The 55,080-nt window shown below is 73.0% G+C and carries 55 protein-coding genes and 1 pseudogene (2 of these 56 only partly in view); 29 read left to right on the forward strand and 27 right to left on the reverse strand.

Features of this window, described 5'->3' with window-relative positions; translation table 11 throughout:
* Window positions 1-1,298 carry the 5' portion of a PAS domain-containing protein gene (locus ACZ4FH_RS22385; RefSeq protein WP_467306794.1) on the reverse strand. Its footprint begins 40 nt before the window's first position, so the window shows 1,298 of its 1,338 coding nt (coding positions 1-1,298); the start codon lies at window positions 1,296-1,298; the stop codon falls past the left edge of the window.
* A 663-nt stretch (window positions 1,299-1,961) separates the two neighbouring features.
* Here ACZ4FH_RS22385 and iscB point away from each other — a divergent pair.
* Window positions 1,962-2,723: pseudogene (iscB, locus tag ACZ4FH_RS22390) on the forward strand (RNA-guided endonuclease IscB); the annotation flags it as partial.
* 101 nt (window positions 2,724-2,824) lie between these two features.
* Window positions 2,825-3,271, forward strand: coding sequence for a hypothetical protein (locus ACZ4FH_RS22395; protein ID WP_467306960.1), 447 nt, complete (start codon window positions 2,825-2,827; stop codon window positions 3,269-3,271).
* Between the two features lie 270 nt (window positions 3,272-3,541).
* On the opposite strand, the gene pdxH is transcribed toward ACZ4FH_RS22395, so the two are convergent.
* The gene (gene pdxH, locus ACZ4FH_RS22400; protein ID WP_467306954.1) at window positions 3,542-4,174 is read right to left on the reverse strand and encodes a pyridoxamine 5'-phosphate oxidase; all 633 of its coding nucleotides are present in this window, start codon (window positions 4,172-4,174) and stop codon (window positions 3,542-3,544) included.
* Window positions 4,175-4,394: 220 nt separating this feature from the next.
* Here pdxH and ACZ4FH_RS22405 point away from each other — a divergent pair, with 220 nt between their 5' ends.
* The 3 genes from ACZ4FH_RS22405 (at window position 4,395) to ACZ4FH_RS22415 (ending at window position 6,935) form a co-directional block, all read left to right on the forward strand.
* Window positions 4,395-5,504 (forward strand): citrate synthase 2, encoded by a 1,110-nt coding sequence (locus ACZ4FH_RS22405; RefSeq protein WP_467306796.1) that lies wholly within the window; start codon window positions 4,395-4,397, stop codon window positions 5,502-5,504.
* Between the two features lie 246 nt (window positions 5,505-5,750).
* Window positions 5,751-6,395 carry a hypothetical protein gene (locus ACZ4FH_RS22410; protein ID WP_467306798.1) on the forward strand — a complete coding sequence of 215 codons (645 nt, stop codon included), beginning with the start codon at window positions 5,751-5,753 and terminating at the stop codon, window positions 6,393-6,395.
* 225 nt (window positions 6,396-6,620) lie between these two features.
* Complete coding sequence (locus ACZ4FH_RS22415) at window positions 6,621-6,935, forward strand: beta-Ig-H3/fasciclin (RefSeq protein ID WP_467306799.1); 315 nt, start codon at window positions 6,621-6,623, stop codon at window positions 6,933-6,935.
* Window positions 6,936-6,957: 22 nt separating this feature from the next.
* Here the strand turns inward: ACZ4FH_RS22415 and ACZ4FH_RS22420 are convergent, their stop codons facing one another.
* Window positions 6,958-7,524 carry a GNAT family N-acetyltransferase gene (locus ACZ4FH_RS22420; RefSeq protein ID WP_467306800.1) on the reverse strand — a complete coding sequence of 189 codons (567 nt, stop codon included), beginning with the start codon at window positions 7,522-7,524 and terminating at the stop codon, window positions 6,958-6,960.
* Window positions 7,525-7,604: 80 nt separating this feature from the next.
* Here ACZ4FH_RS22420 and ACZ4FH_RS22425 point away from each other — a divergent pair, with 80 nt between their 5' ends.
* From ACZ4FH_RS22425 to ACZ4FH_RS22435, 3 genes are read left to right on the forward strand one after another with little or no spacing between them, the layout of a single operon-like run.
* Entirely contained in the window at window positions 7,605-8,429 is an 825-nt protein-coding gene (locus ACZ4FH_RS22425; protein WP_467306801.1) for a 2-phosphosulfolactate phosphatase, read from the forward strand.
* Window positions 8,426-9,103, forward strand: coding sequence for a hypothetical protein (locus ACZ4FH_RS22430; protein WP_467306802.1), 678 nt, complete (start codon window positions 8,426-8,428; stop codon window positions 9,101-9,103). Before ACZ4FH_RS22425 ends, ACZ4FH_RS22430 begins: the two co-directional genes overlap by 4 nt.
* Before the next feature lie 17 nt (window positions 9,104-9,120).
* Window positions 9,121-9,717 carry a TIGR03086 family metal-binding protein gene (locus tag ACZ4FH_RS22435; RefSeq protein WP_467306804.1) on the forward strand — a complete coding sequence of 199 codons (597 nt, stop codon included), beginning with the start codon at window positions 9,121-9,123 and terminating at the stop codon, window positions 9,715-9,717.
* Between the two features lie 85 nt (window positions 9,718-9,802).
* Here the strand turns inward: ACZ4FH_RS22435 and ACZ4FH_RS22440 are convergent, their stop codons facing one another.
* From ACZ4FH_RS22440 to ACZ4FH_RS22450, 3 genes are read right to left on the reverse strand one after another with little or no spacing between them, the layout of a single operon-like run.
* Window positions 9,803-10,390 carry a hypothetical protein gene (locus tag ACZ4FH_RS22440; RefSeq protein WP_467306806.1) on the reverse strand — a complete coding sequence of 196 codons (588 nt, stop codon included), beginning with the start codon at window positions 10,388-10,390 and terminating at the stop codon, window positions 9,803-9,805.
* An 18-nt stretch (window positions 10,391-10,408) separates the two neighbouring features.
* Complete coding sequence (locus ACZ4FH_RS22445) at window positions 10,409-10,648, reverse strand: DUF397 domain-containing protein (RefSeq protein ID WP_467306808.1); 240 nt, start codon at window positions 10,646-10,648, stop codon at window positions 10,409-10,411.
* Window positions 10,645-11,430: a helix-turn-helix domain-containing protein gene (locus tag ACZ4FH_RS22450; protein ID WP_467306956.1), complete on the reverse strand. Its 786-nt coding sequence runs from the start codon at window positions 11,428-11,430 to the stop codon at window positions 10,645-10,647. Before ACZ4FH_RS22450 ends, ACZ4FH_RS22445 begins: the two co-directional genes overlap by 4 nt.
* 497 nt (window positions 11,431-11,927) lie before the next feature.
* On the opposite strand from ACZ4FH_RS22450, the gene ACZ4FH_RS22455 reads away from it, so the two are divergent.
* On the forward strand, window positions 11,928-12,935 hold the full coding sequence (locus tag ACZ4FH_RS22455) for a MarR family transcriptional regulator (protein ID WP_467306809.1): 1,008 nt from the start codon (window positions 11,928-11,930) through the stop codon (window positions 12,933-12,935).
* A 118-nt stretch (window positions 12,936-13,053) separates the two neighbouring features.
* Entirely contained in the window at window positions 13,054-14,337 is a 1,284-nt protein-coding gene (locus ACZ4FH_RS22460; RefSeq protein WP_467306810.1) for a hypothetical protein, read from the forward strand.
* A gap of 34 nt (window positions 14,338-14,371) precedes the next feature.
* On the opposite strand, the gene ACZ4FH_RS22465 is transcribed toward ACZ4FH_RS22460, so the two are convergent.
* Window positions 14,372-15,376, reverse strand: a complete 1,005-nt coding sequence (locus tag ACZ4FH_RS22465) for a winged helix-turn-helix domain-containing protein (RefSeq protein WP_467306811.1) — start codon at window positions 15,374-15,376, stop codon at window positions 14,372-14,374.
* An 80-nt stretch (window positions 15,377-15,456) separates the two neighbouring features.
* Between ACZ4FH_RS22465 and ACZ4FH_RS22470 the strand changes: the two genes are divergently transcribed.
* Both ACZ4FH_RS22470 and ACZ4FH_RS22475 read left to right on the forward strand, forming a co-directional pair.
* Entirely contained in the window at window positions 15,457-16,350 is an 894-nt protein-coding gene (locus ACZ4FH_RS22470) for an aldo/keto reductase (protein ID WP_467306812.1), read from the forward strand.
* On the forward strand, window positions 16,337-16,717 hold the full coding sequence (locus tag ACZ4FH_RS22475) for a hypothetical protein (protein ID WP_467306814.1): 381 nt from the start codon (window positions 16,337-16,339) through the stop codon (window positions 16,715-16,717). The genes ACZ4FH_RS22470 and ACZ4FH_RS22475 overlap by 14 nt, the downstream gene beginning before the upstream one ends.
* 34 nt (window positions 16,718-16,751) lie before the next feature.
* Here ACZ4FH_RS22475 and ACZ4FH_RS22480 read toward each other — a convergent pair whose 3' ends face one another.
* From ACZ4FH_RS22480 to ACZ4FH_RS22510, 7 genes are all read right to left on the reverse strand, one after another.
* The gene (locus ACZ4FH_RS22480; protein ID WP_467306815.1) at window positions 16,752-17,645 is read right to left on the reverse strand and encodes a DUF1963 domain-containing protein; all 894 of its coding nucleotides are present in this window, start codon (window positions 17,643-17,645) and stop codon (window positions 16,752-16,754) included.
* A 54-nt stretch (window positions 17,646-17,699) separates the two neighbouring features.
* Complete coding sequence (locus tag ACZ4FH_RS22485) at window positions 17,700-18,320, reverse strand: TetR/AcrR family transcriptional regulator (protein ID WP_467306816.1); 621 nt, start codon at window positions 18,318-18,320, stop codon at window positions 17,700-17,702.
* On the reverse strand, window positions 18,308-19,045 hold the full coding sequence (locus ACZ4FH_RS22490; protein ID WP_467306817.1) for an enoyl-CoA hydratase family protein: 738 nt from the start codon (window positions 19,043-19,045) through the stop codon (window positions 18,308-18,310). Before ACZ4FH_RS22490 ends, ACZ4FH_RS22485 begins: the two co-directional genes overlap by 13 nt.
* A gap of 172 nt (window positions 19,046-19,217) precedes the next feature.
* On the reverse strand, window positions 19,218-20,915 hold the full coding sequence (locus ACZ4FH_RS22495) for a tetratricopeptide repeat protein (protein WP_467306818.1): 1,698 nt from the start codon (window positions 20,913-20,915) through the stop codon (window positions 19,218-19,220).
* 98 nt (window positions 20,916-21,013) lie between these two features.
* A complete protein-coding gene (locus tag ACZ4FH_RS22500) occupies window positions 21,014-21,583 on the reverse strand; it encodes a GNAT family N-acetyltransferase (protein WP_467306819.1) in 570 nt (189 codons plus the stop codon).
* A gap of 152 nt (window positions 21,584-21,735) precedes the next feature.
* On the reverse strand, window positions 21,736-22,878 hold the full coding sequence (locus ACZ4FH_RS22505) for an adenylate/guanylate cyclase domain-containing protein (RefSeq protein ID WP_467306821.1): 1,143 nt from the start codon (window positions 22,876-22,878) through the stop codon (window positions 21,736-21,738).
* Window positions 22,875-23,324 carry a universal stress protein gene (locus tag ACZ4FH_RS22510; RefSeq protein WP_467306823.1) on the reverse strand — a complete coding sequence of 150 codons (450 nt, stop codon included), beginning with the start codon at window positions 23,322-23,324 and terminating at the stop codon, window positions 22,875-22,877. The genes ACZ4FH_RS22505 and ACZ4FH_RS22510 overlap by 4 nt, the downstream gene beginning before the upstream one ends.
* Window positions 23,325-23,642: 318 nt before the next feature.
* On the opposite strand from ACZ4FH_RS22510, the gene ACZ4FH_RS22515 reads away from it, so the two are divergent.
* Window positions 23,643-24,017 (forward strand): VOC family protein, encoded by a 375-nt coding sequence (locus tag ACZ4FH_RS22515; protein ID WP_467306825.1) that lies wholly within the window; start codon window positions 23,643-23,645, stop codon window positions 24,015-24,017.
* 136 nt (window positions 24,018-24,153) lie between these two features.
* Here ACZ4FH_RS22515 and ACZ4FH_RS22520 read toward each other — a convergent pair whose 3' ends face one another.
* Window positions 24,154-24,411: a hypothetical protein gene (locus ACZ4FH_RS22520; protein WP_467306826.1), complete on the reverse strand. Its 258-nt coding sequence runs from the start codon at window positions 24,409-24,411 to the stop codon at window positions 24,154-24,156.
* Window positions 24,412-24,740: 329 nt separating this feature from the next.
* On the opposite strand from ACZ4FH_RS22520, the gene ACZ4FH_RS22525 reads away from it, so the two are divergent.
* Entirely contained in the window at window positions 24,741-25,667 is a 927-nt protein-coding gene (locus ACZ4FH_RS22525) for an NADP-dependent oxidoreductase (protein ID WP_467306828.1), read from the forward strand.
* A 78-nt stretch (window positions 25,668-25,745) separates the two neighbouring features.
* Complete coding sequence (locus ACZ4FH_RS22530; RefSeq protein ID WP_467306829.1) at window positions 25,746-26,681, forward strand: AraC family transcriptional regulator; 936 nt, start codon at window positions 25,746-25,748, stop codon at window positions 26,679-26,681.
* A gap of 51 nt (window positions 26,682-26,732) precedes the next feature.
* On the opposite strand, the gene ACZ4FH_RS22535 is transcribed toward ACZ4FH_RS22530, so the two are convergent.
* The 9 genes from ACZ4FH_RS22535 to ACZ4FH_RS22575 form a co-directional block, all read right to left on the reverse strand.
* Complete coding sequence (locus ACZ4FH_RS22535; RefSeq protein WP_467306831.1) at window positions 26,733-28,325, reverse strand: AMP-binding protein; 1,593 nt, start codon at window positions 28,323-28,325, stop codon at window positions 26,733-26,735.
* Between the two features lie 387 nt (window positions 28,326-28,712).
* Window positions 28,713-29,873 carry an acyl-CoA dehydrogenase family protein gene (locus ACZ4FH_RS22540; protein ID WP_467306832.1) on the reverse strand — a complete coding sequence of 387 codons (1,161 nt, stop codon included), beginning with the start codon at window positions 29,871-29,873 and terminating at the stop codon, window positions 28,713-28,715.
* Window positions 29,870-31,846: an acetyl/propionyl/methylcrotonyl-CoA carboxylase subunit alpha gene (locus tag ACZ4FH_RS22545; protein ID WP_467306834.1), complete on the reverse strand. Its 1,977-nt coding sequence runs from the start codon at window positions 31,844-31,846 to the stop codon at window positions 29,870-29,872. Before ACZ4FH_RS22545 ends, ACZ4FH_RS22540 begins: the two co-directional genes overlap by 4 nt.
* A 6-nt stretch (window positions 31,847-31,852) precedes the next feature.
* Complete coding sequence (locus ACZ4FH_RS22550) at window positions 31,853-33,451, reverse strand: acyl-CoA carboxylase subunit beta (protein ID WP_467306835.1); 1,599 nt, start codon at window positions 33,449-33,451, stop codon at window positions 31,853-31,855.
* Window positions 33,448-35,190 carry an acyclic terpene utilization AtuA family protein gene (locus ACZ4FH_RS22555; protein WP_467306957.1) on the reverse strand — a complete coding sequence of 581 codons (1,743 nt, stop codon included), beginning with the start codon at window positions 35,188-35,190 and terminating at the stop codon, window positions 33,448-33,450. The genes ACZ4FH_RS22550 and ACZ4FH_RS22555 overlap by 4 nt, the downstream gene beginning before the upstream one ends.
* Window positions 35,191-35,294: 104 nt before the next feature.
* Window positions 35,295-36,107, reverse strand: a complete 813-nt coding sequence (locus ACZ4FH_RS22560) for a TIGR03084 family metal-binding protein (RefSeq protein WP_467306836.1) — start codon at window positions 36,105-36,107, stop codon at window positions 35,295-35,297.
* A 198-nt stretch (window positions 36,108-36,305) separates the two neighbouring features.
* Window positions 36,306-36,824 carry a DinB family protein gene (locus tag ACZ4FH_RS22565; protein ID WP_467306838.1) on the reverse strand — a complete coding sequence of 173 codons (519 nt, stop codon included), beginning with the start codon at window positions 36,822-36,824 and terminating at the stop codon, window positions 36,306-36,308.
* Window positions 36,825-37,029: 205 nt separating this feature from the next.
* Window positions 37,030-38,193, reverse strand: coding sequence for a DUF3103 family protein (locus ACZ4FH_RS22570; RefSeq protein WP_467306840.1), 1,164 nt, complete (start codon window positions 38,191-38,193; stop codon window positions 37,030-37,032).
* A 138-nt stretch (window positions 38,194-38,331) separates the two neighbouring features.
* On the reverse strand, window positions 38,332-39,105 hold the full coding sequence (locus ACZ4FH_RS22575) for a helix-turn-helix domain-containing protein (protein WP_467306841.1): 774 nt from the start codon (window positions 39,103-39,105) through the stop codon (window positions 38,332-38,334).
* Window positions 39,106-39,193: 88 nt separating this feature from the next.
* On the opposite strand from ACZ4FH_RS22575, the gene ACZ4FH_RS22580 reads away from it, so the two are divergent.
* Complete coding sequence (locus tag ACZ4FH_RS22580; RefSeq protein ID WP_467306843.1) at window positions 39,194-39,622, forward strand: nuclear transport factor 2 family protein; 429 nt, start codon at window positions 39,194-39,196, stop codon at window positions 39,620-39,622.
* Between the two features lie 16 nt (window positions 39,623-39,638).
* Here the strand turns inward: ACZ4FH_RS22580 and ACZ4FH_RS22585 are convergent, their stop codons facing one another.
* Complete coding sequence (locus tag ACZ4FH_RS22585) at window positions 39,639-40,601, reverse strand: EamA family transporter (RefSeq protein WP_467306844.1); 963 nt, start codon at window positions 40,599-40,601, stop codon at window positions 39,639-39,641.
* A 131-nt stretch (window positions 40,602-40,732) separates the two neighbouring features.
* Here ACZ4FH_RS22585 and ACZ4FH_RS22590 point away from each other — a divergent pair, with 131 nt between their 5' ends.
* From ACZ4FH_RS22590 to ACZ4FH_RS22605, 4 genes are all read left to right on the forward strand, one after another.
* Window positions 40,733-41,689: a LysR family transcriptional regulator gene (locus tag ACZ4FH_RS22590; RefSeq protein ID WP_467306846.1), complete on the forward strand. Its 957-nt coding sequence runs from the start codon at window positions 40,733-40,735 to the stop codon at window positions 41,687-41,689.
* A gap of 144 nt (window positions 41,690-41,833) precedes the next feature.
* A complete protein-coding gene (locus tag ACZ4FH_RS22595) occupies window positions 41,834-42,115 on the forward strand; it encodes a type II toxin-antitoxin system Phd/YefM family antitoxin (protein ID WP_467306848.1) in 282 nt (93 codons plus the stop codon).
* Window positions 42,112-42,516 carry a type II toxin-antitoxin system VapC family toxin gene (locus ACZ4FH_RS22600; RefSeq protein WP_467306850.1) on the forward strand — a complete coding sequence of 135 codons (405 nt, stop codon included), beginning with the start codon at window positions 42,112-42,114 and terminating at the stop codon, window positions 42,514-42,516. Before ACZ4FH_RS22595 ends, ACZ4FH_RS22600 begins: the two co-directional genes overlap by 4 nt.
* Window positions 42,517-42,649: 133 nt before the next feature.
* Entirely contained in the window at window positions 42,650-43,801 is a 1,152-nt protein-coding gene (locus tag ACZ4FH_RS22605; protein WP_467306851.1) for a serine hydrolase domain-containing protein, read from the forward strand.
* Here ACZ4FH_RS22605 and ACZ4FH_RS22610 read toward each other — a convergent pair.
* Window positions 43,770-46,661 carry an FAD-binding and (Fe-S)-binding domain-containing protein gene (locus ACZ4FH_RS22610; protein WP_467306853.1) on the reverse strand — a complete coding sequence of 964 codons (2,892 nt, stop codon included), beginning with the start codon at window positions 46,659-46,661 and terminating at the stop codon, window positions 43,770-43,772. The genes ACZ4FH_RS22605 and ACZ4FH_RS22610 overlap by 32 nt on opposite strands.
* Window positions 46,662-46,935: 274 nt before the next feature.
* On the opposite strand from ACZ4FH_RS22610, the gene ACZ4FH_RS22615 reads away from it, so the two are divergent.
* The 9 genes from ACZ4FH_RS22615 (at window position 46,936) to ACZ4FH_RS22655 (ending at window position 54,852) form a co-directional block, all read left to right on the forward strand.
* Complete coding sequence (locus ACZ4FH_RS22615) at window positions 46,936-48,429, forward strand: ATP-binding protein (RefSeq protein WP_467306854.1); 1,494 nt, start codon at window positions 46,936-46,938, stop codon at window positions 48,427-48,429.
* A complete protein-coding gene (locus ACZ4FH_RS22620; RefSeq protein WP_383642649.1) occupies window positions 48,426-48,854 on the forward strand; it encodes a roadblock/LC7 domain-containing protein in 429 nt (142 codons plus the stop codon). Before ACZ4FH_RS22615 ends, ACZ4FH_RS22620 begins: the two co-directional genes overlap by 4 nt.
* The gene (locus ACZ4FH_RS22625) at window positions 48,851-49,216 is read left to right on the forward strand and encodes a DUF742 domain-containing protein (protein WP_467306856.1); all 366 of its coding nucleotides are present in this window, start codon (window positions 48,851-48,853) and stop codon (window positions 49,214-49,216) included. The genes ACZ4FH_RS22620 and ACZ4FH_RS22625 overlap by 4 nt, the downstream gene beginning before the upstream one ends.
* Complete coding sequence (locus ACZ4FH_RS22630; RefSeq protein ID WP_383642644.1) at window positions 49,197-49,841, forward strand: GTP-binding protein; 645 nt, start codon at window positions 49,197-49,199, stop codon at window positions 49,839-49,841. The genes ACZ4FH_RS22625 and ACZ4FH_RS22630 overlap by 20 nt, the downstream gene beginning before the upstream one ends.
* Window positions 49,838-51,079 (forward strand): cytochrome P450, encoded by a 1,242-nt coding sequence (locus ACZ4FH_RS22635; protein WP_467306858.1) that lies wholly within the window; start codon window positions 49,838-49,840, stop codon window positions 51,077-51,079. The genes ACZ4FH_RS22630 and ACZ4FH_RS22635 overlap by 4 nt, the downstream gene beginning before the upstream one ends.
* Window positions 51,076-52,296, forward strand: a complete 1,221-nt coding sequence (locus ACZ4FH_RS22640; RefSeq protein ID WP_467306860.1) for a cytochrome P450 family protein — start codon at window positions 51,076-51,078, stop codon at window positions 52,294-52,296. The genes ACZ4FH_RS22635 and ACZ4FH_RS22640 overlap by 4 nt, the downstream gene beginning before the upstream one ends.
* Window positions 52,297-52,422: 126 nt before the next feature.
* Window positions 52,423-53,541: a phosphoserine transaminase gene (serC, locus tag ACZ4FH_RS22645; protein WP_467306862.1), complete on the forward strand. Its 1,119-nt coding sequence runs from the start codon at window positions 52,423-52,425 to the stop codon at window positions 53,539-53,541.
* Between the two features lie 154 nt (window positions 53,542-53,695).
* On the forward strand, window positions 53,696-54,307 hold the full coding sequence (locus ACZ4FH_RS22650) for a Uma2 family endonuclease (protein WP_467306864.1): 612 nt from the start codon (window positions 53,696-53,698) through the stop codon (window positions 54,305-54,307).
* A 47-nt stretch (window positions 54,308-54,354) separates the two neighbouring features.
* Window positions 54,355-54,852 carry a DinB family protein gene (locus ACZ4FH_RS22655; RefSeq protein ID WP_467306866.1) on the forward strand — a complete coding sequence of 166 codons (498 nt, stop codon included), beginning with the start codon at window positions 54,355-54,357 and terminating at the stop codon, window positions 54,850-54,852.
* Here the strand turns inward: ACZ4FH_RS22655 and ACZ4FH_RS22660 are convergent.
* Window positions 54,849-55,080: the final stretch of a GNAT family N-acetyltransferase gene (locus ACZ4FH_RS22660; RefSeq protein ID WP_467306868.1), read on the reverse strand. Its footprint extends 284 nt past the window's final position; 232 of the gene's 516 nt are visible here — the last part of the coding sequence; the start codon falls outside the window, past its right edge; the stop codon is at window positions 54,849-54,851. The two genes, ACZ4FH_RS22655 and ACZ4FH_RS22660, sit on opposite strands and share 4 nt — an antisense overlap.

A 55,080-nucleotide genomic window follows, 5' to 3' on the forward strand; every position in this document is an offset into this window, starting at 1 on the left:
ACCCGGTCCGCCACGCTCTCCGCGTACACCGCGTCCGGGCGTTCGAAGGCGGCCCGGTGCGCGGAGCGCAGGAAGGTCACGACGCCGAGGGTCCGTCCGCGGCTGCGCAGCACGACGCACAGCGCGTGCACGGCGTCGGCGGGCCACCGCCGCTCCGCGGCCCACTCCGCGGCGTCCGCCGCCCCGGCCGAGGCACGGACCGAACCCGTGCGGTCGACCGCCTGGAGGGCGGGGTGCCCCGGCGCGTACCGGAGCGGGATGCCGCCCGCGGCGACGGGCAGACACGGCCCCGGGGCGTCGGACGGGGTCGCCGCCGCCCGCACCAGCCGCTCACCGGCCACCAGGTCGACCAGGGCGTGGTCCGCGAAACCGGCCAGCGCGTAGTCGAGGGACGAGGTGGCCGCCTCCATGGGGTCCTCGCACTCGGCGGCGGACCGCGAGGCCCGGTGCAGCTGCCCGGAGCGGAAGCGGACACGGTCCGCCTCCTGGACCGCCAGCCGCGCCGCCGTCACGTCCTGGAACAGCCAGCCGACGCCCAGCGGCACGGGCTCCTGCGCGAGCGGCGAGGCCAGCCGCAGGAAGCCGCTGCGCCAGCACCGCCGCCGGTCGCCGTCGCCGGTCCGCAGGGTCACCCAGAGGTCGGCGGGCGCGGGCGGGGCGCCCTCGGCCAGCACGTGCTGGAGCGCGCCCTCCAGGTCCTCCACCCCCTGCACGACGATCTCGCCGAGCGGCCGCCCCAGCAGGGTCGTCCGGCCCCCGCCGAGGGCGCGGGCGGCGTGCGCGTTGACGACGGTCGGGCGCAGGTCCACGTCGACGAGGACCACGCCCCAGGAGGCGTCCTCGAACAGGGCCTCACTGAGCGCGATGGCCCGTTCCAGATCGATCTGCGCGTGCACCTCGCTGAACGCGCAGTACACCCCCGCCGGCCGCCCGTCCGCGCCCCGCACCCCCGCCGACTGCGTCCGCACCAGCACCCGCCCGCCGTCCTTGCGCAACAGCGCGAACTCGTGCACCTGCCGGCCGGGCGCCCCCATCGCCCCCATCAGCCGCGCCTGCACCTCCCCCGCGTCCGCCCGCCGCACCGCCCATCCGGCGAACCCGGGCCGCCCGACGGCCTCCCCCGCGGACCAGCCGAGGATCCGCTCGGCCTCCCTGTTCCAGTGCGTGACGGTCCCGTCGGCGTCGAACGCGCACAGCGCCGCGTCCATCCCGTCCAGCAGCGCGGCCAGCAGCTCCGCCCCGGGGATCGGATCGGGACCGAGCGCGTCGGTCGTACCGCTGCTCGTGGAAGCATTCATCCCGGACCCCCTGCACGAACGTGTCCGCCGTCGCCGCACGTCAGACGCGTGCCGGACGTACTCGGCCCATTGAACTCGAACGGGGCGCGGCACAGGGCGACTTCCCCGAAATCATGCCCGGACCGGCACGGAAACCGGACGCCTTAGCACGGCGAGCGGTCCCCCGTGCTCCTTCGTTCCACGACCACACGGTCGTGCGCCGTCCCGCCGGCTGTCCGGCCTGCCCGTCCCCGGGCGACTAGCGTCTCCGACCGACACGTTGAAAGGAGATCACTCGCTCCCGCTCCCCACGACGGGCGAGCCGAGTGAACAGCCCCAGTCATCACGATCACCCATCAGAGGCAGGTGCCCTCGATGACTACGTTTCCCGCAGGTGAGCAGACCCACCGGACTGTGCTTCCTCAGCAGTCCGCACTGGAATCCGCGAGAGCAGACACCCCTGGGAGCAGGGACGAAACGGCTCACGGACACCCCGCACGCGAGCGGGACACCGGCAGGGAACATGGGCGAGGGGAGACCGACGGCGGCGGCACCCGGCCCCGTCGGCGTCACGCCGCACCGGCAGAGAACGGGGACGGTGACGTCCCGCCACCACGCACCACGTACCGCGGGGGAACCGGAGCGGGCCGGGTCTTCGTCCTGGCACGCGGCGGGGAACCGCTGATGCCGTGCCACCCCGCGCGAGCACGCGAACTGCTCGACAAGGGCCGCGCCGTCGTCGCGCGTCGTACCCCCTTCACCATCCGTCTCAGGGACCGCACCCGCACCGGGTCGGCCGTCGACGGTGTGCAGCTACGCGTCGACCCGGGCACCCGGGGCACCGGAATCGTCCTCACCGACACCAAGCGCGAGTCCCGCCCGGGAGAGGAGCCCCGCACCGTTCGACGTGGCCTCGTGTCGGTCGAACTACGGCATCGAGGCCGGCAGATCCACCTGTCCATGCGCCGCCGGGCCGGATACCGCCACCGGAGGCGCTCGGCGAACCGCCGCTACCGAGCACCCCGGTTCCGTAACCGCAGCCGCTCCCGGAGCCCTCTTCCGCCCTCCGTCCAGCACCGGGTCGACACCGTCACGGCCCTCGCCCGCCGTCTCTCCCGGTATGCGCCGGTATCCGAGATCCACATCGAGGTCACCGCCTTCGACACCCACGCCTTGACCGTGGGCCGCACCCTGACGGGTGCCGAGTACCGCAGCGGCCCCCTCACCGGGACCACGCCGCGTCTCCACCTCCTGGCCGCATACGGGCGTGCCTGCGTCTACTGCGGCGCCACCGGCATCCGTCTGAACATCGACCACGTCGAACCCCGCAGCGGTGGCGGCAGCGGCCGCCTCGGCAATCTCGTCCTCGCCTGTGTTCCCTGCAACCAGGACAAGGGATCGCAAGCGGTCCAGGACTTCCTGGCCACCCGCCCGGCCCGTCTCGCCGCACTGGGCGGACGTCTCGGAGCACCGCTGCGGGATGCCGGCATCATGAACGCGGGGCGGGGCACCGGCTCGTCGCCGCACTCGCCGCGCTCGGACCGCCGGTGCGGACCTGGCCCGCCGCCCGCACACGGACGAACCGCACGGCCGCGGGACTGCCCAAGTCCCACACCCTCGACGCGCTGTGCACAGGGGACGCGGACGGCGGGACCGATGTCGTGGTCGTCCGCGTCCCCGCGCAGATCCAGGTCGTCACCGCGACGGGACGCGGAAGCTACGCCCGCACCACCCCTGACCGGTTCGGCTTTCCCCGGCTGACGCGCACCCGCCGCAAACGGCATTTCGGCTTCGCCACCGGCGACCTCGTACGCGCCCGCATTCCCCGGGGCAGGTGGGCGGGTGCGTGGACCGGCCGTATCTCGGTGCGCGCATCCGGCAAGCACAGTCTCGCCCTGCCCGATGGCCGCATCGGGGTCTCGTACCGGCATCTCGCGCTGCTCCAGCGTGCCGACGGATACGCGTACACCTCGCGGAGCGAAGTCGTCGATTAAATCGTTTGAGCGCCTGTACCGGGGCTCCTAGGCTGACGTCACACGCGAAAGGAGGTGATCCGAAAAGTGCAGTCTTATCGGATTCGTGAGGTGGCTGCGGGCTGACAGCCCGCCGTCGCACACAGTGCACCTCGGCAGGCTGTCTGCCGAAAACCACGCAGTCACCGACCCGCAGGCTCGCCGGTAAGTCCGGCCGGCTCCTCCTCAGGGAGGGACCAGAGCCTGCGGGTTTCTGCGTGTCCGGGGGGCGGTCTGCGGGCGCTGCCGGGCCTACGGGCAGAGGCGTTCGACGTGCCAGGGGGCGTCGGAGGCGTCGCGGACGTAGCGGAGGCGGTCGTGGAGCCGGTTCTCGTGGCCCTGCCAGAACTCGATGGTGTCGGGGACGACGCGGAAGCCGCCCCAGTGCGGGGGCGCGGGGACCTTCTCGCCCTCGGGGTAGCGGGCCTCCAGATCCTCGTAGCGGTGGACCAGCTCCTCGCGGGAAGCGATCACGGAGGACTGGTCGCTGGCCCAGGCGCCCAGCTGGGAGCCGTGCGGGCGGGTGCGGAAGTAGGCGATCGTCTCCTCGCGGGGGACGCGGGCGGCGGTGCCGGTGACGATGACCTGGCGGGCCAGGGGGTGCCAGGGGAAGAGCAGTGAGACGTGGGGGTTGGCGGCGAGTTCGCGGCCCTTGCGCGACTCGTAGTTGGTGAAGAAGACGAAACCGCGCGCGTCGTACATCTTGAGCAGGACCGTGCGGGAGGAGGGGCGGCCCTCCGGGGTCGCCGTGGACACCACCATCGCGTTCGGCTCGTGGAGCACCCCGCCGGCGGCGACCTGGCGGAACCAGTGGGCGAACTGCCGCATCGGATCGGCCGCGAGGGAGTCCTCGGTGAAGGCCTCGGAGCGGTACTGCTCGCGCATCGCGGCCGGATCGGTGGTGGAATCGAAGGAGGAGTCTGCGGTGGGCACGGAGTCATCCTGCCGCAGCGGCCACGTCCACCGGGCGAGGAGGTCCGCCGACCCGACCGCGGGAATCCGGGGCTGTGCCCGACATCACGCTTCCCGGTCACGTCCCCTACCCGCCAGTATCTGGGTGGGCCCCCGTGGTCCGCCCGCCGCCGTCGACCGAGGGAGCCGCCTGATGTCCGACTTCGTACCCGGACTCGAGGGAGTCGTCGCGTTCGAAACGGAGATCGCCGAACCCGACAAGGAAGGCGGTGCGCTCCGCTACCGGGGGGTCGACATCGAGGACCTCGTCGGCCATGTCTCGTTCGGCAATGTCTGGGGTCTGCTGGTGGACGGGGCGTTCAGCCCGGGGCTGCCGCCCGCCGAGCCGTTCCCGATCCCGGTGCACTCCGGGGACATCCGGGTCGACGTCCAGTCCGCGCTGGCGATGCTCGCCCCGGTGTGGGGGCTCAAGCCGCTGCTGGACATCGACGCGTCGAGCGCCCGCGACAATCTGGCCCGCGCGGCCGTCATGGCCCTGTCGTACGTCGCGCAGTCGGCGCGCGGGCAGGGGCGGCCGATGGTCCCCCAGCGGGAGATCGACAAGGCGGACTCCGTCGTCGAACGGTTCATGATCCGCTGGCGCGGGGAACCCGATCCCCGTCATGTGAAGGCCGTGGACGCGTACTGGACGTCCGCCGCCGAGCACGGCATGAACGCCTCCACGTTCACCGCCCGGGTGATCGCCTCCACCGGGGCCGACGTGGCCGCCGCGCTCTCCGGCGCGGTCGGGGCCATGTCCGGTCCGCTGCACGGCGGTGCCCCCTCCCGCGTCCTCGGCATGATCGAGGAGATCGAGCGGACGGGCGACGCCACGGCGTACGTGAAGCAGGCCCTGGACCGCGGCGAGCGGCTGATGGGCTTCGGCCACCGCGTGTACCGGGCCGAGGACCCGCGCGCCCGCGTTCTGCGCCGCACCGCCGAGGAGCTGGGCGCGCCGCGTTTCGAGGTGGCGCGGGCCCTGGAGAAGGCCGCGCTGGAGGAGCTGCACGCGCGTCGGCCGGACCGGGTGCTGGCGACGAACGTGGAGTTCTGGGCGGCGATCGTCCTGGACTTCGCCGAGGTCCCGGCGCACATGTTCACGTCGATGTTCACCTGTGCCCGTACGGCGGGCTGGTCGGCGCACATCCTGGAGCAGAAGCGGACGGGCCGGCTGGTGCGGCCGTCGGCGCGTTACGTGGGTCCGGGGACGCGGAGCCCGCGGGAGATCCCGGGGTTCGACCAGCTTGCGGATCCGGCGAACTGAACCGCGCGAAACGAAAGGTCCGAGCGGTCACACCGGCCTCATCCGTCGCGCAGCTGTGCCGCGCCTGTGGCTGCCCTGTGTCATTTCTGCATAAGCATGAGTCGGGTATTGCGGCGAGCCTCTTTGACACGGGGCCGCTGCGGTGCCGCTCGACGTGCCGCATCGCACGGCCGGGGAGGGGGCTTCGCCCCGCTGTTGAACGCTCCGGCTGTCGCACAGGGCAGCCCCACAGCCAGTTAGGGCAACATGACGCACAAGGGACGCATCTTCCTCGCTGCCGCCGCGGTCACCGCCATGGGACTCGGACTCACGGCCTGCAACGACGGCGACGACGCGGCGGCGGCGCCGGAATCGCCGTCGGCCTCCGCCCCCGCCCCCTCCGAGCCGGCGAGCGAGAGCCCCTCCGCGGCGGCCAGCGACGAGGCCCCCGCTCCGGCCGGCGACGTCGCCGCCCCGGGCACGAAGCTCAAGGTCGGCGAGCGGGCGGTCCTTCCGTTCTCGTACGGGACCGAGAAGAAGGGCACCATCGCCGTCACCGTGACGGCGATCGAGAAGGGCGCGGAGGCCGACATGGCCCCGTTCGGTGCCAAGGCGAAGGGCATGACGCCCTACTACATCCGTATGAAGGTCGAGAACGTCGGTGGCACCGACCTCTCGTACTCGTCGCTGAAGCTGCGCGGCAAGCTGGCGGACGGCGGCCCCACGGGCGTCATCCTGATCGGTGACCTCGCGGGCAAGTGCGACAGCGAGACGGCTCCGCGTGACTTCACCACCAAGGGCGCCTCCTACGAGACCTGCTCGCTCAGCGCCACGAAGACCGACCCCATCGGGGCCGCGTCGTTCGAGGAGGGCGACACGTACCGCGACAGCCCGGTCCTCTGGACCAGCTGAGTTCCGTTCCGGTGTGCGAAGCCCCGGGCGTCCCGTCACAGGCGGGGATGCCCGGGGTTTCTGTCGTCCGGTGCGCGGTCCGGATGGCGCGCAGCACGGTTCGGGGCGGCGGTCACCCTATGACTTCGCAGGTACCCGTCCGGTGCGGGCGCTCGTTGAATGACTGGTGACCGCACACCGCCGCGTGTGCGGCCGTACCCTCGCTCAACGGGAAGGCTCGCAACGATGTCGTTGATCAAGAAGTCCGCCGTCGCCGTGGCCGCGGTGCTCGCGGCCCCGCTCGCCCTGGTGGCGACCGCCCCCGCCGCACACGCGGCGGTCGGAGACACCGCTCCCTCGTGCATCAAGCGGAATGTGCAGCGGCCCTCCAGCAACGCCTATGTCTGGATCCAGCTCACCAACAAGTGCTCGACCACCAAGAAGGTCAAGATCGTCATCTCCTGGGGGAGCGACGGTTCGTGCTGGACGATGAAGCCCGGTACGAGCCGCTCGTGGACGTACGACGGCCTCGGTGACTACGACAAGACGGTCCTCTGCTGATCCGCTCCGGTCCGCGGGAGCCTCAGGGCCGGTCGAGCCCCCATGTCTGGAGGGCGTAGGCGCGGCCCTTCTCCTCGCCCTCGATGAGGGGGATGTCGAGCAGCCGGAAGCCGGTCTTCGTGGCGACGGCGACGCTTGAGGTGTTCTCGGCCTCCAGTTCCAGGATCACCTGGTGCGCGCCCAGTTCGCCGAACGCGTACGCGGCCATGACCCGCACCGCGCGGGCGGCGAGGCCCTGTCCCCGGTGGGCCGGGCCGACGGCGTAGCCGATCTCGGTGCCTTCCGGGGAGCGCCGGAGCATGACCTCGCCGAGGGGTGCGCCGCCGTCGTGGGTGATGGCGAGGAGGACGGCGATGCCGGCGGCCCGCAGTTCGCGTGCCTTCGCGAGGCGGGTACGGGCGGCCCCGGCGTCGAAGGGGGAGACGATCGGGGTCCAGTGGGCGATGTCGGGGTGGTCGAAGAGGTCCGGCATGGCACCGAGGTCCGCCTCGTCCCAGTCGCGCAGGACGAGCCCCTCGCCCATGAGGCGGATGTGCTCGGGAAAGGCGGGGTGGGGCGAGGCGGGGGTGTCGGCGCTGCTGCTGGTCATGGGGGAACAGTAGCGGGGCGGGGTACGGGGCCGGGACCCTGCCGTCCCTTCCGGGGGGAGGGATGGCAGGGTCGACCGTCATGACGAACCACACGCCCGATGCGGCGACTTACGGTGGCGCGGACGACTGTTTCGCGCAGGCGGGCGGCGGGGCCCGTTTCGACTGGGGGCCGGTCGGTGCGCGGCGGACGGCGGCGGGGGCCTCCTGTCTGGTCGTGGTCGACGTGCTGTCGTTCACGACCTCGGTGACGGTGGCGGCGGAGGCGGGGACGCGGGTCTTCCCGTACGCGTGGCGCGACGCGTCGGCCGCCGCGTACGCGGAGGAGCGCGAGGCCGCGCTGGCGGTCGGCCGGCGCGCGGCGACGCCCGCGTCCCCGTGGTCGCTGTCCCCGGCGGCGTTGCGGGCCGCCCCGTTCGCCCCGCGTCTGGTGCTCCCCTCCCCCAACGGTTCGTCGATCGCGGCGGCGGCCGGTGACGCGACGGTGATCGCGGCCTGTCTGCGCAACGCCTCGGCCGTGGCCCGCCATCTGGTCCGGCACGGTTACGGAACGGCCGACCGCCCGGTCGCCGTCATCGCCTCCGGTGAACGCTGGCCCGACGGCAGCCTGCGCCCCGCCCTGGAGGACCTTCTCGGCGCCGGTGCCGTCCTGTCGGCCCTGCGGCGCGAGGGCGGCGGCCCGCTGTCCCCCGAGGCCGCGGCCTCGGCCGCCTGCTTCGAGGCGACCCCGGACCCCGCGACGGCCGTCGCGGACAGTGCGTCCGGCCGCGAACTCCGCGCGGGCGGCTTCTCCGAGGATGTGGTGATCGCGACGGAGACGGACGTGTGCGGGATCGTTCCGGTGCTGGTGGACGGGGCGTTCACGGGGAGCGGCAGCTCCGACAGCGGAAGGCGCGTTGCTCGATGACGACACACCCTCCGCGCGCAGGTCACCGTGGTCCGGGGGCCGCTTCCCTCCCGACCGGTCTGCCGTTCAAGCCTCCGCTCGTCAAGGCGGTGTTCAGGGACGTGACCTCGTTGCACGTCTCCCGGCCGGCCGCGTGGGCCGCCGCTTCGGTGACGCGGACCGTGCTGACGGACATTCTCGATGCGGCCACACGTACGGCGGCCGAGGAGGGCAGGAAGAGGCTGATTCCCAGGGACCTCGTTGCGGCGATCGACCGGAACGTCGAGGTGGAGGTGGGATCGGCGTGGTACCTGCACAGCCCGACCTTTCACGGTCTGTTGGGCGAGCTGCGCGACGCCGATGGTGCGCTCGTGTCGCTTCGTGAGCGCCGCGGGGCGCGTACGCCGAGTGGTGTGGCCGGTGCGCACCGGTTCGAGGCGGGGGTGCGGAGGCTGTTGGGGAGCCGGGGGGCGAGGGCGGTTCCGGCGATGGTCCGCGACCTGGACGGCATCGCGAGCGTGTTCCTGACGGACCTGGCCCGGGACGCGGCCCGCGTCGTGCGCGGGGGCGGGGGCGGGGGCGGGCGGACCGTGGGCCGGGACGACGTCCTGGCCGCTGTTCCGATGCAGTTGTTCGGCGGTCTCCGAGAACGTGCCCTCACCGAGGCGGGCGAACGGACAGTGATGTCGCCGTGATCGCTACGCTCAACGGCATGACGGACATACGTGAATTAGACGCACGTGCACTGAAGATCACCGAGTCCCTCGTCAACCAGGTGAACGCCGGCTTGCTCGATCGGCCGACGCCGTGCGGGGAGTGGACGCTGCGGCAGTTGCTGGCGCATATGACGGGTCAGAATTTCGGTTTCGCGGCAGCGGCCCGGGGAGAGACACGCGATCGCGGTGTCTGGGCCGACCGGCCGGTGGACGACGATCCCGCGGGGACGTTCGCGGCGTCGGCGGAGGAGGTGACGGCCGCGTTCGCCGAAGAGGGCGTGCTGGAGCGCTCGTTCTGGCTCCCGGAGATCCGCGGCGGTCAGCTGTTCCCCGCACGGCAGGCGATCGGCTTTCACTTCCTGGACTACGTGGTGCACGGCTGGGACGTCGCCGCATCGATCGGGGTCCGGGCCGAGTTCGACGCGGCGCTGCTGGACGCCGTGCTGCCGATCGCCGAACAGGTCCCCGCCGGTGACGCGCGGGAGCGGGAGGACGCCCAGTTCGGCCCTGTACGGGACGCGGAGGGCACGACCGATCGGCTCGGCCGGATCCTCACGCTCCTCGGACGGTCACCGGGCTGGCCGGAGAGCTGACGGTACGGGCGGGAGGCGAGCGCGGCAAGGCGCTGCCTCGTCTCCCCACGGAAGGGGTGGCTGCCCCGTCCGGCAGCCGCTTCGCCTACAGCTTCCCCCGCAGGACGACCGTCCGGTGTCCGCCCAGCGCGCGACCGAGGTCCCAGGTGAAGTCGAAGGTCAGCTCGGCCCAGTTCCAGAAGGTGAGCCCGAGGTGACCGCAGACGAAGTAGTCGTCCTCCCAGGTCCAGCGGTCGATCCCGGAAGACCGTTCGCAGGTGGGGCAGTCGACGAGGCCGGGGCCGCCGCCCTCGCTCCACTCCTCGAAAGTGCCTCTGAACGGGTCCCAGGCTCCGTCGATCTCATTCCAGCTGTCGTCCACGAAGCGGACGTCGGTCTGACAGAGCGGACAGCGGGCGGCTTCCGGTTCGCCCTGGCCGCTGTCGAAGACGGTGCGCCCGGTCTCGATGCGGAGCCCGTTGGACCACAGGTTCACGGGCTCCGGATCGTCCACGGCACGGGCGTACTGCGGCCCGGGGGCATGCCCGAAGCCGCCTCCGCCGAGCACACAGTCCGTACGCTCGGCGACGACGATCCCCTCGCCCACCAGCCAGTCGAGCGCGCGCACGCCCAGCGCGGCGGCCTCCTCCTCGGTGGCGTCGAGGTCGACGACGGTCTGGAAGTAGTCCCCCACGTCCGGCCCGCCGCCCTCTCAGTACCCGACGTGCGCGGTGAACGCCGCCCACGCGGCGGGCGCGATGCCCAGTTCGGGGCCGTCGGGGTTCTTGGAGTCACGGACGTGGATGGTGGAGGGGTGAGCGGCGACCTCCACGCACTGGCCGCCCTCGCTCCCGCTGTAGCTCGACTTCCGCCACTCGTAGGCGACTTCGAGGCACGCCCCACCCTCGCTGCCGCTGTAACTGGACTTGAACCACACACGTGCAGTGCTCATCGGTCTCCCAGCAAACGATCCAACAGCCTCAGGGTCTCCTCAGGACTGAGGGCCTGAGCTCGCAGCATCGCATATTTCTGGGCGAGGATGCTGATCTCATCGGGGTCTGCGACGAGCATGCTCCCGCGCTGCGTTTCGGAGTACGCGAGCTGCTGATAGTCAGGCGTCTCCAGGAGAATAAACGGCCCGTCCAGCCCTGCATGAACCCGCGAACTCAGCGGCAGAACCTGAATGCTCACCCCCGGAAGCTCGGCGCACGCGCGCAGGAAGCGCAACTGCTCCCTGTGCCCCTCGTCATCGAGGAGTTGCAGCATCAGCACCGGTTCCCAGATGACAAAGCTGATGGTCGGGGGCGACGCCCGCCGCAGGATCTCCTGTCGCTCTAAACGGGAGGCGGTCTGGTCCGCGATCTTCTCCTCGCTGAACACGGGAACCCGGTTCCGGAACACCGCCCGCGCATACGCCTCCGTCTGGAGCAGCCCCGGCAGCACCTGGTTGTCGAACCAGGAGAGGGACAGCGCCGTCCGTTCCAGGTCCATGTACTGCTCGGCCCAGGCCGGGATGAGGTCGATCTCCGGCAGGTGCTTCACGGCGGTTTCGAGGGCGCCCTTGGTGGAGAGCAGCTCGTCCAGCCGGATCGCCAGGTCGGGTACGAGGGCGCGGCGGCCCTGTTCGATCGAGGCGATGGTTTCGACCTGGACTCCTACGAGGTCGGCCAGTTGTGCCTGGGTCAGCCGGGCTTCGACGCGGAAGCGGGCGACCAGTTTGCCTACGAGCTTCATGGCCGACGCGTTCTTGCGCTGCCAGTTCCTGGGGTGCATACGGTCCCCATTGCCCATGCCGAGGCGCACTTCACGCCTGCCCGACCCGTACAAGAAATCTGTACGGGTGGAGGCGCAGGGGACACCCCGAAGCTCGGGGCTCGGCACTCGAAACCCGGGCTTCGGGCGTCGAGCTTCGGGACCCCGCCGTACGCCTGCGCTCGCAGCACCACCGCAGGTCGGCCCGGGGCTCGGATCTTGGGTTACGGGCTCCGAGGCGCGAGCCGCGAGGTTCGAGCGCCGCTTTTTAACTGGGCCGGAAATACAGGGGGTTAAGGGAAACCCTCCCCGCCTCCCCTACCCGTAACGGCGAGCAAGTATGACTAATGGTGACGGCTTGCGACGGAACGTGGCGGCTGTCTACGGTGCGAGAACACAGACCAAGACGGCCCCGACAGGTGTAGACACACCCGCCGGGGCCTGACCCGAGATCAACCGACCCTAGAAAGGCCGATCTCATGGCTGCACATGACCTTAGCCCCGCCCCGCTCGCGCCCGCAGGACCGGCCCCGTACCCGATGGCCAATCCCGGTTACGGCAAGCGCGACGCCCCTGATCAACCCCCCTCCTCCCCCACCGACTTCGCTCTGCTTCCCGCGCGCGAGCGGTACATCGCCGGGTTCATCGAGCGTCTGCCCGAGGGGGCGTCGATGAGCGTGAAGAGCCTCGCCAAGCAGCTCCCGCTCTACGGCCAGCAGGCCATCGCCTCCGCCCTGAAGGCCCTCTCCGTCGCCGGACATCTGCGCCGCGTGCGCTGTGTGGTGAGCACGGGGGGCGAGGTGCGGTGGGTGTTCCGTACGTACTGGTCCCGGACGGCCCGCGACAACGCCTGGTGGGCGCGGCAGATGACGACGACGCCCGAGGCGGTGCCCGTCGCGGTGGCGGAGGCGGCGTCCGTGGCGGTGCCCGATGATGCGTACGCCCCGGAGAGCGTGCCCGTACGGGAGACCGAGGCCCTAGCCGTACCCACCCAGCGCAGGCCCAGCACGCCTCCCGCGCCTCCCGCGCTCCCGGAGCCCCCGGTCTCCCCCGCGTACCAGGCGCTCACCCAGCTCGGCCGTCTGGACGCCCGGCTGCCGCTCAGTGCGGACGACTGCGCGTATCTGGCTCCGCTGGCGGCCCAGTGGCTGGAGCGGGGTGTCAGCACGGAGTACCTCGTCCAGGCGCTGACGGCCGGGCTTCCGGCCTCGGTCGGGTCGCCCCGGGGGTTTACCCGCGACCGGCTGCTTAAGAAGATCCCGCCCGCGCAGCCGTCGGAGCCCTCCCCCGACGCCGTCACCGCGTACGCCATGCTGGAGTGCACCTCCTGCCGCATCCCCGGTCCCGCCGACGCCCTGCCCGACGGCCTGTGCCGCCCGTGCCGGGAGCCGGAGCCAGTGGCGCCCGAAGAGGTGAGCGGCGCGGAGGGCGAACGGGACGTCCACGCGCTCGTGGACGGGCTGCGGGGGATGCTCAGGAACCGGTGAGTTCCGGGCGTTCGCAGTTCCCTGACGGCCCGTCATCAGGCGTTATGCGCAGGACCGGCCCGGCACAACCCCACTAGGCTGCTCCGGAATTGACCACACGGGGAGGACCACTGTGCGAGTGAAGCACCGGCATGCCGTCCATCTGACTCTCGCGATCGCGTTGGCGGGCCTCGGCCTGGCCGGCTGTTCCGGCGGGTCGTCCGGGAAGGACGCGGATGCGGACGCGGCGGCGCCGGGTGCGGCGGGGGCGGCGAAGCGTCCGGTCAAGGCGAAGGCGTACGACCCGCCGACCACGTTCGGGAAGAACGTGCAGCTGCCCGTGGACGAGGACATCAAGGACTGGGGCTTCGCCCTGCGCGGGCCCACGCTGTACCACCGGACCTCGGCGGCCCTCGACGCCTACGACACCGGCTCCGGGCGCAAGCTCTGGTCCTCCGACATCGGCCGCAAGGACTACTACACCGGCAAGGAGGGGCAGCCGAGCGACGACCAGACCATCCCCCCGGTCTTCGCCGAGCAGGACGGGCACACCGGCGTCCTCTTCGCGTACGCCTACGAGACGAAGGGTTCCGGCACCACGCCCGACCGGACCGACGTCTATCTGCGGTCCGTCGACGCCGACACCGGCAAGGTCTCCTGGACGGCCCGCCTGCCCGCGCCGAAGGGCGCGACCGTCAGCTATCTCGAACCCGCCGTGATCGGCGCCGAGGACGGAACGGCCGTCGTCAGGGTCTTCACCCACACGAACCCGACCCCGAGCGAGGACGGCGAGAGCGCCACCACCTACGCCGTCGATCTGAAGACGCACCAGACCGTCTGGCAGAAGGAGGGCTTCTCCGGCAGTGCGGTGGACAGCGGTGTCGTCGTCGGCGCCCAGCTCGGCCCCGAGGCCACCTTCCAGGTGCTGACCGGCTGGTACTCCGAGAACGAAGACCTCGCCCTCGCCGGACTGGCCGTCGCGGACGGAGCACCGCGCTGGAAGCAGGACGGCCGCTCCGGCGTGGACATCGACCAGGTGGGCGGCGGCTTCTTCATCGCGGGCTCGCTCCGCGACAGCCGCACCGGCGAACTCGTCCCCGGCGGAGAAGGCGGCACCTCCTTCCACTGCTACTACGACCGGCGGTCCGTGGTCGTCTGCGACACCGAGGAATCCGTTCACGGCATCGATGCCCAGAGCCACAAGATCCTCTGGACCATCTCCGAGGACGACCCCTCTCGGAAGAAGCCCGAGGTCAACAACGCCTTCCACGGGGCCGTCTACGCCTCCGCGGGCACCGACGGCGTCATCCTCGACGCCCGCACGGGCAAGGACCGCGGCCTCTACAAGGGCGCGAGCGCGTACATGATCAACGAATACGCGTCGGTGGACTACGACATGGAGGTGAACGCGGCGACGGGGTGACCGGGCGGTTCCGTCGGCCTGTGCCGCGTTGACGTCAGGTCCGGCCGGAGGCGGCCCGGAGGAGGGTGTCGGCCGCGGCGGTACGGGCGTAGAGGACCGAGCGGCCGGCACGGTGGGCGCTGACCAGGCCCGCGTCCCGGAGCGCCGTGAGGTTCTGGGAGACCCCGGCCGGGGAGAGGCCGGTGCGGTGGGCCAGTTGTGTGGTGGAGGCCGGGGTCTCCAGTTCGGTCAGCAGCAGGGTGCGTGAGCGGCCCAGCACGGCGGAGAGGGTGTCGGGGCGTGCGGCGGGCAGGGCCTGCCAGAGCGTGCCGACACCGCGTGCCTGATAGGCGAGTTGGGGTGGATCCGGCGGGGTCGTCCGGACGCGCAGCCCTGGTCCGGCGAAGGCCGAGGGGATCAGCAGGAGCCCCGTGCCCGCCGTCGTGCGGGTCAGCGGCTGCTTGCGGCGGGCCATCCGCAGCGCGTTGCCGTCCCAGCTCAGCGAGGGGTGCAGATCGTCGAGGAGGTGGCCGGTGCCGTGTTCGGCGGCCAGGCGGGCCCGGTGGAGGATGTCCGCGTCCAGGACGGCTCGGACGCGTGCCCAGTAGGGGGCCAGCGCCAGTTCCCAGTAGGTCTCGATCTCCTCGGTGACCTTGGGGAGGAGGCGCTGCGGGTCGTGGTGCAGGGCGCGCAGGCGGGGGCCGAGGGGTCCGTGGTGGCGGGCCAGGTGGTCGAGGTCCTGGCGGACCCGGGCGGGCGGCGCGGCGTGGATCGCGTCCCGCTCCGCCGCCGGGGCGGGGTCCGGCCCTGCGGGGGCCGGGTTGAGGAAGTCGGGGACGTAACCGGCGGTGGGCGGGATCAGCTCGCGGAGCCAGCCCCGGTCCAGTCCGGCGGCCACCAGGCGCGGTCTCACCTGGTCGGCCCAGGTCCGATGGATGGGATGCGCGGTGCCGGACCTCAGCAGCCGGAAGCTGGGTGCGACCTCCCACATCGGTGAGACGGCGAACCGCACCTGTGCCAGATCGCTCGTCGAGAACGCCAGTTCCGCCAGGACGACCACTCCTCCATGGATTCAGGCGATGGATTCGGACATGCCTGAATCCATGGCGGGGCAGCCTACCGCGCGGACATCATCCCGCCATGACCCCACAGACGATCACCGCAGCCGCGTCCGGCACCTGGAAGCTCGGCGACCTGACGGTCAACCGGGTCGGCTTCGGCGCGATGCGCCTGCCGCAGCACGGAGAGGCGTTGGCGGAGGACGCGGTCCCGCGCGACCGTGACCAGGCGGTTCGTGTGCTGCGCCGGGCGGTCGAACTCGGCGTGAACCACATCGACACCGCCGCCTTCTACTTCTCGCCGCTGCGCTCGGCCAACGAGTTGATCAACCACGCGCTGGGCCCCTACCCGGACGACCTCGTCATCACCACCAAGGTCGGGCCGGGCCGCGACCCCTCGGGCCGGTGGCTGCCGCATGCCACCCCCGGCCAGTTGCGCGGCCAGGTCGAGGAGAACCTGCGCCAGCTCGGCCGCGACCACCTCGACGTGGTGAACCTGCGCATCGTCGGCACCGACTCGATCGCGGAACGCTTCGGTGCGCTCGCCGACCTGCGCGAGGCCGGACTCGTCCGCCACCTCGGCCTGTCCAACGTCCGGCCCCACCACCTCGCCGAGGCCCGGAGCATCGCCCCGGTGGTCTGCGTCCAGAACATGCACGGCATCGGCGCGTCGCCCGAGCAGCGGGAGTTCCTGGACCTCTGCGGTGAACAGCACATCGCCTTCGTGCCGTTCTACTCGATCGCGGGCTCCGGACGGACGGCCGGCGCGACCGCCGACGACAGTCCGGCGGTCCGCGCCGTGGCTCGCGCCCACGGTGTGAGCGCGGCCCAGATCCGGCTGGCGTGGACCCTGCACCAGGGCTCCCACGTCCTGGCCATCCCCGGCACCGGCGACCTCGGCCACCTCGCCCAGAACGTCGCCGCCGGCTCTGTGCGTCTGTCGGAGGAGGAACTCGTCGCGCTTGACCACCGGTGAGACCCTGTCCCCCGTACGCCCAGACGAACGGCCGGGGGAACCCATGTACTTCGACGAGAACGAGCCCCAGGACGTCCGCGACCGGCGCCTCGCGGCGGAGCGGGCCGAGCGAAAGGCGCGGCGCAAGGCACATCGGCTCGCGGCTCCGGTGCCACTGAAGGAGGCGCACTTCGGGGCGGGGCTCGTCGCGGTGACGCTGGCCGTGCTTGCCGTGTTCGGTCAGTTCGTCGTGATGGGCGTGATCGGCGGGGTGGTGCTGTTCGTGTTCGTCGCCGCGCTGGTCCGGGCCTATGTGGACGGCGACCGGGGCCGGCACGCCGTACAGCGGGCGTACCGGGCGGCGTTCATATGGACGGAGCTCGTGTAGGCGCGGTCCGGTCGTGGAGGTCCGGCCGGAGTGGTCAGGGGGCCTCGAAGCGGGTCATCGGCAGGGCCTTGTCCAGGCGCAGGGCGGCCAGGTCGTCGTGGGGGATCAGGAAGGTCGTGCAGTACTCCTCGTAGGAGCGGCCCTGGCCGGCGAGGGATATCCATGCGCCTGTGAGGCGGTGGGTCTCCTCCTCCAGGCGGGTGGGCCACTGGGCGGTCGGGACGGGCGGGATCTCGCCCGCCTTCTCGCGTCCCGCGAGGGTCTGTTCGGCGAGGGTGGCGATGACCTCGTGGTCCACGTAGCCGCCGAGGACGATGCCGCCGCCGGAGGGCCAGAGGTCGTGGGCGAGGGTGCGGAGGTCGTCCAGGTGGGCCAGGTCGTCTTCCATGGAGCGGGCCAGCCGCTGCTGGAAGGGGGACATGTCGTCCCACTCCAGGTCCTCCCAGAACGGGTGCCAGTCCTCGTCCTCGTCGCGTTCCTGGAGCCACAGGGGGAGTTCGGCTCCGAGGGCGGCGGTGACGCCGACGGGTTCGCGGGCCCAGGAGGGGTCGGGAGCATCCGCGAGGGCGGTTTCGGTGCCTTCGGGTACGTGGACGACGCGGGCGTAGCGCCCGGAGCGGTCCTCGTGGTCCTGCTCCTGGTCGACGAAGAAGAGGAGCGTTCCGGTCTCCGGAAGGTGGAAGCCGTCGATGCGCGGCAGCGCGGCGCAGTCGACGGAGAGGAGCAGCGGGAGGGGGGCGTCCCCGGCGGACGGCCAGGTCATGCCGATGGGCAGCCGGGGCAGGCCGCCGAGGTGGCCCGCCACCGGGCCGGCGCCACCCGGGGAGAGCCCGATCGTCAGACGGAGGTGCTGCGTGAAGCGGCTGATCTCGTCGTCCGGGATGCCCGCTTCAAGGGCGGCCCGGCGGAACTCTCCCTGGTGATCCATGACCGAGAAGATAGGCCCCGCCACCGACATCGGGGCGGGCCGCCCCCGTCCCGCTCACTCCAACGCGCCCTCCACCAGCGCCGCCCACTGCGCGACCACGCGGCGGCGGCGGGCGGTGTCGTCGGTGAGGACGTTGGCGAGGCCGAGGCCGCGGGCCATGTCGAGGAGGCCCTGGACGGTTTCGCGGACGCCGGGGCGGGATTCGTCGGCGCGGAGCAGGGTGAGGGCGATGCGGTGGGTCTCGCGGCCGACGCGGGCTTCGAGTTCCGTGACGCGGGGGCGGAGCTGGTCCTCGTTGGAGGCGGCGACCCAGAGCTGGAGCGCGGCGCGGAAGAGGGGGCCGGTGTAGAGGTCGACGAGGGCGGCGACGACATCGGCGCGGTCCTGGACGGGCAGGGCGCGCAGGGCGGCGGAGCGTTCCTCGGCGACGTACTCGACGGCGGCGGTGAACAGGTCCTCGCGCGTGGGGAAGTGGTGCTGGGCCGCGCCCCGGGAGACGCCTGCGCGCATCGCCACGACGGAGACCGTGGAGCCCGCCCAGCCGTGTTCGGCGAGACAGGCGACGGCCGCTTCCAGGAGACGGAGGCGCGTGGCCCGACTGCGGTCCTGTTTGGGGGACTTGGGGCTTGGGGGACCTGCGGGATTCGTGGGGTTCGTGGGGCTCACAGCAGCCATGCGGGATCCCTGCGTTCCAGGAAGGCCGTCACGCCCTCCCTCGCCTCGTCGGAGGCGAAGAGTGCCGCTGAGCGGGCGATGAGGTCTTCGGCGTACTGGTCGAAAGTCCTCCGCACAGTAGCCGTGACCAGCTCCTTCGACGCGGCCAGCCCCTGGGGCGAGGCCCGGCGCAGTCCGTCGAGTACGGGGACGAGCGCCTGGTCCACGTCCTCGGCGGCCAGGGTCACCAGGCCGGTCCTGGCGGCCTCGGCCGCGTCGAAGCGTTCGCCGGTCAGGTAGTAGCGGGCCGCCGCGCGCGGCTCCATGCGGGGCAGCAGGGGCAGGGAGATCACGGCGGGGGCCAGCCCGAGGCGGGACTCCGTGAGCGCGAAGGTCGCCTCCGGGCCCGCCACGGAGATGTCGCACGCGGCGAGGAGCCCGAAACCGCCGGCCCGGACGTGTCCGGTGACCCGGGCCACCACCGGCTTCGGCAACGTCACGATCCGCCGCATCAGCGCGACGAAGTCGTGCGGGTCCGCCGGTGCCTTCAGGTCCGCGCCCGCGCAGAACGTCGTCCCGGTGTGCGTGAGGACGACCGCCCGGACCCCGTCGTCCGCCGCGCAGGCGTCCAGCGCATCGGACAGCTCGCCGACCAGGGGCGCGCTCAACGCGTTGCGGTTCGCCGGGGAGTCCAGCGTGAGGGTGGTGATCCCGCGCTCGTGGGCGGGCGGGGCGAGCCGGGGCATGATCGCTCTCCTTACTGCGGACTCCTCGTTACGGGCACCTCGTTGCGGGCGGGCGCCTCGCCGAGCGTGGCAGGAGCGGCAAGAACAATCAAGCGTGCTTGCATGCTTTCCGGCTGCCAGAGGGTCCGGAGCCAGGACCTCGGGTCCCGGCTGCCGGACCCTCCACCGCTCCCTACCGGCCTTCCAGCTCCAGCGGCGGGTTCGGCTCGTTGTCGTCCTTCATGAAGTCCTTCATGCCCTGCCACAGGGAACGGGCCTGGTGGACGGTGGCGCCCCGGGCGTCCGCCAGGATCTCGGGGCGTTCACCGAAGCCGGCCGGGAGGGGCGGGAGGCCGAGCGCGTCCAGGGTCCGGACCAGGAGTTCGGAGGGGTCGCCGGGGTCGCGCAGCAGGCGGGCCACCTCGCGTACGTCTCCGCCGCCGGCGGCCGCGACGAGGAGTTCGGCGTGGGTCTGCGCGGTCTCCTGGGGCGGGGTCTGTCCGGGGCCCGCCCACCGGTGCCGGACGGTGGTCTTCCCCTTGGTGACGACGGTGAGGCCGTGCGCCTCGGACGACTCGCGCCGGGCGACCAGGGTGGTCAGTCCGGCCTCGTCGAAGGCGGTCTCGGCGACCTGGGCCAGTCCTTCGAGCCGCAGCAGCGTGGCACGGCGACCGCGTTTGCCGGGCGTCTCCTGCGAGGGGGCCGTCTCCATCAGCGTCCAGCGTCCGGCCGGGGCGAGGCGGACCGTCGCGCCGCACAGCATCAGTTCCTTCGAGGCGCGCTGCGGGCCGGTGGGGACGTACGCGATCTCCAGGGCCGCCTGGGGCTGCGCGGACTCCGGCAGGGGGACGGCAGGCGCGGGGACGGTGCCGTTGCGGGGGATGGAGGCGGCGAGCGCGGCCCGGGTCTCGTTCCGGAAGGCGACGAAGCTCTCCAGGGGGTCCCCCGCGTACGCCCAGGGGAACGCGGTGACGTACCGGCCGATGGAGCGGTAGACGTCCAGCGCTTGGGTCCAGCGTTCCAGGCGGTTGAGTTCCCAGACCAGATGGTTGCGGACGTGCCGGGCCTCGTGGTCCTCGGGCGGGCGGGACGCGGAGTACGCGAGTGCCGTGGCGATGATCGCGTCGACCTGCTCCGGGCCCGGGGCGCCGTTCCGGTCCCGGGGCGAACTCCGCTGCGTGTCCAGGCCGACTTCGAGCAGAGCGACGACCTCCAGGGCGCGGAGTGCGGAGCCCTCCGGGGCGTCGGCGGCGACGCCGGCCGCGTAGTCGAGCATCTCCTTGTGGCTTCCATACCACTTGGCGGCCAGGAACTGCACGGCGTTGTTGTGGGTGGACATGTGGTGGGGCGCACAGCTCAGCGCTTGGCGCAGACAGTCGTCGAAGACCTCGCGCGGCGCCCCGGCGCCCAGGCAGTGGGTCAGGGCGGCGGTCCAGGGGACCGGGTCGCCCGGGGACGCCTCGACGGCGGCCTCGATGACGGGCAGCGCGTCGTCCAGCAGCGTGTGGAAGGCGCGGAACCGCTCCGCGCCCACGTCCTTCGCGTACGCCGCCGTGCGGACCTTCCACGCCTCCCTGATCCGCCGGCACGCGTCGAGGACCAGCGCGTCCGGGTCGTCCGGCGACTCCGCGAGCCAGGCCTCCAGCCACGCCCCGTCGTCCACCGCGTTCTCGGCGAGGCTCCACACGCACTCGTCCCGCAGCGTCCAGTCCCCCTCCTCGCGCGTGGCGGCGAGCAGCGCGCGAACCGGTGCGTGCGCCCCCCGGCGCGCCCCCGCCAGCGCCTCGACGGCGCGCTCCTGCGGTGCGTCGACCACGAGCGCGTGATCGGGCACCAGCCCGGCCCCGGTCGCCTCCAGGTGTCTGACGATGCGTCCTACCTTGCCGAACACGTACACCCCTCCCTCGCGCCACCCCATGCGGCCGCGCCCGATCGTCCCACCGGGCCCCCGCGTACGGAAGATCATGACGACCGCGCGCGGCCCCGGGCTCAGCCGCCCGTACGGTCCACGAGGTCCGCCGCGAGCGCGGCGTAGATGTACTCGCTGCCCCAGCGGTCCCCGTCGAGGTCGTTCTCCACGAGGTGGGCCTCCCGGCGCATCCCGAGGCGCTCGCAGACCCCCACCGACCCCGTGTTCTCCACGTCGAGCCGGGCGTAGAGCCGGTGCACGCCCAGGGTGTCGAAGGCGAACCGGGCCAGGGCCCCGGCGGCCTCGGTGGCGTAGCCGTGCCCCTGGTGGCGCGGGTCGACGGTCCAGCCGATCTCGGCCTGGGCGGCGCGGGCGTCGGCCAGGGACAGGCTCACCTCCCCGAGGAGTCCGGGCTCGTCGCGCAGGCACACGGCGAGCGACACCTTGTCCCCGTCGGCCTTCCAGACGGTCTGCGCGGCCCGCTCGGCGGCGGCCTGGGCGCTGCGCTCGCGGGTGTGCGCCGGGCGGTAGAGGTAGCGGGCCACGCTGGGCAGGCCCTGGTAGGCGTACAGCGCGTCGGCGTCGCCGGGGGTGAACAGGCGCAGGGACAACCGGGGTGTGGTCATCGGGAGCAGCGGGGCGATGTCCATGCGGACCTCCGGGACGCGAGGGGGATCGTGATGCCGAGCGATCCTCGCATCGCGGACGGCGGGCGGCCACGCAGTTATGGCCCTCCCTTCCTTCCCCATTGCCGCGCGTCCCGCCGCCGAGCCGTCACCGAGCAGCGGTCCCGCCGCCGGCTTCACCGCGTCCGTGCGGGCCGCAGCAGTACGGGGCGCAGCCTGCTGTAGCCGCGCACCGACACCGGGCGCAGCACCTTGAGGTCGTACGCGGCCGTACCGGCCAGCTCGTCCGCGAACGCCTTGTCGACCAGCACGGTGTCGGGGCGGGCCACTGCGGTCAGCCGGGCCGCGATGTTCACGGGGGCGCCGTACACGTCGCCGAACCGGTTGAGGACTGCGCCGTGTGCCAGTCCGGTCCGCAGTTGCGGCAGGCTCGTCCGGCGCCGGGCCCGTGCGGTCAGCTCCAGGGCGATGCCCGCGGCGGCGGAGGCCGACTCGCAGACGAAGAACACCTCGTCGCCGATGGTCTTCACCACCCTGCCGCGCCCCTCGGCGACGACGTCACCGATGAGGCTCTCGAACTGGTCGAGGACCGCGCCGAGTTCGCGGCTGTCCAGGCCGCGGGTCATCCGCGTGTAGCCGACCATGTCGGTGAAGCCCACGGCCAGACGGCTGACGTCGGCGCCCTCGTACGGAGGCTGCGCGCCCTCGTAGGGCGACCGCGCGCCCTCGTACGGGGGCCGAGCTTCCTCGTACGGGGACTCCGCGCCATCGTGCCCGCCGCCGTCTCCCGCCGTGCTCTCGCGCGCCCTCTCGGCGAGCATCCGGTCCGCGCGGGCCGCGAGGTGGCGGCGCCAGACGTGCCGTTGCAACAGCTCCAGTTCGGGCAGGAGAGCGGCGGCATGGTCCATCAGGGCCGCTTCGTCGCCCGCGCCGTCCGGGTCGCGGCCGAGCCAGTTCCAGAGGGTGTGGGTCTGCCAGTCGGCGAGCCGGGAGAGATGGTGGCCCAGGGCGCGGGCCATCATCGTCTCGCTCTCCTCCGTGATGATCCCGGCCGCGATGAGCCGTTCGCCCGCCCGCAGCGCGTCGACATCGGCGTCGGTGAAGACCCGCGCGTCGTCGTCGACCAGCGGGAACCCGAGCGCGCGCCAGATCTGCGCCGAACGCTCGGGCCGCACACCGGACCGCTCGGCGGTCTCCGGCCGCGTCCAGCGGCGTCCGCCGCCGAGGAGCAGTTCCTCGACGGCCGTGCCGAGTACGTCCCCGCCGGAGGGCCCGGCCGTCCCCCGCTCCGGCTCCGGGGCCGGCTCCGACGCACTCATGTGGTGTGCACGATCAGCACGTCGAGCCCGGCCTTCCTCGCGATGTCCGAGGGCACCGAACCGAGGATGCGTCCGGCGAGCGAGCGCAGCCCCCGGTTGCCGACGACGACCACATCCGCCCCGCTCTCCCGGGCGACCCGCACGAGGGCCGGGACCGGCTCGTCCTCCACCGCGACGGTCCGGATGTCCACGACCCCCTCCGCGCGGGCCCGGTCGCTCGCGGTGCGCAAGGTGCTCTCGGCGGGCGCCGAGCCCACCACCTGGTACGCCTCGGCCCCTAACTGGTCCTGCGCCGCCGCGAGATCGGTCCCGCGCATCGGGGAGTACGCGCAGGCGATCACGAGCGCGGCCCCGCAGGCGGCGGCGAGGCGGGCCGCGCTCGCCACCGCGACGAACGAGGACTCCGAGCCGTCCGTTCCAACGAGGACCGTCTGGTACGCGCCCAAGGCAATCTCCTTACTCCGCAGTAAACTTACTTGAAAGTAAAGTAAGGCGCGGGCCGGTTTCCGGGCAAGACTCGGTCGTGCGCCCGCTCCACCGGAATCGGATCCTTCGCGGGGCTGCGGCAGGGCCGGACCCTCACGTACCGTTGACCGCATGATCACCGGACCGGCATCACGCCACGCACGGACGGGCTACCCGGTGGAGGGCTGAGCGCGCACGGGGTGCGCGGCAGGCACCCCTCCGGCCCGGCACGCGGACCTCCCGGCACTCGCGCACCAGCGAGTCCGTCCGTCCATGCCGCACACCATGAGGTCAGCCGTATGCCAGCCGCGTTCAACCACACCATCATCGCCGCCCAGGACAGCAACGAATCGGCCCGTTTCTTCCGGGAGTTGCTGGAGCTTCCGGAAGCCCCGTCCTGGGGGCCCTTCACCAATGTCCAGCTCGCCGACGGCGTGCTCCTCCAGTTCGCCGAGCCGCCGGTGGACATCCAGATGCAGCACTACGCGTTCCTGCTCGACGACGCGCTCTTCGACCGCGCGTACCAGCGGCTGCGCGAGCGCGGGATCACCCACTGGGCCGATCCGCAGATGCGCCGGCCCGGCGAGATCAACACGGAACACGGCGGGCGGGGCGTCTACTTCAAGGACCCCGCCGGGCACGCCATCGAACTGATCACGCGGCCGTATCTGTAGCGCCCACCGAGTCCGGCCGGGCCGCCTTCATGGGCGCGCCCGGCCGGGTAGCCGGACGGGTGTGGTCGGGCCTGCCCGTAGGACCAGGACAGGAGTTCGCCACGCTCCACGGATTCGCTCACCTTCCCAGGCAAAGTCAGTGGGACGACGTCTGATCGAAGAAGCCCTCGGCCGCAATCGCGGAAATGGCCGATTCAACGTTCTCGCGCGTCACACTCGCGACCACCAGCAGACTCCTAGCCGTGAAGCGCCCAAGGCGGTCGATCTCATCGGCTGTGGACTGCGCGAGTCGAACCGGGTCATACACCTCGACGACTTGCCTGCCACCACCCCACGCGACGGTCACATCCAGCCAACCCTTGGCCGCCTGAGTCGCCCAGTCGTACGCGCCCATGGGCGCTGGCCATTCAATCCGATATTCCATGGAGCCATGCCGGGCCTGGTCGACAGAGGATAGGCCCTGCGGGTTCCTCCCGAAACCGCCACTGAGGCCGACGCGATCCACGACGAGCTGCCCTGGTAGGGGCATCGCGTGCCGGGCCGCCGGCTGTGAGTACCGGTGACAGGAGTCCCAGCGCCGGGAGTCCGTCGCCGGATGTTCTCGTGGACGATCGGACATCTTTCGAAGACCGGAGGATATTCAGCCGCTCGTTCGATCTTCCTAGTGTGGTGGCAGACGCGGGGCCGTCGCCCCGAACCAGATGCCGTGCAAGGGAGTTCGTCATGCGTGCTGTCGTTCAGAAGGCGTTCGGAGGCCCCGAGGTCCTTGAGGTCGCCGAGGTCGACCGGCCGGTCCCGCTCGGCGGGGAGGTGCTGGTCCGGGTGCATGCGAGTGGGGTGAATCCGGTGGACGCGGCGGTGCGTCAGGGGACTCTTCCGCTGCTGGGGGAGCCGCCGTTCGGGGTGGGCTGGGACATTTCCGGGGTGGTGGAGGCGGTCGGGCCGGGGGCCCGGTTCAGGCCGGGGGACGAGGTGTTCGGGATGCCGTTCTTCCCGCGTGCGGCCACGGGGTACGCGGAGTACGTGGCGGTGCCCTCGCGGCAGGTGGCGCGCAAGCCCGCGACGCTCGACCATGTGAGCGCGGCGGCCGTCCCGCTCGCCGCGCTCACGGCCTGGCAGGGGCTGGTGGACGCGGCCGGGCTGGCCGAGGGGCAGCGGGTGCTGGTGCACCGGGCCGCCGGGGGCGTCGGGCACTTCGCGGTGCAGATCGCCAAGGCGCGCGGGGCGCATGTCACGGCGCTGACGAGCTCCGGGAACGCCGATTTCGTACGGGAGCTGGGGGCGGACGAGGTCATCGACTACCGCACCACCGACTACACGGAAGCGGCCGGGGACATGGACGTCGTCCTCGACTCCAGCTCCGAGGGCGAACGGGCGCTGCGCGTCCTGAAGCCGGGCGGCACCCTCGTCACCATCATGGAGCACTGGAACACCGCCCTCGCCGCCCGCATCGAGGAGGAGGGCCGCCGGTTCGCCGGGGTCTCGGTCGAGCCGGACTACGCTTCCCTGGAGGCGATCGCGGCCCTCGTCGACGCCGGCGCCGTCCGCCCGCACGTCTCCGCTACGTTCCCGCTCGCCGAGGCCGCCGAGGCGCACGCGCTCATCGGCACCGGCCGCACACGCGGCAAGATCGTCCTGACGGTCGCCTGAGCGGTACGGTCCGGAACGGCAGGCGGACAAGGTCGGCGAGGCGGGGCAGCGGGGCGCCCCGCGGGAACGGGGCAGGCTGTGGACATCCTCACCGAGGCGCTGGCCTCCATGCGCACCGGGCGGCCCGCCTCGGTGCGGACCGACGGGCGGGCGCCCTTCGGCCTGCGGCTGCCGCCGGTGGCCGGTGCCGGGTTCCACGTGGTGCTGTCCGGCACGTGCTGGCTGGTCCCGCTGGAGGACGCGGCGCACCGGCCGCCGCTCCTGCTCTCCCCCGGTGACGTGGTGTTCCTGCGGGACGGGCGCGGGCACATCCTGGCCGACCACCCGGACACCCCGGCCGAACCGGAACGGGCCGCGCAGTTCTGCCCCGGGTCACCGCTGGGCACCGTCACCGTCGGCGGCGACGGCCCCCGCACCAGCCTGCTGTGCGGCAACTACCACCTGGACCAAGACCGCCCCCACCCCCTCGTGCGGCAACTGCCGGAGATCGTCCATCTGACCGCGAACCACACCGTGCACCCCGAACTGGCGGCGGCCGTCCAGCTGTTGCGTACGGAACTGGACCAGCCGCGCCCCGGTTCGGCCGGGATCGTCCCCGCCCTGATCGACTCGCTGCTCCTCTACATCCTGCGGGCCTGGCTGGAGGGGCGGCCCGCCGCCGAGACCAGGGGCTGGGCCGCCGCGCTCCGGGACTCGGCGGTCGCCCCGGCCCTGACGGCGATCCATGCGGAACCGGGCGCCGCATGGACGGTGGAGTCGCTGGCCGGTCGTGTGGGGCTGTCCCGCGCCGCGTTCGCCCGCCGGTTCAACGCTCTCGTCGGCGAGCCGCCCATGGCGTATCTGACCCGCTGGCGCATGACGACCGCCGCGCGGCTCCTGCGGGAGTCCGAGGCCCCGCTGGCGGTGGTCGCCACCCGTACCGGCTACGGGTCGGAGTACGCCTTCGCCAAGGCGTTCAAACGCGCGTACGGGCTGGCCCCGGGCGGCTACCGGCGCGGAGCACGCACGGCCTGACCGGCCCGGGTCGGCCCCTGTGCGGCCCCCGCCCGGCCGCCCCCGGAGCCGTCAGCCCTTCCCCTGGGCCCGCTCCCGCAGCTCCCTCCGCAGGATTTTCCCGGATACCGCGCGCGGCACGGTCTCGATGAACTCGACCGCGCGGACCTTCTTGTACGGGGCGACCTGGCCGGCCACCCAGGTCATCAGGGCCTCCGCCGTGAGGTCGTCGGCGGACGGGGCGCGGACCACGTAGGCCTTCGGGATCTCGTTGCCCTCGGTGTCGTTGACGCCGATGACAGCGGCGTCAGCAACGTCGTCGTGGGAGAGGAGGAGGGCTTCGAGTTCGGCGGGGGCGACCTGGTAGCCCTTGTACTTGATGAGTTCCTTGACGCGGTCGACGACGAAGAGCCAGCCGTCCTCGTCGATGCGGCCGATGTCGCCGGTGTGGAGCCAGCCGTCGGGGTCGATCATGGCGGCGGTGGCGTCGGGGCGGCCGAGGTAGCCCTTCATGACCTGGGGGCCCCGGATGAGGATCTCGCCGGTGGCGCCGGGGGCGGCGTCCTCGTCGGGGGCGTCGAGGGAGACGATGCGCATCTCGGTGGAGGGGAGGAGAGTGCCGACGGCGCCGGGGGGCGGGTTCTCGGCGGCGAGGGGGACGACGTGGGTGCCGGGGGACAGTTCGGTCATGCCGTAGGCCTGGCGGACCGGCGGGAGGCCGAGGCGGCGGGAGCAGGCGGTGGCGAGGTCCGCGTCCAGGGGGGCGGCGGCGCTGACGATGTACTCCAGGGAGGAGAGGTCGTAGCGGTCGACGACGGGGTGCTTGGCTAGGGCCAGCACGATCGGCGGGGCCACGTACAGGCCGTTGATGCGGTGCTGCTCGATCGCGGCGAGGAACGGGGCGAGGTCGAAGCGCGGCAGGACGACCACCGTCGCGCCGGTGCGCAGGGGGGCGTTCATCAGGGCGGTCAGCCCGTAGATGTGGAAGAAGGGCAGGACCGCCAGGATGCGGTGGCCGGTGCCCAGGGGGATGAACGGGGTCAGCTGTTCCAGGTTCGTCGCCATGGACCGGTGCGTGAGCATCACCCCCTTGGGGGTGCCGGTCGTGCCCGAGGAGTACGGGAGGGCCGCGACGTCCTCGGCGGGGTCGATGTCGACCATCGGCTCGGGGGCGTCACCGATGAGCATGTCGAGGACGGAGGCGTGCCCCTCCGCCTGGTCGCAGACGAAGATCTCCCGGATGCCGCCCACGAGTTCGGCGGCGCGGCGGGCGGTGGCCAGGAGCGGGGAGACGGTCACGATCCAGCGGGCGGAGGAGTCGCGGAGCTGTTTGGCGAACTCCTCGGCCGTCGCGAGCGGATGGACCGTGGTGACGGTCGCCCCGGCCCGGGTCGCCGCGAAGAACACCGCCGGGTAGGCGATCGTGTTGGGGCTGTGCAGGGCCAGTACGTCGCCCTTCGCCAGTCCGGCGGCGGCGAACCCGGCGGCGATCCTGCGGTGGAAGCCGTCCAGCTGCTTGTACGTGAGGCGCCGGGTGTCGTCCGTCCCGTCGATCAGGGCGACCGTGTCGCCGAACTCCTCGGCGGCGTGGCCGAGGACCGCCTCGTGGATCGCGGTGTCGAGGGGCTGGACGTCGGGGTACTCGCTCCGGAACACGTGCGCCATGCGATGGGTCCCTTCGGTGCGGATGGGCGGGTCCCGGCCGGGTGGGGGTGGGCCGGCCGGTCCCGTACGACGCGTGGGAGGTGGGCGTGCGCTGCCGCCGTGCCGGGGCTCCCCCCGCACGGTGTGGAGGGACAGGATGGCGTCCGCCGGTACGCCTTGGGGAGACCCCGGGGGCGACGAAATACCGGCCGTGGGGGTTCGCGGGCCCGGTGCCGTCGGTACGGCCGGGTGCCGTCGCAACGAACCGGTACCGTCGCAACGGCCCGGCATCGTCGCAACGAACCAGTCCCGTCGCAACGGCCCGGCATCGTCGCAACGAACCAGTCCCGTCGCAACGACCCGGTCCCGTCGAAACGTACCGGCACCGTCGCAACGACCCGGCAGCCGTCAGTACGACTTGGGGAGTCCCAGCGACTGGTGGGACACGTAGTTGAGGATCATCTCCCGGCTGACCGGTGCGATTCTCGCCACCCGGGCCGCCGTGATCAGGGACGCGAGGCCGTACTCGCGGGTGAGGCCGTTGCCGCCGAGGGTGTGCACGGCCTGGTCCACGGCCCTGACGCACGCCTCGCCCGCCGCGTACTTCGCCATGTTGGCGGCCTCGCCCGCGCCGATGTCGTCGCCGTCGTCGTACAGGCGGGCGGCCTTCTGCATCATCAGCCGGGCCAGTTCCAGTTCTATGTGGGCCTGGGCGAGGGGGTGGGCGATGGCCTGGTGGGCGCCGATGGGCTCCTTCCACACCTGGCGGGTCTTCGCGTACTCGACGGCGCGACCGAGCGCGTAGCGGCCCATGCCGATGCCGAACGCGGCGGTCATGATGCGTTCGGGGTTGAGCCCGGCGAAGAGCTGGAGGAGCCCCGCGTCCTCGTCGCCGACGAGTGCGTCGGCCGGGAGGCGTACGTCGTCCAGGACGAGTTCGAACTGCTTCTCCGGGGCCTGGAGTTCCATGTCGATCTGCGACCGCTGGAAGCCGGGCGACTCGCGCGGGACGATGAACAGGCAGGCCTTCAGCTTGCCGGTCCTGGCGTCCTCGGTGCGGCCGACGATGAGGGTGGCGTCCGCGATGTCGACGCCGGAGACGAAGACCTTGCGGCCGGTGAGGACCCAGTCCGTGCCGTCGCGGCGGGCGGTGGTGGTGATCCGGTGGGAGTTGGACCCGGCGTCGGGCTCCGTGATGCCGAAGGCCATGGTGAGGCTGCCGTCGGCGAGGCCCGGCAGCCACTGGCGCTTCTGCTCCTCGGTGCCGAAGCGGGCGATGACCGTGCCGCAGATCGCGGGCGAGACGACCATCATCAGGAGCGGGGAGCCGGCCGCGCCCAGCTCCTCCAGGACGATGGAGAGTTCCGCCATCCCGCTGCCCCCGCCGCCGTACTCCTCGGGGAGGTTCACGCCGAGATAGCCGAGCTTGGCGGCCTCGGCCCACAGCTCGCGGGGGTGGCCGCCCTCGCGGACGACGCCGGTCATGTAGTCGCGGCCGTAGCGCTTCCCGAGGGCGGCGACGGCGGCGCGCAGGGCCTGGTGCTCTTCGGTTTCGAGGACGGTGCTCATGCGTGCGGTTCCTCCTGTACGTCGGTGACGACGGCGAGCAGGGCACCCACCTCCACCTGGAGGCCGGGCGCCGCGTGCAGGGCGGTGAGGGTGCCGGCGGCGGGCGCGAGGATGCGGTGCTCCATCTTCATCGCCTCCAGCCAGATCAGCGGCTGCCCGGCGGTGACGGACGCACCGGGGGCCAGTCCGTCCGCGAGGCGGACGACGGTGCCGGGCATCGGGGCCAGCAGCGAGCCGGGTTCGGTGCGTTCGGCCGGGTCGGTGAAGCGGGGCAGGGCGGTGAAGGCGTACGCGCCGGACGCGGTGTCCACGTACACCCGGTCGCCGTACGCCGTGACGTCGAAGTGGTGGGTGACGCCCCCGGTTTCGAGGGTGACGCGGTGCGGGGAGGCGGCCACGACACGGGGTGCGCCGTCGGTCCCGAGGGTGGGGCCCGTGCGGGTGGTGCGGTACGCGACGGCGTGCTCCCGGCCGTCCGGCTCGCTCCGGTAGGTGCGCTCCTGCGGCCGGGCGGGCACGTTCCGCCAGCCGCCGAAGCGGCTCACGCCCCCGGTGGCGGCGGTGCGGGCGGCGGCCGCGAGGGCGGCGGCGGTCGCGGCGAGGCGGGCGCCGGAGTCGTCCTCCTGCTGGGTCAGGGCGGGCAGATGGCGGTCGTAGAAGCCCGTGTCGAGGCCGTCGAGGCGGGCGTCGGCGAAGTCCGGGTGGCGCAGCGAGCGGACCAGCAGGGCGCGGTTGGTGACCGGGCCGTGGATACGGGCGCGTTCCAGGGCGCGGGCCAGCAGGCGTAGGGCCTCGGGGCGGGTCGGGGCGTGGGCGACGACCTTGGCGAGCATCGGGTCGTAGTGGACGCCGATCGTGTCACCCCCTGTGTATCCGGTGTCCAGGCGGAGCCCCGGAAGGTCCGGCACATCGAGCGAGAGCAGTGCTCCGGTTTGCGGCTGCCAGTCTCGGGACGGGTCCTCGGCGTAGAGCCGGGCCTCGACGGCGTGCCCGGTGGGCTGCGGGGGTACGGGGGCGGGCAGCGGCGCGCCCTCCGCGATCCGCAGTTGCAGCGCGACCAGATCGACGCCGAACACGGCTTCGGTGACGGGGTGTTCGACCTGGAGGCGGGTGTTCATCTCCAGGAAGTACGGCCGGCCGTCGGCGGTCAGGAGGAACTCGACGGTGCCGGCGCCCCGGTAGTCGACGGCCCGCGCGGCGGCCGTCGCCGCCTCGTGGAGCCGTGCGCGCAGCGCGTCGTCGAGCCCGGGGGCCGGGGCCTCCTCGACGACCTTCTGGTGGCGGCGCTGGAGGGAGCAGTCGCGGGTGCCGAGTGCCCACACGGTGTCGTGGGCGTCGGCCATGATCTGGACCTCGACGTGCCGGCCGCGCTCGACGTACGGCTCGGCGAACACCTCGTCGTCCCCGAACGCGGACCGCGCCTCGGCCCGTGCGGCGGTCAGCTCACCGGGCAGGTCGGCGCGGTCCCGTACGATCCGCATCCCGCGCCCGCCGCCCCCGGCCGCCGCCTTCAGCAGCAGCGGCAGATCGGCGTCGGTGACGGCGGCCGGGTCGACGGGGGCGAGCAGCGGGACCCCGGCGGCGGCCATCAGCTCCTTGGCGCGGGTCTTGGACGCCATGAGTTCGATCGCCTTGGGCGGCGGCCCGACCCAGTGGAGCCCGGCGTCCTGGACGGCGGCGGCGAAGGCGGCGTTCTCGGAGAGGAAGCCGTAGCCGGGGTGCACGGCGTCGGCCCCGGCGGCGAGCGCGGCGGCCACCACGAGGTCCGCGCGCAGATAGGTGTCGGCGGGGGCGGCGCCCGGCAGGCGTACGGCGGTGTCGGCCTCCCGGACGTGCAGGGCCCCGGCGTCCGCGTCGGAGTACACGGCGACGGTGGCGATGCCGAGGTCCCGGCAGGTGCGGAAGATCCGGACGGCGATCTCGCCCCGGTTGGCGACCAGGAGACGGGTGATGCTGGTGAAACTGGTGGTCATCTCGGCTCACATCCGGAAGACGCCGAAGCCGCCGCGGGCGCCCTCGACCGGTGCGGTGTGGATGGCGGACAGGCACATCCCCAGGACGGTCCGGGTGTCGCGCGGGTCGATGACCCCGTCGTCGTACAGCCGCCCGGACAGGAACATCGGCAGCGACTCGGACTCGATCTGCTGCTCGACCATGGCGCGCAGCGCGGCGTCCGCGTCGTCGTCGTACGGCCGCCCCTTCGCGGCGGCGGAGGCGCGGGCCACCAGCGAGAGGACCCCGGCGAGCTGCTGGGGGCCCATGACGGCGGACTTGCTGCCCGGCCAGGCGAACAGGAAGCGCGGATCGTACGCCCGGCCGCACATCCCGTAGTGCCCGGCGCCGTAGGAGGCGCCCATGAGGACCGAGAGGTGCGGGACCTTCGAGTTCGACACCGCGTTGATCATCATCGCGCCGTGCTTGATGATGCCGCCCTGCTCGTACTCCTTGCCGACCATGTAGCCGGTGGTGTTGTGCAGGAAGAGCAGCGGGATGTCGCGCTGGTTGGCGAGCTGGATGAACTGCGCGGCCTTCTGCGACTCCTCGCTGAACAGCACGCCCTGGGCGTTGGCGAGGATGCCGACGGGGTAGCCGTGCAGCCGCGCCCAGCCGGTGACCAGGCTCGTCCCGTACAGCGGTTTGAACGCGTCGAAGTCCGAGCCGTCGACGAGCCGGGCGATGACCTCGCGCGGGTCGAAGGGGATCTTGAGGTCCCCGGGCACGATGCCGATCAGCTCGTCCTCGTCGTACTTCGGCGGTGCGGCGGGGCCCGGATCGGGGTGCGCCTTGCGGTGGTTGAGCCGGGCGACGATCCGGCGGGCCTGGCGCAGCGCGTCCTGCTCGTCCACGGCGAAGTGGTCGGCGAGCCCGGAGGTGCGGGCGTGCATGCCGGCGCCGCCGAGGGATTCGTCGTCGCTCTCCTCGCCGGTGGCCATCTTGACCAGCGGCGGGCCGCCGAGGAAGACCTTGGAGCGCTCCTTGATCATGACGGTGTGGTCGGACATGCCGGGGACGTACGCACCTCCGGCGGTGGAGTTGCCGAAGACGACGGCCACGGTGGGGATGCCGGCGGCGGAGAGCCGGGTCAGATCGCGGAAGAGCGCCCCGCCGGGGATGAAGATCTCCTTCTGCGACGGCAGATCGGCGCCGCCGGACTCGACCAGGCTGATGACGGGCAGCCGGTTGGCGAAGGCGATCTCGTTGGCGCGCAGGGCCTTCTTCAGCGTCCACGGGTTGGAGGCCCCGCCGCGTACGGTCGGGTCGTTGGCCGTGATCAGGCACTCCACGCCCTCGACGACACCGATCCCGGTGACGAGTGAGGCGCCCACTGTGTAGTCGCTCCCCCAGGCGGCGAGCGGCGACAGTTCCAGGAACGGGGTGTCGCGGTCCACCAGCAGTTCGATGCGTTCCCGGGCGAGCAGCTTGCCGCGCCCGCGGTGGCGTTCGGTGTACTTCTCGCCGCCGCCCTCCAGGACCTTGGCGTGCGCGGCGTCGAGTTCGGCGAGCTTGTCGAGCATGGCGGCCCGGTTCGCCGCGTAGTCGGGACTCGCGGTGTCGAGCCCGGTGGGCAGGACGGTCATACGGGGTCCTCCGGTGCGGTGTCGGCCGGGCCGTCCGGTGCGGCGGGTGCGGCGCCGTCCGGCGGGTCCTCCGGTTCCAGCAGGGTCACGGGTATCTCCAGACGGCGGGCGCGCAGCCACTCCCCGACCGCCTTGGCCTGCGGGTCGAAGCGGTGCTGGGCGGCGACGCCCTCGCCGAGGAGCCCTTGGACGGTGAAGTTCAGCGCGCGCAGGTTCGGCAGGACGTGGCGTACGACGGTGAGCCCGGCGGTCTCCGGCAGGAGCGCGCGGAAGCGCTCGACGGTGAGGGTGTGCGCCAGCCACGGCCAGGCCGCGTCCTCGCGCACCCAGACCCCGACGTTGGCGTCCCCGCCCTTGTCGCCGCTGCGGGCCCCGGCGACGGCCCCGAGGGGGGCGAGGCGGGTGGGCCCGGGGACGGGCGGCGCGGGCAGCGGTGGCGCCTCGACATCCGCCAACTCGCGTGTACTCACGGCCGGTTCGACGACCTCCCGGGACCCGTCGGGCAGCACGGCGATGTGCTCCACCTCCCCGGCCGGTACGGAGCGGGCCTCGAACACCCCGTAGGGCGCGCCCTTTCCGGGCGGGGCGGTGACGTGGAATCCGGGGTAGCTGCCGAGGGCGAGCTCGATGGCGGCGCCGGAGACGGTGCGTCCGACGGCGTCGGGGTCCCGGTCGCGGACGACGAGCCGGAGCAGGGCGCTGGCGGTCTCCTCGGTGGCGGCGTCGGGCCGGTCGGTGCGGGCCAGCTCCCACCGCACCTCCTCCGGCCGCCGCCCGGCGCGCGCGAAGGCGTCCGCGAACTGGTCCTTCACCAGCCGCGCCTTGGCGTCGATGCCGAGCCCGGTGAGGACGAAGACGACCTCGTTGCGCCAGCCGCCGAGCCGGGTGAGTCCGGCCTTGAGCGTGGGCGGCGGGGCCTCGCCGCGCACCCCGGAGATCCTGACCCGGTCCGGCCCGTCCTGCGTCAGCCGTACGGTGTCGAGCCGTGCGGTGACGTCGGGGCCCGCGTACCGGGCGCCGCCGGTCTCGTACAGGAGCTGCGCGGTGACCGTGCCGACGTCGACGACGCCACCGGTCCCCTCGTGCTTGGTGACGACCGCGCTGCCGTCGGCGTGGATCTCGGCGACGGGGAAGCCGGGGCGGCGCACGTCGTGGTCGCGGAAGAAGGAGTAGTTGCCGCCGGTCGCCTGCGTCCCGCACTCCAGGACGTGTCCGGCGACGACGGCCCCGGCGAGCGCGTCGTGGTCCGCGGGCCCCCAGCCGAAGTGGGCGGCGGCGGGCCCGGTGACGAGGGCCGCGTCGGTGACCCGGCCGGTGACGACGACATCGGCCCCGGCCCTCAGACAGGCGGCGATGCCGGCGCCTCCGAGGTACGCGTTGGCGGTGAGGTATCCGTCCGGTACGGGCAGGGCGTCCCCCTCGACGTGCGCGACGCGCACCGGCACCCCGGCCTTGTCCGCCAGCTCCCGCACCGCGTCCGCCAGCCCGGCCGGGTTGAGCCCGCCCGCGTTGGCGACGATCCGCACGCCCCGCTCATGGGCGAGCCCCAGCCCCTCCTCCAACTGCCGCAGAAACGTGCTCGCGTAGCCGCGCGCGGGGTCCTTCAGCCGGCTGCGGCCGAGGATGAGCATGGTCAGCTCGGCCAGGTAGTCGCCGGTGACCACGTCGAGCGGCCCGCCGGTGAGCATCTCGCGCAGGGCGTCGAAGCGGTCGCCGTAGAACCCGGAGGCGTTGCCGATACGGAGGGGCGGGGACGGGGGCGCGGGTGGCGGCGGGGGTGGCGTGGGCGGTGCGCCGGGCCCGCTGTCCGCACCGGCCCCGTCGGGCCCGTTCCGCACCCCCGTCACCGGCCGGCTCCGGGGGCGGTGCCGGACCCGGGAGCGCGGCCCGTCCCGGCGGGCCCGGCGAAGGACTGCGCGATGTCGAGCCAGGCGTCGGCGTCGGCCCCCTCGGCCCGGACGGCAAGGTCGTCACGGTGGGCGCGCTGGGTGACGAGCAGGCAGAAGTCGTGGAGCGGCCCGGTCACGCGCTGGGCGGCTTCCTCGGGCCCGAAGGCGATCAACGCACCGTCGGGGGCGGTCAGTTCGACCCGAAACGGTTCGGCGGGAGCGGGCTTGCCGTGGACGAAGAAGGCGTAGTCGCGGGCCCGGACCCCGATGCGCGCGACATGCCGCAGCCGGGGCGTGGGGGCGCGGGTGACACCGAGCGCGTCGGCGATGTCCTGTCCGTGGGCCCAGGTCTCCATGAGCCGCCCGGTCGCCATCGACGCGACGCTCATCGGCGGCCCGTACCAGGGGAACCGCGTCCCCTCCGGCGCCGCCCGCAGCACCTCCTGCAAGCGCTCGCGCCCCTCCCGCCAGCGCACGAGCAGCGCCTCCGGCGCATACGCCGCGCGCACCTCCTCGGCCGCCCGGTCCACGAACCCCTCCGGATCCGCCAGCGCCTTCTCGACCTCGCCCCCGAACCCCTCCGGGTCGGTGACCGCCTTCAGCGCGACCCCGTCCGTCCAGCTCAGATGCGCCACCTGATGGGCGATCGTCCACCCCTCGGCGGGCGTCTCCCCCGCCCATTGCGGCGTACTCAACCCCGCGACCAGCAGGTCGAGTTCCTCACTCTCCCTGCGCAGATCATCGAGCACGGCTGCGACATCGGACACGGTGCGCTCCCCTCGGGGCGGTGCGGTGTGCACCGGAGCCTGCCAGGGGCACGGAAAACAAGCAAGCGTGCTTGCATGGTTTTCTGATTCTCGCTGCCCCGCTCGCGAACGGGGAGTCCGCGGACCGGGCAGCGGGCACGGAAAAGGGAGCCGTACCCGCACGGCGTGCGACTACGGCTCCCTGGGCGAATGCGGGCCCTACCGTCCCTTGGACGCCGCCTCCGCCATCTTCGCCGTGGTGCTCGCGCCGTCCAGGGCCTCGCGGACGATGTCGGCGTGGCCGCTGTGGTGGGCGATCTCGCGGAAGATGTGCCAGAGGATGTGGCGGACGGTCCAGACGACGGGGACGGGCGGGGACCAGGGATAGGCCGGGAGGGTCACCTCGCGGTCGAGGTCGGACTCGTCGCGGACGGTCCGGTCGAAGGCGGCGGCGGCCTCGTCGAAGGCGGTGCGCAGGGCGGGCAGGGTGTCGGTGGCGGTCATGCGGTTGCCGTCGGGGTCGAGGTCGGCCCACTCCACCCGGGCGGGGGCGGTGCCGTCGACCACGGCGAGCCAGGTGCGCTGGACCTGGCCGAGGTGCTTGAGGAGTCCGCCGAGGGTCAGTTCGCTGACGGTGGTGCGGGCGCGGGCCCCGGTGTCGTCGAGGTCGGCCAGGGTGAAGAGGAAGTTGGTGCGCTGGTCGGTCACGAGCGCGAGCAGATCGTCGCGTTCCGTCATGTGGTCCCTCCAGGTCGGCTCTTCCGCCAGCCTAGGTTCGGGGACGGGGGCGCGCCGGATGATCAGGGGGACCGGTCCGCCGGTCAGGGGGTGGGACGCGGTCGCCGGACCGGGCCGGGACGAGCGGGACCGAGAGGTGCCGGGCCGGGCCGGGGCGGTCACCGGAGTGCGGGTGCCGCCCCGGCCCGGGGAGAGCGGGTCCGGGTCAGAGTGCCGGGACGTGGTACGGGGAGACGTTGATCCAGCCGTTGGCCGCCGCGCCGTTGCGCGTGCCGCTGGTGGTCCTGGCCAGGGTGTACCAGGAGTCGACGTAGTCCGGGTCGTCGGTCCACCAGGAGGTGGGAATGGCGTCCAGGAGGGCGTCGGCGAGCGGGATGTAGGCGCCCTGGTCGGTGATGGTGAGCAGAACGGTGACGATGGCCTTGGCCAGGGCCTGGTAGTTGGTGTCCCCGTCGTCCTCCATCATGACCGCGTCGGCCATGTCGTACTTGTAGTTCGACCAGTTCACGAGGACCTGGTTCGGGTAGTACGTGGTGTCCTCGTCGTCCAGGTACGGCATCTCGACGGTGTCCACGCGCGGCTTGCCGTCGGTCCCGAAGCCGGTGACGAGCGTGAAGATCTCGGCGTCGCCCTTGATCCACGGCTCCTTGACGTCGGAGACGCGGACCGAGTTGATCAGGGTGGTGTCGATGCCCGTCGCGGACGCCGACGCGGTGGGGCCCGTCCCGGCCGCCGGGGCCGGGACGGCGAGCCCCCGGGCCTTCAGCGCCTTGTCGACGACCTTCAGCCCCTCGGTGACGGCCTTGGCGCCGTCGACGCCGACCACGAGGACGGGCCGGTCCGGTACGGCGTCGGCGGACAGTTCGTGGGCGGTGCCGGAGCTGTCGTACGCGGTGATCGCGGCGCCGTCGTCGTCGGACGGGGCCGCCGCCACCCACGGGGCGGTCCCGCCGGCCAGCCGCGCCTCCATCGACGGATCGGCCAGCCGCACCCGCAGCAGCGAACCGGCCCCGGAGCCCAGCCCCTTGGCCGCGGCGGCGTCCCGGTCGGCCGCGGCGACCCCGGCGGCCAGGCGCCTGCCCGTGGCGGTGGCGGAGCCTCCGGTGAGCGCCCGGAGGTCCACCGAGTCCTGGGCCAGGACGGCGTTGCGCACCTGTCTCCGCCAGGCGGGGTCCGCGAGGGAGCCCGCCAGGGCGTGGGCGGTGGCGTCCTCGATGCCGGCGACCGGGGCGGCGGTGGCGGCCGGGGGCGCGGTCGGTGCGGCGTGTCCGTGCGGTGCTGCGGACGCGGTTCCCTGGAGGGGTATCAGGGCCGTCGCGGACAGCACGACCCCGATGAGGGTCGCGCGCAGCGGTGTCGTTGCACTCAAGACGATCTCCTGTCGAATGAGTGGAGCACGTGGGGGGTACTGCGTCGGTCGGGTGCACCCGCCCATCTATGCGGGTAGACCCGACCGAATTCATGTACACGTCAACGCGCTTCCAAACGCGTGCGCCCCGCCGCGCCCTCAGCGCGCCCCGAAATGCGCGGCGCTCTCCTCGTCCGCCGGGTAGTACAGCTCGATCGCGACCTCGTCGAGCGTGATGTCCATCGGTGTGCCGAAGGTGGTGACCGTCGAGAAGAGCCGCAGTTCGCGGCCGCCGACGCGCAGGATCATCGGGATGACGACGTCGCAGCCGTCCGCGATCGACGGGCCCTCGGCCGCCTCCTCGCTTCCCGGCGCCAGCAGCTCCTCGTACAGCGCGGCCAGACCGGCGTCGGGGGCCGCGGCCAGCTGGCGGCCCACGCGGGCGCGGAAGACCCCGCGCACATCGGCCAGGTTGACCACCAGCGGGGCGAAGCCGCGCGGGTCCAGGCCCAGGCGGATCAGGTTGACCGGCGGGCGCAGCAGCGCGGGGTCGACGCCCGCGAGGAAGGGGGCGGCCGCGCGGTTGGTCCGCAGGATGTTCCAGTGGCGGTCGAAGGCCAGCGCCGGATACGGCTCATGGGCGCGCAGCACCCGGTCGACCGCCCGGCGGGCCGCCGCGAGCGCGGCGTCGTCGAGGGGGCGCTCCGCGTACCGGGGTGCGAAGCCGGCCGCGAGCAGCAGCCGGTTGCGGTCGCGCAGCGGTACGTCCAGCTGCTCGGCCAGCCGCAGGACCATGGCCGCGCTCGGCCGGGTCCGGCCCGTCTCGACCAGGCTGACGTGGCGTGGCGAGACGTCCGCCGCCAGCGCCAGGGCGAGCTGGCTGAGCCCCCGGCGCCCGCGCCACTGCCGCAGGAGTTCCCCGACGGTGTGCATGGTCAGCGACCGTACCGGCCCGCACGGCGGTGGGCCATGACATGCCATGTCATCGACATCCGGGCCCGGCCGGACGAAGACTTTCCCCATGGAGACGACACGGAGCACTTCCGCCACCGGCCCCCGCCCCGCCGACCGCAACAAGGACCTCGTCGCACGGGCCCTGGCCGCCCTGGTCGAGACCGGCAGCTCCGACGGGCTCGCGCCCCTGCTCGCCGAGGACTTCGTCCACCACCGGCCCGACGGCCGCGACTCGACGAGGACGCAATGGCTCGCCGCCGTCGGCGCCGCCCTCGCCCCGCTCGCCGGGATGCGGGTGGAGGTGCGGCATCTGCTGGCCGACGGCGATCACGTCGTCGTGCACTCGCACCGCACGCTGCCCGGCGGTCCGGCCGTCGCCGTCGTGGACATCTGGCGGATCGAGGAGGGGCTGATCGCGGAGGGCTGGGAGACGATCGAGCCGGTGGACCGGGCGGCGGCCCACCTGAGCTGGTGGGAGCCCGCGCCGCTCCGTTGACGTACGGAACGGGGCGTCAGCCCTTGCGCGCACCCCGCACCTGGCTCCGCACCGCGCCCATGCTCGCCCCGATGACGAGCGCGATGGCCAGGGCGTCCGTCGTGGACAGGGCCTGGTCGAGGACGAGGAAGCCCGCCGTGGCCGCGATCGCGGGTTCCAGGCTCATCAGGATCGCGAAGGTGGGGGCGGGCAGGCGGCGCAGGGCGATGAGTTCGAGGGTGTACGGGAGGACGGAGCTGAGGAGGGCGACGGCGGCGCCCAGGCCGAGGGTGGAGGGGACCAGGAGCTTCGAGCCGGACTCGATGACGCCGAGCGGCACCGTGAGGACGGCGGCGACGCCCATCGCCAGGGCCAGTCCGTCGGCCTGGGGGAAGCGGCGTCCGGTGCGGGCGCTGAAGACGATGTACGCCGCCCACATGGCACCGGCGGCCAGGGCGAACGCCGCGCCGGCCGGATCGAGCCGGTCGAAGCCGCCGCCGCTCAGCAGGGCGACACCGGCCAGGGCGAGCCCGGCCCAGACGACGTTGACGAGGCGGCGCGAGGCGACGACGGAGAGGGCGAGCGGGCCCAGCACCTCCAGGGTGACGGCGGCGCCCAGCGGGATGCGGTCGGCGGCCTGGTAGAAGAGCGTGTTCATGGCGGCCATGGCCAGGCCGAAGGCCAGCACGGTGCCCCAGTCGGCCCGCGAGTGGCCGCGCACCTTGGGGCGGCAGACGACGAGCAGCACGAGCGCGGCGGCGGCGAGCCGCAGCGTGACGACACCGAGCGCACCGGCCCTCGGCATCAGCAGCACCGCGATCGCCGAGCCGAACTGGACGGACAGCCCGCCCGCGACCACCAGCGCCACCGGCGCGAGTGCCGCGCGCCGCCCGGTGGCGCGGGGGGCGCCGTCGAGGGCGGTGGCGGCCTCGGGGACGGTGACCGCCTCGGGGGCGGCGACGTCCGGGGCCGGTGCTGCGGCGGTTCGCTGGTCGTTCACCCGGGGCCTGTCCTTCTGGGGTCTCAGAGTCGATGAAGCAGTGCAACATACTGCACTACCTCATTGAAGATACTGCACCCAGCCGGTGCGGCACGTCCCTCCAAGGTAGGCACCACCGCGCGGCACGTGAAATGCCGATCTCGCTCTCGTTATGCTTCGCGCGCATGAGCGGTCAGCAGGAGAAGGACACCGGCCCCGGGGCCCCGCGCGGACGGAACGCCTCCGCCATCGAGATCCGCCATCTGCGCGCCTTCCTGGCCGTGGCCGACGAGGGCGGCATCACCCGGGCCGCCGCCCGGCTCGGGCTCACCCAGCCCGCCGTCTCGCGCACCCTCGCCGCCCTGGAGCAGCGCCTCGGCCTCCGGCTCGTCGACCGCTCCACCCACCACCTCGCCCTCACCCCCGACGGCATCGCCTTCCGCGACCGGGCCACCGCGGCGGTCGCGGCCTTCGACGAGGCCGTCGACCCGGGCGGCCCGCACCGCCGCCCGCTGCGGATCGGCCACGCCTGGTCCGCGTTCGGCCGCCACACCACGCCGCTGCTGCGCCGCTGGCAGGAACGCCACCCCGGCATCCCGCTGGAACTGCGCCGCATCGACGACCGCACCGCCGGCCTCGCCCGCGGCGAGGTCGACGCCGCCGTCCTGCGCGGCCCCGTCGAGACCCCCGGGCTCGTCACGGAGCTGCTGTACGAGGAGGAGCGCGTGGCCGCCGTCGCCGCGGACGGCCCCCTCGCCGCCCGTACCGCCCTCCGCCTCGCCGACCTCGCCTCCGGCACCGTCGTCCTCAACACCGTCTCCGGCACCACCACCCCCGGCCTGTGGCCGCCGTCCGCCCGCCCCTCGGCCACCCTCACCGTGGCCAACACCGACGACTGGCTGACCGCCATCGCCGCCGGCCGCGGCACCGGCGTCTCCGCCGCCTCCACGGCCGGCATGCACCCCCGCCCCGGAGTCGCCTTCCGCCCCCTCACGGACGCCCCGCCCCTCCCCGTCCTCCTCGCCCGCCGCGACGCCCCGGGCCACCCCGCCCTCCCCCTCCTCGCCGCCCTGGCCCGGGAGATCGTCGCGGAGGACGGGGACGGCTGAGACCGGGAGAGGGGCCACGGGGCCGCCGCGCACCGCATGCCTGTCGCTGCACACCGCGCTCTCGGTTACTGCGCACGCATACTCCGTAGCCAGCCACCCCATGCCCAGTTGCTGTACCTACATCATGTAGCTACATTCGACCGTATGAAGACGATCGGGCTGCGCGAGCTCAACCAGAACCCGTCCAAGGCCGTGGCGCTGGTGCGGTCCGGGGTGCCCATACTCGTCACCGACCGCGGTGTTCCCGTGCTGCGCATGGTGCCCGAGACCGAGACGCCCGACCCGCTCCGGCGCATGATCGAGTCCGGCGACGCCGCACCGCCCGCCGAGCAGGGCATGCCGGATCTGGCGCCCGAACTCGCGCCCGAGCTGCCGAGTCTGTCCGACCTCCTCCTGTCGGAGCGCGACGAGGAGCGCCGGCGTTGATCTACCTCGACTCGTGCGCGCTCCTGAAGTTCATCAAGCCCGAGGCCGAGTCCGAGGCGCTGCGGGCCTGGCGGACGGCACTGCCCGAAGGGACCGAACTCCTCACGAGCGACCTGGCCCGGCTGGAGATCACCCGCACCCTGCACCGGGCCGGGGTGGACCCCGAGCGCATCGCGTACTTCGTGGCGCAGGCGGTCCGCAGCGTCTATCTGATCGACCTCACCACCACCGTGCTCGCACGCGCGACCGCGTACCGGAACCGGAGGCTCGGCACCCTGGACTCACTCCATCTGGCGACCGCCGATCCCTTCCGGGTGGGGCTCACCGCCTTCGTCACCTACGACAGCGAACTGGCCAAGGCAGCCGCCGACTTCGGGCTCCCGGTCGAGGCTCCCGCGTAGGGCCCTCCCCCGACCCCGCAGGTTCGGGCGCCCGCTCGCGGACCCCGGCATCCGATCAAGGAATTTCCCCGCCCCGCCCGGCCGTTGCCCCTCCGGAGGCGGCGCGAGGGGCGTGCCGCGCAGGGGGGACACCATGACGAACGGGCATTCCGGCGGGATCACCGTGCACGGCACCGTGGCCGAGGGCTACGAGGGGGTGCGGGAGGAGTTCCGGGCCGTGCTCGCGGAGGAGCACAACGAGCCGGGGAGCCAGCTGGCCGTCTACCGGAACGGGGAGCCGGTCGTGGATCTGTGGGCGGGCGACGGGGTCGAGGGCGATTCGCTGCCCGCCGTGTACTCGTGCACGAAGGGGGCCGCGCATCTGGTGGTCGCGCTGCTCGTGCAGGACGGCACCCTGGAACTGGACCGTACGGTCGCCTCGTACTGGCCGGAGTTCGCCGCGGAGGGCAAGGACCGGCTGACGCTGCGCGAGCTGCTGGGCCACCGGGCCGGGCTGATCGGCGTGAAGGAGGGCTTCACGGCGGAGGAGCTGGCGGACGACCGGGTGCTGGCGGCGCGGCTGGCGGCGCGGGCACCGTTCTGGGAGCCCGGGACGGCATACGGCTACCACGCGCTGGTGATCGGCGCGCTGACCGGTGAGGTGGTCCTGCGGGCCACCGGGCGCACGCTCCAGGAGCTGTTCGAGGAGCGGGTCCGCGCCCCGTACGGGCTGGAGGTGTACCTGGGGCAGCCGGCCGGGCTGGAGCCGCGGTTCCTGCCCGTGCGCCCGCTGAACCCGACGCCCGCGCAGGCGGCGGAGATGGCCGCCCGCCCCTCCGATCCGGAGAGCCTGCGCGCGGTCTCCTTCCACGCGCACCTCGACCTGACCGAGTGGATCAACCGGCCCGCCGTCCGGGCGCTCGGCCAGGCCTCGGCGGGCGCGGTCGCGTCGGCGCGCGGGCTGGCCGGGATGTACGCGGCCACGCTCGGGGAGTTCGCGGGGCTGCCCGCCCTCCTCGAGCCGGAGACGCGCGCCGAGTTCGCCCGGCCCGGTCTGACCGGCACCGATCTGGTGACCGAGCAGACGGACCACTTCGGGCTGGGCTTCGAGCGGCCCGGTGAGGACCACCCGGAGCTGGGCCGGGACGCGTACGGGCACTGCGGGGCGGCCGGTGCGCAGGCGTTCGCCGATCCGGCGAGCGGCATCGCGTACGGCTACACCCGGCGCCGCCACACCTACCCGGGCGGCTCGGCCCCCGAGAACGTCCGGCTGGTCAGGGCCGTGGTGGACGCGGCCCGCGCGTAGGCCCCTCCGGCTCCCCCGCCGCCGACGCCGACGCCCCGTCCAGTCCCTCCGCCAGCAGTTCCGCGAGGTGCTTCGCCCGGACCCCGGCCAGCCGGTGCAGCTGGGTCCGGCAGGAGATCCCGTCCGCGAGGACCTCCGCGTCCGGGGGCGCGGCGCGCAGGGCGGGCAGCAGACGGTCCTCGGCGCAGGCCACGGAGATGTCCCAGTGGCCGCGCTCGAAGCCGAAGTTGCCGGCGAGTCCGCAGCAGCCGCCCTCCAGTTCACCGGTCAGGCCCATGCGTTCGCGCAGCCTCCGGTCCGCCGACTCGCCCAGGACGGCGTGCTGGTGGCAGTGGGTCTGGCCGGTGACCGGGCGGTCCAGGCGCGGGGGCCGCCAGTCGGGCGCGTGCTTCTCCAGGTACTCGGCGAGGGTGTGGACCGTGGCGGCGAGCCGGGCCGCGCGCGGGTCGTCGGGGAGGAGTTCGGGCAGGTCGGTGCGGAGCGTGGCCGCGCAGCTCGGTTCCAGGACGACCATCGGGTCGCCCGTGGTGTGCTCCAGCCGGTCCAGGGTGCGGCGCATCACCTTCCGGGCCCGGTCGAGCCGGCCGGTCGAGACGTAGGTGAGGCCGCAGCACACCCCGCGTGCGGCGGTCATCACCCGGCGGCCGGTCGCCGCCTCCACGACCCGGACCGCCGCCCGCCCGACCTCCGGCGACAGATGCTCGGTGAAGGTGTCGGGCCAGAACCAGGCGACCCGGTCGTTGGAGAGGATGAACGTCCCCTTCCCCCAGCGCCGGTTCAGCCAGCGGGTGAACGTCTCCCGCGCCAGCGGCGGGATGTCCCGCTCGGGCGCGATGCCCGCGAGCCGTTTGGCGAGGGCGGCGAGCGGGCGGATCCGGGCCAGGGCGTTCAGCGGGCCCGCCAGGGGCGCGGCGAGGCGCAGCCAGCGGGGCAGCCCGCCGAGGGCGTAGTGGGCGGCGGGGCGCAGTCGGCCCCGGTAGTGGTGGTGCAGGAACTCCGCCTTGTACGTGGCCATGTCGACGCCCACCGGGCAGTCGCTGCGGCAGCCCTTGCAGGACAGGCAGAGGTCGAGCGCGTCGCGCACCTCGGTGGAGCGCCAGCCGTCCGTGATCACGCCGCCCGCGTCCCCGGCGAGCATCTCGTGGAGCAGCCGGGCGCGGCCCCGGGTGGAGTGGGCCTCCTCGCCGGTGGCGCGGAAGGAGGGGCACATCACGGAGGGCCCGGTGGCCTGCTCCGTACGGCACTTGGCGACGCCGACGCAGCGGCGGACGGCGGCGGAGAAGTCGCCGCCGTCGTGCGGGTAGCCGAAGGCGACGTCGACGGGCCCGCGCGGCAGGACGGCGAAGCGGAGGTTGTCGTCCAGGCGGGCGGGGCGGACGAGGATGCCCGGGTTCATGCCGCCGTCGGGGTCCCAGAGGTCCTTGAACCGGGCGAAGAGGGCAACGAGTTCGTCCCCGTACATCTTCGGGAGCAGTTCGGCGCGGGCCTGGCCGTCGCCGTGTTCGCCGGAGAGCGAGCCGCCGTGGGCGACGACGAGCGCGGCCAGGTCCTCGGAGAAGGCGCGGAAGCGGGCCACGCCGGGGGCGGTGAGCAGGTCGAAGTCGACGCGGACGTGGATGCAGCCGTCGCCGAAGTGCCCGTACGGGGCGCCGCGCAGTCCGTGGGCGGTGAGCAGGGCGCGGAACTCCCGGAGGTAGCCGCCGAGCCGGGCGGGCGGGACGGCGGTGTCCTCCCAGCCGGGCCACGCCTCACTGCCGTCCGGCATGCGCGTGGCGGTGCCCGCCGCGTCCTCCCGGATCCGCCACAGGGCGCGCTGCCCGGCCGGGTCGGTGACCACGGCCGCGTCGACGGTGTCCGGCGCGGCGGCCCGCACCAGCCGTTCGGCGTGGGCGCGTGCCTCGGCGGGGGTGGCGCCGCCGGTCTCGGCGAAGAGCCAGGCGCCGCCGCGCGGCAGTCCGGCCGGGTCGGGGACGAGGTCGGCGGCCATGCCCTCGACGGTGAGCGGGTGGTGCGGGAGGAGGCCGGGGGCGGCTTCGGCGGCGGCGGTCTCGTCGGCGTAGCCGAGGACGGCGAGGGCGCGGGCGGCGGGGGCCTCGACGAGCCGGACGACGGCCTCGGTGACGACGCCGAGCGTGCCCTCGCTGCCGCAGAAGGCGCGGACGGGGTCGCGGCCGTGTTCGGGGAGCAGGGCGTCGAGCGCGTATCCGGAGATGCGGCGCGGGAGTTCGGGGAAGCGGGTGCGCAGGGCGGCGAGGTGGCCGTCGACCAGGGCGCGGACGCCGGGCGGGCCCTCGGCGCCCGGTTCCAGGCGCAGGGTGCCGCCGCCGTAGCGGGCGACGGTCAGGGCGTGGACGTTGTCGGCGGTGGTGCCCCAGGCGACGGAGTGGGCGCCGCAGGAGTTGTTGCCGATCATGCCGCCGAGGGTGCAGCGGCTGTGGGTGGAGGGGTCCGGTCCGAAGGTGAGGCCGTACGGGGCGGCGGCGGCCCGCAGGTCGTCGAGGACCACGCCGGGCTGGACGACGGCGGTGCGGGCCTCCGGGTCCAGTGCGGTGACCGTGCGCAGGTGGCGGGTGAGGTCGAGGACGATGCCGGTGCCGGTGGCCTGTCCGGCGATGGAGGTGCCGCCGCCGCGCGGGACGACGGGGACGCCGTGGTCGCGGCAGACGGCGAGCGCGGCGGCGATGTCGTCGGCGTCGCGCGGGGCGACGGTGCCGAGCGGGACGCGGCGGTAGTTGGAGGCGTCCATCGTGGTGAGCGCCCGCGCGGTGGGGCCGAGGTCGACGTCGCCGCGGACGGCGGCGCGCAGCGCGGCGGCGAGTGCCCCGGATTCGCGGGGGTTCGGAGTGTTTCCGGATGCCATCGCCCCAGCATGCCGCGCGGCCCCGCCGGACCGGGTGCGGGCCTCTCGTGTTTCCCGGAATGACGCCCCTGCGTACGGAAATGCCAGACTCCGGAACACAAAGGGAACAGAGAGCACCACAAGTTCTTCCCAAACAGATCGTCAATTCTCATATAGTGACCGAGACTTGTCTGGGAATCTTCTGTTCCAGTTGTCGCATTTGCTCGTTGCAGTACGGAATCACCCGAACGACCATCGTCCCGTCCGCCCGCCGTCCGCCCCCCAAGGACTCCGCTTGCGCCCCTCAACCCGGCCGACCGCACTGGCCCTGCTGGTCACCGTGGCCCTCACCGGATCCCTGTGCCTGTGGGCGGTCGCCGCCGCCCCCGACTCGGCCCGGACGGCCGCGGCCTGGGGCGGGGGCGCGGCGGCGGTCCTGCTCAGCGCCGCCGTCGCCATGACCGTCCACGCCCGCGTCACGATCCGCCGGCTGCGCGAACTGCACGCGGCCGAGAGCAGCCGGTTCACCGCCGAGACCTCCCGCATGGTCTCCGCCGCGGCCGCCGACGCCCAGCGGTTCACCGCCGAGACCGCCCGGATCAAGGCCGCGGCGGCCGCCGAGAACGCCCGGGTCGCCGCGGAGTCCGCCGCCGGCAGCGAACGGCTCACCGCCGAGAACGCCCGGCTCAAGGCCCGCGCCGCCCGCAGCGAGACCGAGCGCTCCGCCGCCGTCGCCGCCTGCGCCAACGCGGCAGGCCGGATGCAGGCCCTGGCCACCAGCATGCTCGCCGACCTCCGCGAGATGGAGCACCGGCACACCGCCGAGGACGTCCTCGGCGACCTGCTCCACCTGGACCACCGCACCGCCCAGGCGGGCCGGCTGGCCGACTCCATCGCCGTGCTGACCGGCGCCCGCTCCGGCCGGCGCTGGGCCAAGCCCATCGTGATGGAGTCCATCCTGCGCGGCGCCATGGGCCGGATCAGCGGCTACCAGCGCATCCGCCTCCACTCGACCAGCGACGTCGCCGTCGCCGGCCACGCCGCCGAGGGCGTCATGCACGCCCTGGCCGAACTCCTCGACAACGCGGCCAACTTCTCGCCGCCCACCGCCGAGGTCCATGTGTACGTCGAGGAGGTCCCGGCGGGCATCGTGCTGACCGTCGAGGACAGCGGACTCGTCATGAACGAGGTGCAGCTGCGCCGCGCCGAGAACGCCGTCTCCGCCACCGACCAGGACCTGACCGCCCTGTCCGGCACCCGTCTCGGGCTCGCCGTCGTCGGCCGGCTGGCCCGCAAGCACGGACTCACCGTCTCCTTCCGGCCCTCGGCCCGCGGCGGCACCGGCGCGCTCATGATGCTGCCGCAGGAGATCATCACCCGCACCCCGGCACCGGCCCCGTCCCCCGCACCGGCCGTCGCCGCCCCCGTGATCCCCGCACCGCGCGAACCCGAGCCGGTCCACCGCTCCGACACCGGCACCGTCCCCGCCGGCGGGACCGCGCGCGCCCAGGACGCCGACCGCTCCGACGCCGGCGAGTCCGGCTCGGAGACCACCGGCGGACTCCCCCGGTTCGGCGAGAGCGGCCTGCCCAAGCGCTCCCGCGGCCGCACCCTTGCCGCGGCCGAGGCACGCGCCCGCGCGTCCGCCGCCGCTTCCGACTCCGACGAGGCGGACGGGTCCACCCCCCGGCCCCGTACCGCCGACCCCAAGGCCCAGGCAGCCCGCTTCAACAGCTTCCGGCAGGCTGTCCGGCCCAACTCCCCGCACCCGGAAGGCGACACCCGATGACCGCGACCACCGACGAGAGACTGAACTGGCTGCTGGAGGGGCTCCTGGAACGCACCCCCGGCACCCGGCACGCCCTCGTGCTGTCCAGGGACGGCCTCAAGCTGTGCCGCACCCCCGAGCTGTCCGTGGACCAGGCCGACCAGCTGGCCGCGATCTCCGCCGGCATCCAGAGCCTGTCGCACGGCGCCTCCGTCGAGTTCGGCAACGGCTCCGGCGGGGTGCGCTCCGCCATGGCCGAGTTCTACGGCGGCGTGCTCTTCATCGTGGAGGCCGGTGACGGCGCCCACCTCGCCGTCGTCGCCTCCGAACAGGCCGACGTCGGCCTCGTCGGCCACAACATGAGCGAGCTCGTCGAGCAGCTGGGCGAACACCTCGTCGCCCCGCCGCGCGAGCCCGCGCATCCGTCGGAAACAGCGAGCGTATGACGCGCCGGCCCCGTCCCGGCCGGGACGACGCCCCGGACCGGCTGTACACCCTCACCGGTGGCCGCAGCCGGTCCGACTCGGCCGCCTTCGACCTGGTGACCCTCGTCGTCTCCGAATGCGAGCCGACCCCCGGCATGCAGTCGGAGCACGTCACGATCCTGCGGATGTGCGAACGCCCCACCGCCGTCGTGGAGATCGCCGCGGAGCTGGGCCTGCCCGTCAGCATCGTGCGCATCCTGCTGTGCGATCTGCTCGACACCGGCCGGATCAGCGCCCGCCATCCCCGTACAGCCCGTGTCGCGGACCGGCTCCCCGACCCCGACATCCTGGAACAGGTGCTCGTTGGACTCCGCAACCTCTGACCGTGCCGCCCTGCAGGCCACGGCCGACAACGGACTGAAGATAGTCGTCGTCGGCGGCTTCGGGGTCGGCAAGACCACCATGGTCCGATCCGTGAGCGAGATCCGTCCGCTCAACACGGAGGAGACCATGACCCGCGCGGGCGAGGCCGTCGACCACCTCGACGGCGTGCAGTCGAAGACGTCGACGACCGTCGCCTTCGACTTCGGCCGCATCTCGCTCGACGAGCGCTCGGTGCTGTACCTGTTCGGCGCGCCCGGCCAGGAGCGCTTCTGGTTCCTCTGGGACCGGCTGTTCTCCGGCACGCTCGGCGCCGTCGTCCTCGTCGACACCCGGCGCCTCGCCGACTCCTGGTACGCCATCGACCGCCTGGAGCACCACGGCACGCCGTTCATCGTGGCGTGCAACGACTTCGGCGGACCGCTCCACACCGAGCAGCAGATCCGCGAGGCCCTCGACCTCGCGGACCACGTCCCGCTGGTGGAGTGCGACGCCCGCGACCGGTCCTCCAGCAAATACGTGCTGATCACCCTGGTGGAACACCTCTACGCCCTCTCCCGGGGCGAGGTGCCCGCCACCACCCGTCCGGAACCGACTCCGGAGAAGACCCCGGAGCCCACCCCGTGACCCAGTGCCCCCACGCGGAGGCGGCCGCCGCCGTCCCGCTGTCCGGCCCCCGGTTCCAGACCGAACCGGCCCAGCTGTACCGGGAGATGCGCCGCGACCACGGCTCCGTCGCCCCCGTCGTCCTGGACGGCGGCATCCCGGCGTGGCTGGTCCTCGGCTACCGCGAACTGCACCAGGTCGCCGGCGACCCGGTGCTCTTCAGCCGCGACTCCGACCTCTGGAGCCAGTGGGAGAACATCCCCGACGACTGGCCGCTGCTGCCGATGATCGGCCGGAAGCAGCCGTCGATCCTCTACACCGTCGGCCCCCGCCACGTCGAACGCGCCCGGATGATCAGCGACGCCCTGGAGGCCGTCGACCCGTTCGTCCTCAAGCGGCACGCGGAGGAGTTCGCCGACGAACTGATCGACCGGTTCTGCACCACGGGCGCGACCGACATCATCGCCTCGTACGCGATGCTGCTCCCCGCCCGCGTCCTGGCCCGGATCTACGGCGTGTCCGACGAGACCGGCGACGCGCTCGTCGGCTCCATCAACGACATGATCGACGGCCGGGAACGCGCGCTCGCCGGACAGCAGCACCTCGCGACGACCATGTTCGACCTGCTCGCCGCGAAGCACGTGGAGCCCGGCGACGACGTCGCCAGCCGGATGCTCGCCGACCCGGGCGGCTTCACGGACGAGGAGGTCGCCCAGGACCTCATGGTGATGATGGCCGCAGGCCACCAGCCGACGGCCGACTGGATGGGCAACTCGCTGCGGCTCATGCTCACCGACGACCGGTTCGCCGCCTCGCTCTCCGGCGGCCGGCACAGCGTCGCCGAGGCCATGAACGAGGTCCTCTGGGAGGACACCCCCACCCAGAACGTCGCCGGCCGCTGGGCCTCGCGCGACACCCGCCTCGGGGGCCGCCACATCCAGTCCGGCGATCTGCTGCTCCTCGGCATCGCCGCCGCCAACGCCGACCCGCAGGTGCGCACCGACGGCTCCTCGCTGACCGGTGGGAACAACGCCTTCCTGTCGTTCGGCCACGGCGAGCACCGCTGCCCCTTCCCCGCGCAGGAGACCGCCGAGGTCATCGCCCGTACCGGCATCGAGGTCCTGCTGGACCGCCTCCCGGACATCGACCTGGACACCCCGGCCGAACAGCTCACCCGACGCCCCTCCCCCTGGCTGCGGGGCCTGACGGACCTGCCCGTCACCTTCACTCCCACCCCTGCCACAGGAGGCCGCGCATGACCCGCATCGCCCTCGATCCCCTCGTCGCCGACCTCGACGGCGAGAGCGCCGCGCTGCGCGCCGCCGGTCCGCTCGCCGAGGTGGAGCTGCCGGGCGGGGTGCACTGCTACGCGGTCACCCACCACGCGGAGGCCCGCCGGCTGCTGACCGATTCCCGGATCGTGAAGGACATCAACGTCTGGGGGGCCTGGCAGCGCGGCGAGATCCCGATGGACTGGCCGCTGATCGGCCTCGCCAACCCGGGCCGCTCGATGCTGACCGTCGACGGCGCCGACCACCGCCGGCTGCGCACGCTGGTGGCCCAGGCCCTCACGGTGAAGCGGGTGGAGCGGCTGCGCGCGGGCATCGAGGCCCTGACGACGGCGAGCCTGGACCGCCTCGCCGCCCTGCCCGCTGGCGAGAAGGTCGACCTCAAGGCGGAGTTCGCCTACCCGCTGCCGATGAACGTGATCAGCGAGCTGATGGGCGTGGACGCGGCGGACCACCCGCGGCTGAAGGAGCTGTTCGAGAAGTTCTTCTCGACGCAGACGCCTCCGGAGGAGGTCCCGCAGATGATGGCGGACCTCGGCACGCTCTTCACGAAGATCGTGGACGGCAAGCGGGCCGAGCCGGGCGACGATCTGACCAGCGCGCTGATCGCGGCCTCCGAGGACGGCGACCACCTCAGCGACGAGGAGATCGTCAACACCCTCCAGCTGATCATCGCGGCCGGTCACGAGACGACGATCAGCCTGATCGTGAACGCCGTCGCCGCCCTGGAGTCCCACCCCGAGCAGCGCAAGCGGGTGCTCGGCGGGGAGATCCCGTGGGAGAACGTGATCGAGGAGACGCTGCGCTGGAACACCCCGACCTCGCACGTCCTGATCCGGTTCGCCACCGAGGACGTGCCGGTCGGTGACAAGGTCCTGCCCCGGGGCGAGGCGCTGATCGTGTCGTTCGGCGCGCTGGGCCGCGACGAGGCGCAGCACGGTCCGACGGCCGGGGAGTTCGACGCGACCCGCTCGCCCAACCGGCACATCGCGTTCGGCCACGGCCCGCACGTCTGCCCGGGGGCGGCGCTCTCCCGGCTGGAGGCGGGGGTCGCGCTCCCCGCGCTGTACGAGCGCTTCCCCGGGCTGGAGCTGGCCGTCCCCGCGGACGAACTGCGCAACAAGCCCATCGTCACCCAGAACGACCTGTACGAGCTCCCGGTGACCCTGGACGCCCCCTCGGCCTGACCGGAACCGGAACCACCGGGACGTTCGTTCGTACGTACGTACGTACCAAGGCCACGAGTCGGAATCCCTGTCTCATCCGACGGACGGGATACGCGGCTGCCGCAGCGAGCGGCTACGCTCCGACTCGTGGCCGACATCCAGATTCCCGCTGACATCAAGCCCGCCGACGGACGCTTCGGCGCCGGTCCTTCCAAGGTGCGGACGGAGGCGCTCGACGCGCTGGCCGCCACCGGAACCTCTCTGCTCGGTACGTCCCACCGCCAGGCCCCGGTGAAGAACCTGGTCGGCGCGGTGCGCGACGGTGTGCGCGACCTCTTCTCCCTCCCCGAGGGCTACGAGGTGATCCTGGGCAACGGCGGCTCCACCGCCTTCTGGGACATCGCGACGCACGGCCTGATCGAGTCGAAGTCCCAGCACCTGAACTTCGGTGAGTTCTCCTCGAAGTTCGCCAAGGCCGCCAAGCTCGCCCCGTGGCTGGCCGACCCGAGCGTCATCGCCTCCGACCCGGGCACCCACCCGGACCCGAAGGCCGAGGCGGGCGTCGACGTCTACGCCCTCACCCACAACGAGACCTCCACGGGTGTCGCCGCCCCGATCAAGCGCGTCACGGGCGCCGACGAGGGCGCCCTCGTCCTGGTCGACGCCACCTCCGGCGCCGGCGGCCTGCCCGTCGACATCACCGAGACGGACGTCTACTACTTCGCCCCGCAGAAGTCCTTCGCCTCCGACGGCGGCCTGTGGATCGGCGTCTTCTCCCCGGCGGCCCTGGAGCGCGCGGCCCGCGTCCACGCCTCCGGCCGCCACATCCCGGAGTTCTTCTCGCTGCCCACGGCGATCGACAACTCCCTGAAGAACCAGACGTACAACACCCCCGCCCTGGCCACGCTGTTCCTCCTCAACGAGCAGCTGACCTGGATGAACTCCCAGGGCGGCCTGGACTTCACCACCGGCCGCACGGCCGCCTCCGCCGGCCACCTCTACGGCTGGGCCGAGGAGTCCAAGTACGCCACCCCGTTCGTCACGGACGCCGCCAAGCGCTCGCAGGTCATCGGCACCATCGACTTCGCCGACGAGATCGACGCCTCCGCGATCGCCAAGGCCCTGCGCGCCAACGGCATCGTCGACACCGAGCCCTACCGCAAGCTCGGCCGCAACCAGCTCCGCGTCGCGATGTTCCCGGCCATCGACCCGTCGGACGTCCAGGCCCTGACGGCCTGCATCGACTACGTCATCGAGAAGCTGTAACGGCCCACGCCCCGGGAACGGCCCTGCGCACCTTGACGGTGTGCGGGGCCGTTTCTGTTTCACTCGACTGAGTGGCATATGCCAGAAACACGGTCTGCGACCGTTCCGCCCTACGATGATGCTCTCGACACCAGCCCATTCCAGGAGGCCCGCAATGTCTGCAGCAGCAGTCGAGCACCCCTGTGACGATGGACCGGAGCCCCTGCTCGTCACCGCCAACCGGCTCGCCGAGCAGCATCCCGGCTATCGCGTCGAGATCATCGGAGGCGTCATCACCGTGGCTCCGCCCCCGGACGGCCCGCACGCCCGTGCTCTGACCAAGCTCATGAGGCCCTTCATCATGGCCGGACTCGACGGCGGGGAGACGGAGGTCCTCCAGGGCATCGGCCTCTGGCTGCCCGGCGGCCCCGAGGACTACGCCATCCCCGACCTCGCACTGGTCGACGCCGATTTCGACGCACACCTCATCGAGAACAACTGCTACGACCCGGCCGTCTTCCGCCTCGTCCTGGAGGTCACTTCCAGCAACTACAACAGCGATCTGCGGCACAAGGTCGCCGCGTACGCCGAGGCGAAGATCCCCGTCTACGTGATCCTCGACCGCAAGCACAGCCGCGTCCACGTCCTGACGGAGCCGGGCGGCGGCAACTACGACCGCCACGAGGTGTACGCGCCCGGCCAGCGGGCCCCGCTCCCCGAGTCGATCGGCGCGGCGGTGGAGCTGGATGTGGCGGAGCTGATCGCGTCGGGCCGCGCACAGGGCTGAGGGGCCGGGCGGGGGCCGTTGTCGGTCCCCCGCGCTAGCGTCGGGGGATGACGACGACCGTGCCGTACACCGGCAGTGAGAAGGAATCCCTGCACGCCGCGCTCGACCGGCACCGGGATGTGGTGCTGTGGAAGCTGGAGGGGCTGGACGACGAGCAGATACGGCGGCCGATGACGGGGTCGGGGACGAATCTGCTGGGGCTGGTGAAGCATCTGGCGACGGTGGAGTACGGCTGGTTCTGCTCGCCGTTCGGGTACGAGGTGGAGAAGCTCTGGTTCGACCCGGCGACCGAGGACATGGCGGTCGCGCCGGAGGAGTCGACGGAGGACATCCTGGCGTTCTACGGGCGCGCCCGCGCCGCGGCCGACCGGGCCATCGCGGCGACGGACCTGGAGACGACGGGGACGTCGTGGAACGGGCGGACGGTGTCGATGCGGTGGGTGCTGATCCACATGCTGGAGGACGTCGTCCGGCACGCGGGGCACATGGACATCGTCCGGGAGCTGCTGGACGGGGCGACGGGCGCCCACCCGGACACGCCCTAGAGGGCGAGGAGCCAGCGTTCCTCGCCGTCCTCCCACTCCCCCGTCCGCGCCAGCCCGGCCGCTTCGGCGACGGCCGCGGATGCCGTGTGGCCGGGGTGGATGTGGGCGAGGACGGTGCGGGCGGTGCCGGTGGTGCGGAGGTGGGTGACGAGGGCGGTGGCGGCCTCCTTGGCGTAGCCGCGGCCCTGGAACGCCGTGCCGAGGACCCAGGCGATCTCGGCGCGGGCG

The organism is Streptomyces sp. NPDC024555, assembly GCF_055559335.1.

Coding starts and splice junctions, on each gene's coding strand:
- pdxH (WP_467306954.1), bottom strand. CDS start 4,174: ATGCGCGAGCAGTACCGCTCCGAGGCCTTCACCGAGGACTCCCTCGCG.
- ACZ4FH_RS22405 (WP_467306796.1), top strand. CDS start 4,395: ATGTCCGACTTCGTACCCGGACTCGAGGGAGTCGTCGCGTTCGAAACG.
- ACZ4FH_RS22410 (WP_467306798.1), top strand. CDS start 5,751: ATGACGCACAAGGGACGCATCTTCCTCGCTGCCGCCGCGGTCACCGCC.
- ACZ4FH_RS22415 (WP_467306799.1), top strand. CDS start 6,621: ATGTCGTTGATCAAGAAGTCCGCCGTCGCCGTGGCCGCGGTGCTCGCG.
- ACZ4FH_RS22420 (WP_467306800.1), bottom strand. CDS start 7,524: ATGACCAGCAGCAGCGCCGACACCCCCGCCTCGCCCCACCCCGCCTTT.
- ACZ4FH_RS22425 (WP_467306801.1), top strand. CDS start 7,605: ATGACGAACCACACGCCCGATGCGGCGACTTACGGTGGCGCGGACGAC.
- ACZ4FH_RS22430 (WP_467306802.1), top strand. CDS start 8,426: ATGACGACACACCCTCCGCGCGCAGGTCACCGTGGTCCGGGGGCCGCT.
- ACZ4FH_RS22435 (WP_467306804.1), top strand. CDS start 9,121: ATGACGGACATACGTGAATTAGACGCACGTGCACTGAAGATCACCGAG.
- ACZ4FH_RS22445 (WP_467306808.1), bottom strand. CDS start 10,648: ATGAGCACTGCACGTGTGTGGTTCAAGTCCAGTTACAGCGGCAGCGAG.
- ACZ4FH_RS22450 (WP_467306956.1), bottom strand. CDS start 11,430: ATGAAGCTCGTAGGCAAACTGGTCGCCCGCTTCCGCGTCGAAGCCCGG.
- ACZ4FH_RS22455 (WP_467306809.1), top strand. CDS start 11,928: ATGGCTGCACATGACCTTAGCCCCGCCCCGCTCGCGCCCGCAGGACCG.
- ACZ4FH_RS22470 (WP_467306812.1), top strand. CDS start 15,457: ATGACCCCACAGACGATCACCGCAGCCGCGTCCGGCACCTGGAAGCTC.
- ACZ4FH_RS22480 (WP_467306815.1), bottom strand. CDS start 17,645: ATGGATCACCAGGGAGAGTTCCGCCGGGCCGCCCTTGAAGCGGGCATC.
- ACZ4FH_RS22485 (WP_467306816.1), bottom strand. CDS start 18,320: ATGGCTGCTGTGAGCCCCACGAACCCCACGAATCCCGCAGGTCCCCCA.
- ACZ4FH_RS22490 (WP_467306817.1), bottom strand. CDS start 19,045: ATGCCCCGGCTCGCCCCGCCCGCCCACGAGCGCGGGATCACCACCCTC.
- ACZ4FH_RS22500 (WP_467306819.1), bottom strand. CDS start 21,583: ATGGACATCGCCCCGCTGCTCCCGATGACCACACCCCGGTTGTCCCTG.
- ACZ4FH_RS22505 (WP_467306821.1), bottom strand. CDS start 22,878: ATGAGTGCGTCGGAGCCGGCCCCGGAGCCGGAGCGGGGGACGGCCGGG.
- ACZ4FH_RS22515 (WP_467306825.1), top strand. CDS start 23,643: ATGCCAGCCGCGTTCAACCACACCATCATCGCCGCCCAGGACAGCAAC.
- ACZ4FH_RS22520 (WP_467306826.1), bottom strand. CDS start 24,411: ATGGGCGCGTACGACTGGGCGACTCAGGCGGCCAAGGGTTGGCTGGAT.
- ACZ4FH_RS22525 (WP_467306828.1), top strand. CDS start 24,741: ATGCGTGCTGTCGTTCAGAAGGCGTTCGGAGGCCCCGAGGTCCTTGAG.
- ACZ4FH_RS22535 (WP_467306831.1), bottom strand. CDS start 28,325: ATGGCGCACGTGTTCCGGAGCGAGTACCCCGACGTCCAGCCCCTCGAC.
- ACZ4FH_RS22540 (WP_467306832.1), bottom strand. CDS start 29,873: ATGAGCACCGTCCTCGAAACCGAAGAGCACCAGGCCCTGCGCGCCGCC.
- ACZ4FH_RS22545 (WP_467306834.1), bottom strand. CDS start 31,846: ATGACCACCAGTTTCACCAGCATCACCCGTCTCCTGGTCGCCAACCGG.
- ACZ4FH_RS22550 (WP_467306835.1), bottom strand. CDS start 33,451: ATGACCGTCCTGCCCACCGGGCTCGACACCGCGAGTCCCGACTACGCG.
- ACZ4FH_RS22565 (WP_467306838.1), bottom strand. CDS start 36,824: ATGACGGAACGCGACGATCTGCTCGCGCTCGTGACCGACCAGCGCACC.
- ACZ4FH_RS22575 (WP_467306841.1), bottom strand. CDS start 39,105: ATGCACACCGTCGGGGAACTCCTGCGGCAGTGGCGCGGGCGCCGGGGG.
- ACZ4FH_RS22580 (WP_467306843.1), top strand. CDS start 39,194: ATGGAGACGACACGGAGCACTTCCGCCACCGGCCCCCGCCCCGCCGAC.
- ACZ4FH_RS22590 (WP_467306846.1), top strand. CDS start 40,733: ATGCCGATCTCGCTCTCGTTATGCTTCGCGCGCATGAGCGGTCAGCAG.
- ACZ4FH_RS22595 (WP_467306848.1), top strand. CDS start 41,834: ATGAAGACGATCGGGCTGCGCGAGCTCAACCAGAACCCGTCCAAGGCC.
- ACZ4FH_RS22605 (WP_467306851.1), top strand. CDS start 42,650: ATGACGAACGGGCATTCCGGCGGGATCACCGTGCACGGCACCGTGGCC.
- ACZ4FH_RS22610 (WP_467306853.1), bottom strand. CDS start 46,661: ATGGCATCCGGAAACACTCCGAACCCCCGCGAATCCGGGGCACTCGCC.
- ACZ4FH_RS22620 (WP_383642649.1), top strand. CDS start 48,426: ATGACCGCGACCACCGACGAGAGACTGAACTGGCTGCTGGAGGGGCTC.
- ACZ4FH_RS22625 (WP_467306856.1), top strand. CDS start 48,851: ATGACGCGCCGGCCCCGTCCCGGCCGGGACGACGCCCCGGACCGGCTG.
- ACZ4FH_RS22640 (WP_467306860.1), top strand. CDS start 51,076: ATGACCCGCATCGCCCTCGATCCCCTCGTCGCCGACCTCGACGGCGAG.
- ACZ4FH_RS22650 (WP_467306864.1), top strand. CDS start 53,696: ATGTCTGCAGCAGCAGTCGAGCACCCCTGTGACGATGGACCGGAGCCC.
- ACZ4FH_RS22655 (WP_467306866.1), top strand. CDS start 54,355: ATGACGACGACCGTGCCGTACACCGGCAGTGAGAAGGAATCCCTGCAC.